The organism is Modestobacter sp. NPDC049651 (genome assembly GCF_040659695.1).
GTDB lineage: Bacteria > Actinomycetota > Actinomycetes > Mycobacteriales > Geodermatophilaceae > Modestobacter.
In genome coordinates, this window is sequence record NZ_JBFAOG010000007.1 from 1 (window position 1) to 57,671 (window position 57,671).

The 57,671-nt window shown below is 75.9% G+C and carries 51 protein-coding genes (1 of these 51 running past the window's edge); 19 read left to right on the plus strand and 32 right to left on the minus strand.

What is annotated here, in order from left to right:
• Positions 1-358 precede the first annotated feature (358 nt).
• The 10 genes from tyrS to AB0J00_RS11875 all read right to left on the minus strand — a co-directional run bounded on the left by tyrS (position 359) and on the right by AB0J00_RS11875 (position 11,111).
• Complete coding sequence (tyrS, locus tag AB0J00_RS11830) at positions 359-1,636, minus strand: tyrosine--tRNA ligase (RefSeq protein ID WP_357744305.1); 1,278 nt, start codon at positions 1,634-1,636, stop codon at positions 359-361.
• Between the two features lie 18 nt (positions 1,637-1,654).
• Positions 1,655-2,290, minus strand: coding sequence for a DNA-3-methyladenine glycosylase (locus AB0J00_RS11835; RefSeq protein WP_357744307.1), 636 nt, complete (start codon positions 2,288-2,290; stop codon positions 1,655-1,657).
• 5 nt (positions 2,291-2,295) lie between these two features.
• Complete coding sequence (gene argH, locus AB0J00_RS11840) at positions 2,296-3,732, minus strand: argininosuccinate lyase (RefSeq protein ID WP_357744309.1); 1,437 nt, start codon at positions 3,730-3,732, stop codon at positions 2,296-2,298.
• Positions 3,729-4,268, minus strand: coding sequence for an arginine repressor (locus tag AB0J00_RS11845; protein ID WP_357744311.1), 540 nt, complete (start codon positions 4,266-4,268; stop codon positions 3,729-3,731). The genes argH and AB0J00_RS11845 overlap by 4 nt, the downstream gene beginning before the upstream one ends.
• A 10-nt stretch (positions 4,269-4,278) precedes the next feature.
• Positions 4,279-5,223, minus strand: coding sequence for an ornithine carbamoyltransferase (gene argF / locus AB0J00_RS11850; RefSeq protein WP_357744313.1), 945 nt, complete (start codon positions 5,221-5,223; stop codon positions 4,279-4,281).
• Positions 5,220-6,410, minus strand: coding sequence for an acetylornithine transaminase (locus AB0J00_RS11855; RefSeq protein ID WP_357744315.1), 1,191 nt, complete (start codon positions 6,408-6,410; stop codon positions 5,220-5,222). The genes argF and AB0J00_RS11855 overlap by 4 nt, the downstream gene beginning before the upstream one ends.
• Positions 6,407-7,432 carry an acetylglutamate kinase gene (gene argB / locus AB0J00_RS11860; protein ID WP_357744317.1) on the minus strand — a complete coding sequence of 342 codons (1,026 nt, stop codon included), beginning with the start codon at positions 7,430-7,432 and terminating at the stop codon, positions 6,407-6,409. The genes AB0J00_RS11855 and argB overlap by 4 nt, the downstream gene beginning before the upstream one ends.
• Positions 7,429-8,580 (minus strand): bifunctional glutamate N-acetyltransferase/amino-acid acetyltransferase ArgJ, encoded by a 1,152-nt coding sequence (argJ, locus tag AB0J00_RS11865; protein ID WP_357744319.1) that lies wholly within the window; start codon positions 8,578-8,580, stop codon positions 7,429-7,431. Before argJ ends, argB begins: the two co-directional genes overlap by 4 nt.
• Positions 8,577-9,617 carry an N-acetyl-gamma-glutamyl-phosphate reductase gene (argC, locus tag AB0J00_RS11870; RefSeq protein ID WP_357744321.1) on the minus strand — a complete coding sequence of 347 codons (1,041 nt, stop codon included), beginning with the start codon at positions 9,615-9,617 and terminating at the stop codon, positions 8,577-8,579. Before argC ends, argJ begins: the two co-directional genes overlap by 4 nt.
• 69 nt (positions 9,618-9,686) lie before the next feature.
• Complete coding sequence (locus tag AB0J00_RS11875) at positions 9,687-11,111, minus strand: protein kinase (RefSeq protein ID WP_357744323.1); 1,425 nt, start codon at positions 11,109-11,111, stop codon at positions 9,687-9,689.
• Positions 11,112-11,246: 135 nt separating this feature from the next.
• Between AB0J00_RS11875 and AB0J00_RS11880 the strand changes: the two genes are divergently transcribed.
• Positions 11,247-11,645 (plus strand): VOC family protein, encoded by a 399-nt coding sequence (locus tag AB0J00_RS11880; protein WP_357744325.1) that lies wholly within the window; start codon positions 11,247-11,249, stop codon positions 11,643-11,645.
• A 49-nt stretch (positions 11,646-11,694) separates the two neighbouring features.
• Here AB0J00_RS11880 and AB0J00_RS11885 read toward each other — a convergent pair whose 3' ends face one another.
• A complete protein-coding gene (locus AB0J00_RS11885) occupies positions 11,695-12,060 on the minus strand; it encodes a nuclear transport factor 2 family protein (protein ID WP_357744327.1) in 366 nt (121 codons plus the stop codon).
• 131 nt (positions 12,061-12,191) lie between these two features.
• Between AB0J00_RS11885 and AB0J00_RS11890 the strand changes: the two genes are divergently transcribed.
• From AB0J00_RS11890 to AB0J00_RS11900, 3 genes are all read left to right on the plus strand, one after another.
• On the plus strand, positions 12,192-12,977 hold the full coding sequence (locus AB0J00_RS11890; RefSeq protein ID WP_357744329.1) for a helix-turn-helix transcriptional regulator: 786 nt from the start codon (positions 12,192-12,194) through the stop codon (positions 12,975-12,977).
• 109 nt (positions 12,978-13,086) lie between these two features.
• The gene (locus AB0J00_RS11895; protein WP_357744331.1) at positions 13,087-13,410 is read left to right on the plus strand and encodes an STAS domain-containing protein; all 324 of its coding nucleotides are present in this window, start codon (positions 13,087-13,089) and stop codon (positions 13,408-13,410) included.
• Positions 13,411-13,456: 46 nt separating this feature from the next.
• The gene (locus AB0J00_RS11900) at positions 13,457-13,861 is read left to right on the plus strand and encodes a hypothetical protein (RefSeq protein WP_357744333.1); all 405 of its coding nucleotides are present in this window, start codon (positions 13,457-13,459) and stop codon (positions 13,859-13,861) included.
• Here the strand turns inward: AB0J00_RS11900 and AB0J00_RS11905 are convergent.
• The 4 genes from AB0J00_RS11905 to pheS all read right to left on the minus strand — a co-directional run bounded on the left by AB0J00_RS11905 (position 13,833) and on the right by pheS (position 19,369).
• Positions 13,833-14,948 carry an acyl-CoA desaturase gene (locus AB0J00_RS11905; protein ID WP_357744335.1) on the minus strand — a complete coding sequence of 372 codons (1,116 nt, stop codon included), beginning with the start codon at positions 14,946-14,948 and terminating at the stop codon, positions 13,833-13,835. The genes AB0J00_RS11900 and AB0J00_RS11905 overlap by 29 nt on opposite strands.
• Before the next feature lie 80 nt (positions 14,949-15,028).
• Positions 15,029-15,835 (minus strand): SDR family NAD(P)-dependent oxidoreductase, encoded by an 807-nt coding sequence (locus tag AB0J00_RS11910; protein ID WP_357744337.1) that lies wholly within the window; start codon positions 15,833-15,835, stop codon positions 15,029-15,031.
• Positions 15,828-18,305: a phenylalanine--tRNA ligase subunit beta gene (gene pheT / locus AB0J00_RS11915; protein WP_357744339.1), complete on the minus strand. Its 2,478-nt coding sequence runs from the start codon at positions 18,303-18,305 to the stop codon at positions 15,828-15,830. Before pheT ends, AB0J00_RS11910 begins: the two co-directional genes overlap by 8 nt.
• Complete coding sequence (pheS, locus tag AB0J00_RS11920) at positions 18,302-19,369, minus strand: phenylalanine--tRNA ligase subunit alpha (protein WP_357744341.1); 1,068 nt, start codon at positions 19,367-19,369, stop codon at positions 18,302-18,304. Before pheS ends, pheT begins: the two co-directional genes overlap by 4 nt.
• A gap of 153 nt (positions 19,370-19,522) precedes the next feature.
• Between pheS and AB0J00_RS11925 the strand changes: the two genes are divergently transcribed.
• A complete protein-coding gene (locus tag AB0J00_RS11925) occupies positions 19,523-21,775 on the plus strand; it encodes a diguanylate cyclase (RefSeq protein ID WP_357744343.1) in 2,253 nt (750 codons plus the stop codon).
• Positions 21,776-21,827: 52 nt separating this feature from the next.
• Here AB0J00_RS11925 and AB0J00_RS11930 read toward each other — a convergent pair whose 3' ends face one another.
• The 5 genes from AB0J00_RS11930 to AB0J00_RS11950 form a co-directional block, all read right to left on the minus strand.
• Positions 21,828-22,634, minus strand: coding sequence for an RNA methyltransferase (locus tag AB0J00_RS11930; RefSeq protein ID WP_357744345.1), 807 nt, complete (start codon positions 22,632-22,634; stop codon positions 21,828-21,830).
• An 88-nt stretch (positions 22,635-22,722) separates the two neighbouring features.
• Positions 22,723-23,112: a 50S ribosomal protein L20 gene (gene rplT / locus AB0J00_RS11935; RefSeq protein ID WP_357744347.1), complete on the minus strand. Its 390-nt coding sequence runs from the start codon at positions 23,110-23,112 to the stop codon at positions 22,723-22,725.
• 34 nt (positions 23,113-23,146) lie between these two features.
• On the minus strand, positions 23,147-23,341 hold the full coding sequence (gene rpmI / locus AB0J00_RS11940; protein WP_357744349.1) for a 50S ribosomal protein L35: 195 nt from the start codon (positions 23,339-23,341) through the stop codon (positions 23,147-23,149).
• 82 nt (positions 23,342-23,423) lie between these two features.
• Positions 23,424-24,071, minus strand: coding sequence for a translation initiation factor IF-3 (gene infC, locus AB0J00_RS11945; RefSeq protein WP_357744351.1), 648 nt, complete (start codon positions 24,069-24,071; stop codon positions 23,424-23,426).
• Between the two features lie 273 nt (positions 24,072-24,344).
• Positions 24,345-24,842: a PH domain-containing protein gene (locus tag AB0J00_RS11950; protein WP_357744353.1), complete on the minus strand. Its 498-nt coding sequence runs from the start codon at positions 24,840-24,842 to the stop codon at positions 24,345-24,347.
• Positions 24,843-24,957: 115 nt separating this feature from the next.
• On the opposite strand from AB0J00_RS11950, the gene AB0J00_RS11955 reads away from it, so the two are divergent.
• The 3 genes from AB0J00_RS11955 to AB0J00_RS11965 all read left to right on the plus strand — a co-directional run bounded on the left by AB0J00_RS11955 (position 24,958) and on the right by AB0J00_RS11965 (position 27,776).
• The gene (locus AB0J00_RS11955) at positions 24,958-26,232 is read left to right on the plus strand and encodes a YeeE/YedE family protein (protein ID WP_357744355.1); all 1,275 of its coding nucleotides are present in this window, start codon (positions 24,958-24,960) and stop codon (positions 26,230-26,232) included.
• 67 nt (positions 26,233-26,299) lie between these two features.
• On the plus strand, positions 26,300-27,424 hold the full coding sequence (locus AB0J00_RS11960) for a uroporphyrinogen-III synthase (protein WP_357744357.1): 1,125 nt from the start codon (positions 26,300-26,302) through the stop codon (positions 27,422-27,424).
• 28 nt (positions 27,425-27,452) lie between these two features.
• Positions 27,453-27,776, plus strand: coding sequence for a DUF6221 family protein (locus AB0J00_RS11965; RefSeq protein WP_357744359.1), 324 nt, complete (start codon positions 27,453-27,455; stop codon positions 27,774-27,776).
• Between the two features lie 39 nt (positions 27,777-27,815).
• On the opposite strand, the gene AB0J00_RS11970 is transcribed toward AB0J00_RS11965, so the two are convergent.
• Complete coding sequence (locus tag AB0J00_RS11970; RefSeq protein ID WP_357744360.1) at positions 27,816-29,207, minus strand: nitrate/nitrite transporter; 1,392 nt, start codon at positions 29,205-29,207, stop codon at positions 27,816-27,818.
• A gap of 144 nt (positions 29,208-29,351) precedes the next feature.
• Between AB0J00_RS11970 and AB0J00_RS11975 the strand changes: the two genes are divergently transcribed.
• Both AB0J00_RS11975 and AB0J00_RS11980 read left to right on the plus strand, forming a co-directional pair.
• Complete coding sequence (locus AB0J00_RS11975) at positions 29,352-30,152, plus strand: hypothetical protein (protein WP_357744362.1); 801 nt, start codon at positions 29,352-29,354, stop codon at positions 30,150-30,152.
• Positions 30,153-30,169: 17 nt separating this feature from the next.
• Positions 30,170-32,014, plus strand: a complete 1,845-nt coding sequence (locus tag AB0J00_RS11980) for a hypothetical protein (RefSeq protein WP_357744364.1) — start codon at positions 30,170-30,172, stop codon at positions 32,012-32,014.
• Positions 32,015-32,045: 31 nt separating this feature from the next.
• Here AB0J00_RS11980 and AB0J00_RS11985 read toward each other — a convergent pair whose 3' ends face one another.
• From AB0J00_RS11985 to AB0J00_RS11995, 3 genes are read right to left on the minus strand one after another with little or no spacing between them, the layout of a single operon-like run.
• On the minus strand, positions 32,046-32,405 hold the full coding sequence (locus AB0J00_RS11985; protein WP_357744366.1) for a Rieske (2Fe-2S) protein: 360 nt from the start codon (positions 32,403-32,405) through the stop codon (positions 32,046-32,048).
• Positions 32,402-34,960, minus strand: a complete 2,559-nt coding sequence (nirB, locus tag AB0J00_RS11990) for a nitrite reductase large subunit NirB (protein ID WP_357744368.1) — start codon at positions 34,958-34,960, stop codon at positions 32,402-32,404. Before nirB ends, AB0J00_RS11985 begins: the two co-directional genes overlap by 4 nt.
• Positions 34,960-37,539: a molybdopterin oxidoreductase family protein gene (locus AB0J00_RS11995; protein WP_357744370.1), complete on the minus strand. Its 2,580-nt coding sequence runs from the start codon at positions 37,537-37,539 to the stop codon at positions 34,960-34,962. The genes nirB and AB0J00_RS11995 overlap by 1 nt, the downstream gene beginning before the upstream one ends.
• Positions 37,540-37,717: 178 nt before the next feature.
• On the opposite strand from AB0J00_RS11995, the gene AB0J00_RS12000 reads away from it, so the two are divergent.
• Positions 37,718-38,143 (plus strand): hypothetical protein, encoded by a 426-nt coding sequence (locus AB0J00_RS12000; RefSeq protein WP_357744372.1) that lies wholly within the window; start codon positions 37,718-37,720, stop codon positions 38,141-38,143.
• A gap of 7 nt (positions 38,144-38,150) precedes the next feature.
• Here the strand turns inward: AB0J00_RS12000 and arfB are convergent, their stop codons facing one another.
• Positions 38,151-38,588, minus strand: coding sequence for an alternative ribosome rescue aminoacyl-tRNA hydrolase ArfB (arfB, locus tag AB0J00_RS12005; protein ID WP_357744374.1), 438 nt, complete (start codon positions 38,586-38,588; stop codon positions 38,151-38,153).
• Between the two features lie 30 nt (positions 38,589-38,618).
• Between arfB and AB0J00_RS12010 the strand changes: the two genes are divergently transcribed.
• Positions 38,619-39,293: a hypothetical protein gene (locus AB0J00_RS12010; protein WP_357744376.1), complete on the plus strand. Its 675-nt coding sequence runs from the start codon at positions 38,619-38,621 to the stop codon at positions 39,291-39,293.
• 116 nt (positions 39,294-39,409) lie between these two features.
• A complete protein-coding gene (locus AB0J00_RS12015) occupies positions 39,410-40,162 on the plus strand; it encodes a hypothetical protein (RefSeq protein ID WP_357744377.1) in 753 nt (250 codons plus the stop codon).
• Between the two features lie 43 nt (positions 40,163-40,205).
• Here AB0J00_RS12015 and yidD read toward each other — a convergent pair whose 3' ends face one another.
• The 3 genes from yidD to AB0J00_RS12030 all read right to left on the minus strand — a co-directional run bounded on the left by yidD (position 40,206) and on the right by AB0J00_RS12030 (position 41,955).
• Positions 40,206-40,700 (minus strand): membrane protein insertion efficiency factor YidD, encoded by a 495-nt coding sequence (yidD, locus tag AB0J00_RS12020; protein WP_357744379.1) that lies wholly within the window; start codon positions 40,698-40,700, stop codon positions 40,206-40,208.
• Between the two features lie 14 nt (positions 40,701-40,714).
• Entirely contained in the window at positions 40,715-41,572 is an 858-nt protein-coding gene (locus AB0J00_RS12025; RefSeq protein ID WP_357744381.1) for an SDR family oxidoreductase, read from the minus strand.
• 239 nt (positions 41,573-41,811) lie between these two features.
• The gene (locus AB0J00_RS12030) at positions 41,812-41,955 is read right to left on the minus strand and encodes a hypothetical protein (RefSeq protein WP_357744383.1); all 144 of its coding nucleotides are present in this window, start codon (positions 41,953-41,955) and stop codon (positions 41,812-41,814) included.
• A gap of 165 nt (positions 41,956-42,120) precedes the next feature.
• Here AB0J00_RS12030 and AB0J00_RS12035 point away from each other — a divergent pair, with 165 nt between their 5' ends.
• From AB0J00_RS12035 to AB0J00_RS12055, 5 genes are all read left to right on the plus strand, one after another.
• Complete coding sequence (locus tag AB0J00_RS12035) at positions 42,121-44,751, plus strand: DUF3516 domain-containing protein (RefSeq protein WP_357744385.1); 2,631 nt, start codon at positions 42,121-42,123, stop codon at positions 44,749-44,751.
• A gap of 300 nt (positions 44,752-45,051) precedes the next feature.
• A complete protein-coding gene (locus AB0J00_RS12040) occupies positions 45,052-46,533 on the plus strand; it encodes a DUF222 domain-containing protein (RefSeq protein WP_357744387.1) in 1,482 nt (493 codons plus the stop codon).
• A 268-nt stretch (positions 46,534-46,801) separates the two neighbouring features.
• A complete protein-coding gene (locus AB0J00_RS12045) occupies positions 46,802-48,322 on the plus strand; it encodes a GGDEF domain-containing protein (protein ID WP_357744389.1) in 1,521 nt (506 codons plus the stop codon).
• A gap of 44 nt (positions 48,323-48,366) precedes the next feature.
• Positions 48,367-49,128 (plus strand): sulfite exporter TauE/SafE family protein, encoded by a 762-nt coding sequence (locus AB0J00_RS12050; protein ID WP_357744391.1) that lies wholly within the window; start codon positions 48,367-48,369, stop codon positions 49,126-49,128.
• 92 nt (positions 49,129-49,220) lie between these two features.
• The gene (locus AB0J00_RS12055; protein WP_357744393.1) at positions 49,221-49,964 is read left to right on the plus strand and encodes a hypothetical protein; all 744 of its coding nucleotides are present in this window, start codon (positions 49,221-49,223) and stop codon (positions 49,962-49,964) included.
• A 27-nt stretch (positions 49,965-49,991) separates the two neighbouring features.
• Here AB0J00_RS12055 and AB0J00_RS12060 read toward each other — a convergent pair whose 3' ends face one another.
• The 4 genes from AB0J00_RS12060 to AB0J00_RS12075 form a co-directional block, all read right to left on the minus strand.
• Entirely contained in the window at positions 49,992-50,735 is a 744-nt protein-coding gene (locus AB0J00_RS12060) for a hypothetical protein (protein ID WP_357744395.1), read from the minus strand.
• 145 nt (positions 50,736-50,880) lie between these two features.
• Positions 50,881-52,560: an alpha-amylase family protein gene (locus AB0J00_RS12065; protein WP_357744397.1), complete on the minus strand. Its 1,680-nt coding sequence runs from the start codon at positions 52,558-52,560 to the stop codon at positions 50,881-50,883.
• Complete coding sequence (locus tag AB0J00_RS12070) at positions 52,557-53,606, minus strand: TIGR03885 family FMN-dependent LLM class oxidoreductase (protein ID WP_357744399.1); 1,050 nt, start codon at positions 53,604-53,606, stop codon at positions 52,557-52,559. Before AB0J00_RS12070 ends, AB0J00_RS12065 begins: the two co-directional genes overlap by 4 nt.
• Before the next feature lie 64 nt (positions 53,607-53,670).
• On the minus strand, positions 53,671-55,755 hold the full coding sequence (locus AB0J00_RS12075; RefSeq protein ID WP_357744401.1) for an elongation factor G-like protein EF-G2: 2,085 nt from the start codon (positions 55,753-55,755) through the stop codon (positions 53,671-53,673).
• A 112-nt stretch (positions 55,756-55,867) separates the two neighbouring features.
• Here AB0J00_RS12075 and hrpB point away from each other — a divergent pair, with 112 nt between their 5' ends.
• Positions 55,868-57,671: the 5' portion of an ATP-dependent helicase HrpB gene (gene hrpB / locus AB0J00_RS12080; RefSeq protein WP_357744403.1), read on the plus strand. Its footprint extends 680 nt past the window's final position; only the first 1,804 of its 2,484 coding nucleotides appear in the window; its start codon is at positions 55,868-55,870; the stop codon falls past the right edge of the window.

The window sequence follows — 57,671 nt, forward strand, 5'->3', positions numbered from 1 at the left end:
CAACCCATGGCCGAGAACCGAGAGCTAGCACTCTCGATGTCAATCAACCAAAGGAATCCCCACGGCATCCAAAGGACACCGCTCATGGGGGTTTTATTACTTGGCACTGACTTTCGGCACGCTGTTGAGTTCTCAAGGAACGGACGCGCGAAGAACCCGACCAATTTCTTGGCCGTCGTCTTCGGCTTGTTGTCCTGCTCGGCGCTTCGGGCCCGGCCTCGCGGTCGTCCCCGGCGCAGAGAGAAAGTTACGTGGCTGCGCGGCCGGTGTCAAACCCGGCTCGTGGTGACGCCCGCCACCTGCCCGGAACCTCGCCGTCACACGCCGTTCACACGCGGCGAGTGCGCAGGTCAGGCCGTCATCGGCCGCGCTGGACCCCGGCCACGGCACGCTTGCCACGCCGTAGGACGAGCCACCCACCGGGCAGCCAGTCCCCCTCGACGGGCACGGCCTCGGCGTCGGTGACCCGCTCGTTGTTCAGGTAGGCGCCGCCCTCCTTCACCGTGCGGCGGGCCTCCGACAGGCTCGAGACGAGCCCGGTCAGCTGGAGCAGCTGGGCGAGCGTCGGCACCTCGGCGTCGACCGTGACGCTGCCCGCCTCGCGCAACGCGGCCCCGAGGGTCCGCTCCCCCAGGGTGGCCAGGTCCTCACGACCGAACAGCGCCCGCCCCGCCGCCTCGGCCTCGCGCAGCTCGTCGGCGCCGTGCACCAGCCGGGTCAGCTCCTCCGCCAGCGCCCGCTGCGGTGCCCGCGACGCCGGGCGCTCCTCGGACTCGGCGATCAGCGCCGCCAGCTCCTCGGCCGGCCGCTCGGAGAACAGCGGCAGCCAGTTGCGGGCGTCGACGTCGTCGATGTTGAGCCAGTACTGGAAGAACGCGTAGGGGGACGTGAGCTCGGGGTCGAGCCAGACGGTCGCGCCCTCGGTCTTGCCGATCTTCTTGCCGTCGGCGGTGGTGATCAGCGGCGTGGCGAGCGCGTGCGTCGCGGCCCCCTCGGTCCGCCGGACCAGGTCGACGCCGGCGGTGATGTTGCCCCACTGGTCGGAGCCGCCGCTCTGCAGCGTGCAGCCGTGCCGGCGGTGCAGCTCGCGGAAGTCGTTCGCCTGCAGGATCTGGTAGCTGAACTCCGTGTAGCTGATCCCGGCGTCGCTGTTCAGCCGTACCGACACCGCCTCCTTGGCCAGCATCCGGCTGACCCGGAAGTGCTTGCCGATGTCGCGGAGGAAGTCGATGGCCGACAGCGGCGCCGTCCAGTCGAGGTTGTTGGCGTAGATCGGCGGGCGCAGCCCCTGCTCGGCCGCGGGCAGGTCGAGGAAGGGGGCGACCCGGCCGCGGATCCGGTCGACCCAGCCGGCCACCTCGGCGGGGTCGTTGAGCACCCGCTCCGCCGTCGGCCGCGGGTCGCCGATCAGCCCGGTCGCGCCGCCGACGACGACGATCGGCTGGTGCCCCGCCCGCTGCAGGGCCCGCAGCACCATGAACTGCAGCAGGTGCCCGACGTGCAGGCTGGGCGCGGTGGGGTCGAAACCGCAGTAGTAGGTGACCGGTCCGTCGGCGAGGTGCTTGCGCAGCGCGTCCTCGTCGGTGCTCTGGGCGATGAGGCCCCGGCGGTGCAGCTCGTCGATCACGTCGGTCACGGGGCCAATCCTGCCTGATCAGTCCTGCGCAGTCGTGCGCCGGCGGGGCTTGCCGCCCGCCCGGAACACGCTCACCGAGGGGGCGTCGGTCTCCCAGAACCGCCACGGCAGCTCGGTGGCGACGCTGATCCCGACCCGCGGACCGGCCGACACGGCGGACGGCGGGGTGCCCCGGTGCAGCCGCACGGACGACGCCGGGTCCAGCAGGTGGGCGCCCTTGTCGCCGGGGCCGATGTCCAGCGCCTGGGTGAGCCGGGCCGGACCGCGGGCCAGGTCCCGCGGCACCCGGGCGGCAGGGCGGCGGGCGCCGGCGAGGTCCTCCCCCAGCACCACCTCACCGGCGCGCATGAGCACCGCCGAGCCCCGGCCCGCGGGCCCGACGACGACGTTGGCGCACCAGTGCACCCCGTAGCTGAAGTACACGTACAGCCGGCCGGGCGGGCCGAACATGATCTCCGCCCGCGGGGTCGGTCCCCGGTGGGCGTGCGAGGCCGGGTCCTCCCCCGTGCCGGAGTAGGCCTCGACCTCGGTCAGCCGGACGGCGACCCGGCCCGCCGGGCGCTCGGTGACCACCCAGCAGCCGAGCAGCGCCGGGGCCACGTCGTCCACCGGGCCGAGCAGGTCCGCCTCGGTGAGCAGCGGCCCCGGGTCCACGCCGGTCAGAGCGCCGCCGCCACCGGGGAGGAGGCGGCCCACTCCTGGTGCCGGCCGGCCAGCTCGGCGAGCGCGGCCAGCTGCTCGGCGACCCGCTCGGGCGCCGTCCCCCCGCGGGCCTTGCGCGCGGCCAGCGCGCCGGGCACCGACAGCACGGTGCGCACCTCGGGGGTGAGCTCGGGGGCGACCTCGGCCAGCTGCTCGTCGGAGAGCTGGTCGAGCTCCAGGCCGCGCTGCTCGCAGTAGGCGACCATCGACCCGCTGATCTCGTGGGCGGAGCGGAAGGGCACGCCCTGCCGGACCAGCCACTCGGCGACGTCGGTGGCCAGCGCGAACCCCTGGGGGGCGGCGGCCTCGATGACCTCGGGCCGCAGCGTGAGGGTGGCCGTCATGCCGGTGACGGCCGGCAGCAGCAGGAGCAGCTGCTCCATGGAGTCGAAGACCGGCTCCTTGTCCTCCTGCAGGTCGCGGTCGTAGGCCAGCGGCAGCCCCTTGAGCATGGTGAGCAGCCCGGTGAGGTTGCCGACGAACCGGCCGGACTTGCCGCGGGCGAGCTCGGCGATGTCGGGGTTCTTCTTCTGCGGCATGATCGACGACCCGGTCGCCCAGGCGTCGTCCAGCCGCGCCCAGCCGAACTCGGTCGACGTCCAGAGCACGACCTCCTCCCCCAGCCGGGAGAGGTGGACGCCCAGCAGCGCCGCGGCGAAGCAGAACTCGGCGGCGAAGTCGCGGTCGCTGACCCCGTCGATCGAGTTGTCGCCGGCCCGGTCGAAGCCGAGCTCGGCGGCGACCGCGTCGGGGTCCAGCGGCAATGACGAGCCGGCCAGCGCACCCGAGCCGTACGGGCTCACCGCGGCCCGCTTGTCCCAGTCGCGGAGCCGGTCGACGTCGCGGGTGAAGGCGTGCGCGTGCGCCAGCAGCTGGTGGCTGATGAGCACCGGCTGGGCGTGCTGCAGGTGGGTCATGCCGGGTGCCGCGACGTCGCGGTAGCGGTCGGCCAGCCCGATCAGCGCCTCTTCGAGCCCGGCGACCGCGGCCACCAGCTCGCGCACCCGGTGCCGCAGGTACAGCCGCAGGTCGGTGGCGATCTGGTCGTTGCGGCTGCGGCCGGCGCGCAGCTTGCCGCCGAGGGTGCCCAGCTTCTCGGTGAGCCCGCGCTCGAGCGCCTCGTGCACGTCCTCGTCGGACTCGATCGCGGTGAAGGTGCCGGCGGCCACCTCGTCGGACAGCTCCCGCAGCGCGCCGAGCATCTGCGCCAGCTCGTCGTCGGCGAGCAGCCCGGCGCGGTGCAGCACCCGGGCGTGCGCCCGGGAGCCGGCCAGGTCGAACGGTGCGAGCTCCCAGTCGAAGTGGGTGGACTTCGACAGCGCGGCCATCGCCGCGGAGGGCCCGCCGCCGAACCGTCCTCCCCAGAGGCGGGTGCTGTTCGGTGCCGAGCTCACGGGTGGGGCTCCTCTTCCAGGTCGGACTTCAGTTCGGGGTACACGGCGGGGGTGCGCTCGGCGAGCGCGCGCAGCCGGTCGGCGAGCGCGGGGCCACCGTCGGGCTCGCGGGAGATCAGCAGCACGGTGTCGTCGCCGGCGATGGTGCCCAGCACCTCGGGCAGACCGACCTTGTCCAGCGCCGAGGCGAGGAACTGTGCCCCGCCGGGCGGGGTCCGGACGACGGCCAGGTTCGCGCTGCCCTCGGCGCTGGTGAGCAGGTCGGCCAGCAGCCGGGTGAGCCGGGCCGGCGCCGACTGGGCGGGCCGCAGCGGCGCGTTCTCCGGCGGCAGCACGTAGGACGCCGGAGCGCCGTCCGAACCGCGCAGCTTCACCGCGCCGAGCTCCTCCAGGTCCCGCGACAACGTCGCCTGGGTGACCTCGACGCCGGACTCGGCGAGCAGCTTGGCCAGCTGGGTCTGCGAGGTGACCGCGCCGGCGTTGATCAGCTCGACGATCCGGGCGTGCCGCGCGGACCGGGTCAGCGCGTTGGTCATCGTCGGCGGCTCACGAGCGCTCCAGCAGCCACAGCAGCAGGGCCTTCTGGGCGTGCAGCCGGTTCTCCGCCTCGTCCCAGACGACGCTCTGCGGCCCGTCGATGACCGCGGCGGCGATCTCCTTGCCGCGGTAGGCGGGCAGGCAGTGCAGCACGATCGCGTCGGACGCCGCCCGGCCCAGTGCCGCCTCGTCGACGGCGTAGGGCAGGAAGGGGGCGATGCGGGTGTCGTACTCGTCCTCCTGGCCCATCGACACCCAGGTGTCGGTGACCAGCACGTCGGCGCCGTCGGCGGCCGCGGCGGCATCGGCCGTCCAGGTCACCGACCCGCCGGTCTCCGCGGCGATCTCGCCGGCCCTCTTGACCACCGACGGGTCGGGCTGGAAGTCCGCGGGCGAGCCGATCCGCACGTGCATGCCGGCCAGCGCCCCGCCCAGCAGGTAGGAGTGCGCCATGTTGTTGGCGCCGTCGCCGAGGTAGCTGAAGGTGAGCCCGGCGAGCGCGCCCTTGTGCTCGGCGACGGTCTGCAGGTCGGCGAGGATCTGGCACGGGTGGTACTCGTCGGTCAGCGAGTTGACCACCGGCACCCGGCTGACCGCGGCCATCTCCTCGATCCGGTCCTGGCCGAAGGTGCGCCACACGATCGCGGCGACCTGGTGGTCGAGCACGCGGGTGGTGTCGGCGATCGACTCGCCCCGGCCGAGCTGGCTGCTGCCGGCGTCGATGACCAGCGGCTGCCCCCCGAGCTCGGTGACGCCGACGGAGAAGCTGACCCGGGTGCGGGTGGAGGGCTTGTCGAACAGCAGGGCGACGGTCCTCGCCACGCCGTTGGGGGTGCGCAGCGGGGTCGGCGCCTCCGCGGTGTGCCGGGAGGCCTTAAGCTGCGCGGCCAGCGCCAGCACCTCGGCCTGCTCGGCCGGGGTGAGGTCGTCGTCCTTGAGGAAGTGCCGGGTCACTGGACCTGCTCCACAGCTGCGTCGAGGGCGGCCGGGAGGGCCGCGAGGAAGGCGTCGACCTGGGCGTCGGTCAGCACCAGCGGCGGGGCCAGCCGGACGACGTCCGCCGCGACCGCGTTGGTGAGGAAGCCGGCGTCCCGGAGGGCCTGCTCGGCGGCGGCGGCGACCGGCGCGGTGAGGACGACGCCGAGCAGCGCGCCCTTGCCGCGGACGCCGGCCACCGCGGGGTGGCCGAGCTGCTCGATGCCGGTGGTGAACCGCTGCTCGAGCTCCTTGGCCCGCTCCAGCAGCCCCTCGTCGCGGATCGTGTCGAGCACGGCGAGCGCGGCGGCCGCGGCGATCGGGTTGCCGCCGAAGGTGGAGCCGTGCGAGCCGGCGGTCATCAGCTCGGCCGCGGGACCGAAGGCGAGCGCCGCGCCCAGCGGCAGCCCCCCGCCGATCGCCTTGGCCATCGTGACGAGGTCGGGCTGCAGGCCGTCGGCCTGGTGGGCGAACCAGTGCCCGGTGCGGCCGGTGCCGGTCTGCACCTCGTCGAGGGCGAACAGCGCGCCCGCCTCGCCGGCCGCGGCCGCGGCGGCGGCGAGGTAGCCGGCCGGCGCGGGCAGCACGCCGCCCTCGCCCAGCATCGGCTCCAGCAGCACCATCGCGGTGCGCTCGCCGACGGTCGCCCGCAGCGCGTCGACGTCGCCGTAGGGCACGTGCTGGACGCCGCCGGGCAGCGGCGCGAACGCCTGCGCCTTGGCCGGCTGACCGGTGAGCGCCAGCGACCCCATCGTCCGGCCGTGGAAGGAGCCGAGCGCGGCGACGACCTCGGACCGGCCGGTGAGCCGGCTGATCTTGAAGGCGGCCTCGTTGGCCTCGGCGCCGGAGTTGCAGAAGAACACCCGGCCGGGCCGGCCGGCGAGCTCCAGCAGCCGCTCGGCGAGCTGCACCCCGGGCTCGTGCATGGCCAGGTTGGACACGTGGCCCAGCAGCTGCGCCTGCGCGGTGATCGCGTGCACGACCGCCGGGTGCGCGTGGCCGAGGATCGTGGTCGCGATGCCGCCGAGCAGGTCGGTGTACTCGCGCCCGTCGACGTCCCAGACCGTGGCGCCGGCCCCGCGGGCGAGCGCCACGGGCGGCGTCTTGTAGTTGCCCATCATCACGGCCGACCAGCGGGTGGCCAGCTCCTCGGTGTGCGTCGTCATGCTGACCCCTCCTTCTCGTCGGCCGTGCTCTCGGTGGTGGCGGGCACGACCATCGTGCCGGTGCCCTCGGTGGTGAACATCTCCAGCAGCAGCGCGTGCGGCAGCCGGCCGTCGACGACGGTCGCCCGCGTCACGCCGCCCTCGACCGCCCGCAGGCAGGCCGCCATCTTCGGGATCATCCCGGCGTCCAGCGTGGGCAGGATCTCGGCGAGCTCGGCGGCGTCGATCTGCTCGACCAGCGAGTCGCGGTCGGGCCAGTTGGCGTAGAGCCCCTCGACGTCGGTGAGGACGACGAGCTTCACCGCACCCAGCGCCACCGCCAGCGCGGCGGCCGCGGTGTCGGCGTTGACGTTGTGCACCTGGCCCTCGGCGTCCGGGGCGACGGTGGCGACCACCGGGATGTGGCCGGCCTCCAGCAGCGCGGTGACCGGGGTCGGGTCGACCGCGACCACGTCGCCGACGAGGCCGATGTCGACCGGTTCGCCGTCGACGACCGCGTGGGTACGGGCGGCGGTGAACAGCCCGCCGTCCTCGCCGGACAGCCCGACGGCCAGCGGGCCGTGCGAGTTGATCAGCCCGACGACCTCCGGGCCGACCTGGCCGGTGAGCACCATCCGGACGACGTCGAGCGTCTCCTGGTCGGTGACCCGCAGGCCGCCGCGGAACTCGCTGCGGATGCCGAGCCGGGTGAGCATCGCGCTGATCTGCGGGCCGCCGCCGTGCACGACGACGGGCAGGATGCCGCAGGTCCGCAGGAAGACCATGTCCTCGGCGAACGCGCGGCGGCACTCCTCGTCGACCATCGCGTGGCCGCCGTACTTGATCACCACCACGTTGCCGTGGAACTCCCGCAGCCAGGGCAGCGCCCCGGTGAGGACGGCGACCTTCTGCGCGTCGCCGGCCGGGTCGTTGTGCCGCATGACCCGGTGCGTGCCGATCCGGCGGCGGGTGCCGGGCGGGTCGGCGAGGTCGGGGGCGACGTCGGGCGGGGTGGGGTCCTGGGCGGCCGTCTGCTCGCTCATGAGGAGTACGCCGAGTTCTCGTGCACGTAGGCGATGGACAGGTCGTTGGTCCAGATCGTGGCCTGCTCGCCGCCGGCGCCCAGGTCGACGTCGATGGTGATCTGCCGGCCGGACAGGTCGACGCCCTCGCGGGGGTCGCCGATCGAGCCGCCGCGGCAGACGGTGACGCCGTTGATCGCCACGTCGACCCGGCCGGGCTCGAAGGCGGCGTCGGTGGTGCCGATGGCGGCGAGCACCCGACCCCAGTTCGGGTCGTTGCCGAACAGCGCCGTCTTGAGCAGGTTGTTGCGCGCGCAGGCCCGGCCGGCGGTCAGCGCGTCCGGCACGCTCGCGGCGTTCCGGACGGTGATCGCGATGTCCTTGGTCGAGCCCTCGGCGTCGGCGAGCAGCTGCATCGCGAGGTCGGTGGCCGCGGCGGTGAGCGCGGCGGTGACCTCCTCCTCGGTCGGCGTGACGCCGCTGGCGCCGTTGGCCATCGCGACGACCGTGTCGTTGGTCGACAGGCAGCCGTCGGAGTCGACCCGCTCGACGCTGACGCCGGTCGCCGTCTCCAGGGCCCGCTGGAGCACGTCGGCGGGCACGACCGCGTCGGTGGTGAGGACGACGAGCATGGTGGCCAGCGACGGCGCGAGCATCCCGGCGCCCTTGGCCATGCCGCCGACGGTCCACCCGTCCCCGTGCTGGACGGTCGTCTTCGGCACCGTGTCGGTGGTCATGATCGCCCGCGCGGCGGCCGCACCGCCGTCCTCGGACAGCTCGGCGACGGCGTCGGTGACGCCGGGCAACAGCTTGTCCATCGGCAGCCGGACGCCGATCAGCCCGGTCGAGGCGACCGCGACGTCGATCGCGCCGATGCCGAGCTCCGCGGCCACGTGCTCGGCGGTGGCGTGGGTGTCACCGAACCCCTCCGGGCCGGTGCAGGCGTTGGCGCCGCCGGAGTTGAGCACCACCGCCTTGAGCCGGCCGGAGCTCAGCACCTGGCGGCTCCACTGGACCGGTGCGGCCGGAAAGCGGTTGGTGGTGAACACGGCGGCCGCGGCGTCGTCCGGGCCGTCGTTGACCACCAGCGCGACGTCCGGGTTGCCGGTGGTCTTCAGGCCGGCGGCGACGCCGGCCGCCCGGAAACCCTGAGGAGAGGTGACGGTCACGGTGCGACTCCGACGAGCGGGAGACCGGTGGTCTCGGGGAGGCCCAGGGCGAGGTTGGCGCACTGCAGCGCGGCCCCGCCGGTGCCCTTGGTGAGGTTGTCGACCGCCGCGACGACGACCAGCCGGCCGGCGTCCGGGTCGACCGCGATCTGCAGCGCGACCGTGTTCGCGCCGAGCACCTGGGACGTGGTCGGCCACTGCCCCTCGGGCAGCAGGTGCACGAACGGCTCGTCGGCGTAGGCCTTCTCGTACGCGGCCCGCGCGGCGCCGGCGTCGGTGCCCGGCGTCAGCGGCGCGGAGCAGGTGGCCAGGATGCCCCTGCTCATCGGCACCAGCGTCGGGGTGAAGCTCACGCCGACGGCGCTGCCGGCCGCCTGCGACAGGTTCTGCACCATCTCCGGGGTGTGCCGGTGCACGCCGCCCACGCCGTAGGCGCTGACCGAGCCCATCACCTCGCTGCCGAGCAGGTGCGGCTTGGCCGACTTGCCCGCGCCGGAGGTGCCGCTGGCCGCGACGACCACGACATCGGGGGCGACCAGACCGGCGGCCAGCGCCGGGGCCATCGCGAGGGTGACCGAGGTCGGGTAGCAGCCGGGGACGGCGATCCGCCGCGCGCCGCGCAGCTGCTCCCGCTGGCCGGGCAGCTCGGGCAGCCCGTACGGCCACTGCCCGGCGTGCTCGCCCCCATACCACCGCGCCCACGCGGCGGGGTCGTTCAGCCGGTGGTCGGCGCCGCAGTCGATGACCAGGACGTCGTCGGGCAGCTGGGCGGCGATCGCCGCGGACTCGCCGTGCGGCAGCGCCAGGACGACGACGTCGTAACCGGCGAGGTCCTCGGCCGCGCTGGGCCGCACCTCGAGGTCGGCGTAGGGCAGCAGGTGCGGCTGCAGCTCACCGAGTCGTCGGCCGGCGCTCGAGTTGGCGTGCACCCCGGTCAGCCGGAGGCCCGGGTGCCCGGCCAGCAGCCGGCACACCTCTCCCCCGGCGTACCCGGTGGCGCCGGTGACCCCGACCGTCCACGTCTGCCCGTCGCTCACAATGCATGAACATACATGACCATGCATGACTGTGCGGTGGCGGGGTGGTAGCCGTCACCGTGCGCCGGGTCAGCCCTTGCCGTGCGCCTTGCCGCCGCCGCGGGCCTGGCCCGGCGGACCGTCGCCCTGCGGTCCCCGCCCCTGGGCACCCTTCATCGGCGCGCCCGTGTCCGGCGCGCTCTCGTCCTGGGACCCGTCGTCCTGCCGACCGTCCCCACCGCCCGGCGCGGGCACGGCCACGGGAGCGCTCGCCGGCTCGGGCTGCGGCTCCTGCTGCTCGGGCGGGTCGGTGGCGACCACGGCCGCCACCGGGGCGGCGCTCGTCACCGGGGCCTGGACCGCGGCGGTGCCGGCGGCCGACTCGCCGGTCTGCAACGCCGGGGCCGGCGCCGGCGCGGTCTGGACGACGACCTCGGTGACGGTGGCGGGCGCCTGGGTGGCACCGGCCGCGTCGGGGCCGGTCCCCCCGCCGCCGTCCGGACCGGAGGACGCACCGGTGAGCAGGAACAGCGCGGTCGCCAGCGCGACCGCCCCGCCGCCGGCACCCGCGCCGAGCAGGACGCTCCGGCGGGGCCGGCCGGGCCGGGCCCGTGGCACCGGCTGCGTGTCGGCGGCCACCGCGGGCCGGCCGGCCGGGAGCGGGACCACCGGGAGCAGGACCGCCGGGTCGTCCGGTGCGCGGGTCACCCGGGCGACGGCCTCGACCACGGCGGGACCGTCGGCGAGCCGCCGCGCGGGGTCCTTGGCCATCAACAGCTCGACCAGCGCCCGCACGCCGGCCGGCACGTCGTCCGGGAGCGGCGGGGGCTGCTCGTCGCGGTGCCGCAGCAGCACCTGCACCGCGCTCTCCCCGTCGAAGGGGCGGTGGCCGGTCAGGCACTCGTAGGCGACGGCGCCCAGCGCGTACACGTCGCTGGCCGCGGTGGCCGGCGCGCCGGCGGCCTGCTCCGGGGACAGGTAGTACGCCGTGCCCACCACCTCGCCGGTCCGGGTGAGGGGCACGCTGCCGGCGGAGCGCGCGATGCCGAAGTCGGTGATCTTGACGACGCCGTCCGGGCGGACCAGCACGTTGCCGGGCTTCACGTCCCGGTGCACCACGCCGACGGCGTGCGCGGCGGCCAGCGCCGCGGCGACCTGGCCGACCAGGTCGAGGGTCTCGCCGGCCGGCAGCCGGCCGCGGCGGTCGAGCACCCGGGCCAGCGACTCCGCGGGCACCAGCTCCATGACCAGGAAGGCCACCGGCCCGGCCAGGCCGTCGGCGGGCTCCTCGCCGACGTCGTACACCGCCGCGACGTTCGGGTGGTTGACCATCCCCGCCAGCCGGGCCTCGGCGCGGAACCGGTCGCGGAAGGTGCTGTCGGCGCTCAGCCCCTCGTGGAGCACCTTGACGGCGACGGGCCGGCCGAGCAGCGCGTCGCGGCCCTCCCAGACCCGGCCCATGCCGCCGGAGGCCAACGGGCGGAGCAACTCGTACCGCCCGTCCAGCACGCGCACGGCGCCTCCCTCGTCCCGGTCCGGGGGCCACCACCGCCCGAAGGTCCTCCATGCCCACCCCGGACGGCCGGCAACCCCGCGGACCGCACAGCCACCCGATCGATGAGTTCCGGCGCCGCCGACGGTCTCGGGTGCATGACGACCACCACGGGCTCGACCCTGACCGACCTGTCCACGGTGATGTTCGCCGTCCGCGACGTCGACGCCGCCCTCGCCTTCTACACCGACGTCCTCGGCTTCGAGGTGCGCGCCGACGTGCGCTTCGGCACCGACGGCGGGAACCGCTGGCTGGAGGTGGCCCCGCCGGGGTCGACCGCCCGGCTGGCGCTGAACCCGCCGATGGACGGCGACGCCGGTGGCGGGGCGATCGGGGTGACCAGCACCGACGTGCTAGCCGAGCACGCCCGGCTCGCCGCTCAGGGGTTGGACGTCGGCCCGCCGCCCACCCCGGTGCCCGGCGCGCCGCTGCTGTTCCGCGTCGGCGACCCGGACGGCAACTCCGTCTGGGTGGTCGGCACCGAGGCCTCCGCCTGACCCGGGTGCCGGTCGCGGCCCGCCCGCCACGACCGGCACCCGGTCCGGCTCACGCGGCGGGCACCCGGTCGAGGAAGCCCGCCACGGTCCGCAGCCGGCCGGCCGGGTCGAGCGCCGCGACGTCCGACCCGGCCACCGGTGCCTCCTCCCCCTGCGGGCCGAGCTCCCAGCGGAAGCGGAGCTGGTCGTGGTGGCCCTCGACCGGCCCGGCGAGCCGGAACACGAACCCGGGGAACTGCTGCTGCACCGCGCCGATGGTGCCGGCGATGGCCTCGGGCCCGGCCGCGTCCGCGAGCGGGTCCACGTAGCGGCCGTCCGCCGTCCACAGCTCCGCCACGCAGCGGCGGCGCGCCTCGGCGTCGGTCTCGTTCCAGGCCGCGATGTAGCGCGCGGCCACCTGGGCGTAGTCGTGCATGACGCTGTCCTCCTCGGCTGCCGGCGGCCCCGGGTGGGCCGCCGGTGACCACCGTCGAGCACGGGGCGGCCAGCGGTCGATGACCTCGGAGGTAAGCGACAGGCGGCCCTGCGTCTCGCTAGCGTCCGGGCGTGACCAGGCCCGGGACGCGCCCGCCCGTCGGGGCGCTGCTGCGCGACTGGCGGGTGCGCCGCCGGCTCAGCCAGCTGGAGCTGTCGAACGAGACCGGGGTGTCCACCCGCCACCTCAGCTTCCTGGAGACCGGCCGGGCGGTGCCCAGCCGGACGATGGTGCTGCACCTGGCCGACCGGCTCGACGTGCCGCTGCGCGCCCGCAACCAGCTGCTGCTGGCCGCCGGGTACGCGCCGGCCTACGGCGAGCGGCCGCTGCAGCACCCCGAGATGGACGCGCTCCGGGCCGCGGTCGACGCCGTGCTCGCCGGTTACGACCCGTTCCCCGCCGTCGTGGTGGACCGGCGGTGGGACCTGGTCACCGGCAACCGGGCGGCCGGGCAGCTGATGGCCGGCGCCGACCCGGAGCTGCTGGCGCCACCGGTCAACGTGCTGCGGCTGAGCCTGTCGCCCGTCGGCCTGGCCCCGCGCATCGTCAACCTGGCCCAGTGGCGCACGCACGTGCTGCACCGGCTGGCCCGCGAGGCGCGGCTGGCCGGTGACGCGGCGCTCACCGCGCTGCACGACGAGCTCGCGGCGTTCCCCGGCGGCCTCGACCCGGCGCCGCCCGACGCGATCGCCGTGCCGCTGCGGCTGCGCACCGGCGACGGTGAGCTGGCCTTCCTCAGCACCGTGACCACCTTCGGCACCGCGGTCGACGTGACCGCGGCGGAGCTGACGGTCGAGGCGTTCCTGCCCGCTGACGACGCGACGCGGCGCGCGCTCACCCCGCCGGCCGGCGGCTGACCGGCGGGCGCACAGCCGATCACCAGGTCGCGGACAGCGGTTCTGTCAGCACCCGCGTGCACAGTGTCGCCAGGCCGGTGAGCGGACGCCGGCCGGAGGGGGAGACGAGATGAGCACCAGCACGCTGCCGGGCCGGATCGACCTGGTGGAGGAGGACGGCGTCGCGGTCCTGCGGCTGCACGGCGAGATCGACACCCTGGTCGTCGACGCCTGGGACGACGCGCGGGGCACCGCCGACGACGCCCGCACCGCGGACGCGGTCGACCTGTCGGCCGCGACGTTCCTGGACTGCCGGGGGCTGCGGCTGATCGTCCGGCAGACCGACCAGGTGCGCCGCGACGGCCGGGTGCCGGAGCTGCGCCGTCCGTCCCGGATGGTCCGCCGGATGCTCGAGGTGGCCGGTGCCGCCCCGCTGTTCGCCGCCATCTGCTGACCGGCTGCTGACCGGCGCCCCGGGCACGCCGGTCAGACTGACCGGCGTGGTCCCGCAGCAGTCCGCCCCGGCGGCGACGGTCGTGCTGCCGCCGCTGGACACCGCCGAGGTGCGGCTGCTGTACGCCGCGGTGCACCTGTTCCGGTCGCTGGTCCGGCACGCCGCGGCGTACGACGACGCCAACGCCGTTCTGCGCCGCCCGGTGCTCGACGTGCGGGCCGACGTGCTGCTGCGGTTCCCGCCGCGGGGCGCCGGCGGCCGGTACGTGTACCCGCCGCTGACCGCCGAGGAGGGCCGGTTCGTGCGGCTCGCGCTGGCCAACCTGGCCGACGGGCTCGGCCACCTGGGCCGCTACGGCGACCCGGCCCCCGACCCCGGCGCGCCCGGCCGGCTGCTGGCGCGGATCACCGCGGTCCCCGGGCTCAGCGGGCCGACCGGAGCTGCCGGGTGAGCGGGCACTGCGCCTCGTCGCGCGCGCCGATCCCCACCCGGTCCAGGTGGCGCACGATCGCGCGCAGCGTCTCCCCCAGCCCCTGCTCGGTGTAGCGGACGCCCAGCTCCCGGCAGTGCTCCCGGACCAGCGGCTGGGCCCGGCGCAGGTTGGCCCGCGGCATGCTCGGGAACAGGTGGTGCTCGACCTGCCGGTTGAGCCCGCCCATCAGCAGGTCGACCACCCGGCCGCCGCGGACGTTGCGCGACATCAGCACCTGGCGGCGGAGGAAGTCGATCCGCGCGTCCGCCGGCACCACCGGCATGCCGATGTGGTTGGTGGCGAAGGTCCCGCCCAGCAGCAGGCCGAACACCCCGAGCTGCACCGCCAGGAAGGCCACGGCCAGCCCGGCCGGCAGCCACCAGAACACCAGCGCGAGCAGCCCGCCGAGCCGGACGGCGAGCAGCGTCGCCTCCAGCGCCCGGTGCGGGGTCGCCTCGCGGGCCAGCACGTGCCGCACGGCGGCGCGGTGCAGGTTGAGCCCCTCGAGCAGCAGCAGCGGGAACAGCAGCGAGCCCTGGTGGGCGGCCAGCCACGCCCGGGCGCCGCCCCGCCGCTGGGCCGCCGCGCCGTCCTCCGGGGTGAATACGACGACGTCGGGCGCGATGTCCGGGTCGGCCCCCCTCTTGTTCGGGTTGGCATGGTGCCGGCTGTGCTTGCGCATCCACCAGCCGGAGCTCAGGCCGACCACCAGGTTCGCCAGCACGAGGGCGGCCCGCTGGTTGGCCGCCGGCGACGCGAACACCTGCTGGTGCGCCGCGTCGTGCGCCAGGTAGCCGGCCTGGGCGAGCAGCGCGCCGAGGAACGCGGCCACGGCCAGCTGCCACCAGGAGGAGCCGAGCAGCGCGAACGCGGTGCCCGCTACCGCGAAGCCCGCCGCCAGGGCCAGCGCGGAGACGGCGTAGGCCCCCCGCCGGCGGCGCAGCAGGCCGGCCTCCCGCACCCGGCGGGACAGCTCGCTGTAGTCGCTGCGCTGCCGGTCGCGGGGGCGGGCCGGTGCGGGGCCGGCCGGTGCGGGGCTGGGTGGTGCGGGTGCGGTCGCGGTCATGTCCCGATCGTTCGGTGCGCCGACCGCCGGCACGATGGGACCAGCACCCCGAACGGGGGTCGGGCCACCCCGACCCCGGCTCAGCCGACCGGGTCGTCGTCCCCGTAGGGCCGCAGCCGCAGCCGGCGGGCGTCGCCGTCGGGCTGCACCGCGCGCAGCACCGCGAGGTCGTCGGAGCCGGCGCGCAGGAAGCGGCCGCTCCACTGGTCCAGCTCGCCGGCGGCGATCGCCACGGCGAGCGCGACGACGTCCTCCGGGTGGGTCCACTCGGTGCGCCCGGCGTGCACCGGCATCGCCCGGGTCATCGCGGTGTCGACCACGCCGGGCGACACGTCGAACGCCCGCACCCCGTGCTCGGCGCCGGCCAGGTGCAGCCCCTCGGTGATCCGCATCTGCGCGGACTTCCCGGCGGAGTAGGCGCTGTAGACGTCGCTGCCGCGGGTGCCCAGCCCGCTGCCCAGGCCGATCACCCGGCCACCGCCGGCGGCGACCATGCCGGGCAGCACCGCGTGGGCGACCAGGTACGGCCCGCGCACCTGGCTCTCCACCACCGACCACCACTGGGCGGGGTCGGTCTCCCAGAGCGGCACCTCGGCGGCGTCGATCAGGCCGGCGTTGTTGACCAGCAGGGTGACCGGGCCCAGCTCCGCGGTCACCCGGGCGACCGCGGCGGCGACCGCGGCGGGGTCGGTGACGTCGGCGGCCACGGCCAGCGTGCGCGCGCCGGTCGCGGCGGCGACGTCGTCCATCGCCGCGGTGAGCCGGTCGGCGGTGCGGGCGAGGCCGGCGACGGCCGCGCCGCGCTCGGCCAGGCCCTGCGCCAGGTGCCGGCCGATGCCCGCCGACGCCCCGGTGACCAGCGCGACCGTGCCGGTGAGATCAGCCACGGAGCACCGCCCCGGTCCGCTCGGTGGCCAGCGCGAGCGCGGCGTCGCGGGCGGCGTTGGCCTCCTCGCCGGTGAGCGTGCGGTCCGGCGCCCGCAGGGTGAGCGCGTAGGCCAGCGACTTCGACCCGGCCGGCACGGGGGCACCGGTGTAGACGTCGAACAGCCGCAGCTGCTCCAGCAGCTCACCGGCGCCCTCGCGCAGCGCGGCCGCGACCTCGGCGGCCGGCACGTCGTCGGCCACCACGAGCGCCAGGTCGACCAGCACCGGCGGGAACGTGGAGATCGCCGGGGCGACCGGCACCGTCGGCGCCGGCAGCGCGTCGACGTCCAGCTCCATGACCGCGGTGCGCGCCGGCAGGCCGAGCGCCTCGCAGACCTTCGGGTGCAGCTCGCCGGCGTGCCCGACCACGGTCCCGCCGACCAGCAGCGCGGCGCAGCGGCCGGGGTGCCACGGCGCCCGCTCGGCGGCGCGCACGGTCAGCTCCACCCCGGCGGCGCCGGCGACGGCCCGGGCGGCCTGCACGGCGTCCGCCCACTCGGCCGGCCGGCCGGGGCCCCACCAGCCGCCGGGCTCGCGCTGCCCGGCCAGGGCCACGGCGACGTGCCAGGGCTGCGCGGGCACGGCACCCAGCAGGGCGGCCAGCGTCCCGTCGTCCGGACGACGGTCGGCGCCGGGCACCGGGGCCGACCCGGGCAGGCCGCCGGGGAACACCGCGCCGTGCTCGAACAGCGACAGGTCGCGCGAGCCGCGGCCGAGGTTGCGGGCCAGCGTGGCCAGCAGCCCGGGCAGCAGCGTGGTGCGCAGCGCCGGGGCCTCCTCCGACATCGGGTTGCGCAGCGTGATCAGGGTGCGGCGGTCGTCGTCCGCGGGCAGGCCGAGCGCGTCGAGCTGCGCGGTGCCCACGAACGGGTAGGACGGCGCCTCGACGTAGCCCGCGCCGGCCAGCGCGCGGCCGATGCTGCGCCGGCGGAGCTGCCGGTCGGTGAGGCCGCGGCCCGGCGGCACCTGCGGCAGCACCGAGGGGATCTCGTCCAGCCCGGTCGCGCGCACCACGTCCTCGACGAGGTCGGCCGGCTCGACCAGGTCCGCCCGCCACGACGGCGGGGTCACCTGCAGCGTCGGCCCGTCACCGGCCACGTGCGCACCGAGGGCCCGCAGCGCCTCGGTGACCTGCGCCGGGGAGATCGGGATGCCCGCGACCCGGCCGGGCAGGCCGGCGTCCAGCTCGATGACCGGCCGCGGGCCGCGCACGTCGAGGTCGACCGGCGCGCCGACGACCCGCGCGCCGCCGTGCTCGGCCAGCAGCTCGGCGGCGCGGGCCAGCGCGACCACGGTGACGTCGGGGTCGGTGCCGCGCTCGAACCGCTTGGCCGCCTCGCTGGGCAGCTTGTGCCGGCGCACCCCGCGGGAGATCCCGGTGGGCTCCCAGTGCGCGGCCTCCAGCAGCACCGCGGTGGTGGTGTCGCTGATCTCGGTCGACGCCCCGCCCATGACGCCGGCCAGCCCGATCGGGCCGGAACCGTCGGCGATGAGCAGGTCGTCGTCGGTGAGCGCCCGGTCGACGCCGTCCAGGGTGGTCAGCCGCTCCCCCGCCGCCGCCCGGCGCACGGTGATCGGCCCGGTGAGGGCGTCGCGGTCGAACGCGTGCATCGGCTGGCCGAGCTCGAGCATCACGTAGTTGGTGACGTCGACGGCCAGCGAGATGGAGCGGATGCCGCTCTGGGTGAGCCGGCGGCGCAGCTCCCACGGGCTCGGCGCGGTGGGGTCCAGGCCCTCCAGCGCGAGCATCGAGAACCGGTCGCACCGGTCGGGGTCGGCGACGCCGACCTGCCACGCCGGCTGCCCGGACCACGCCGGCGGGGTGAGCGCCGCCGGGTCGCGGAAGGCCACGCCGAGCGCCGCGGCGACGTCCCGGGCGATGCCGCGCAGCGACATGGCGTAGCCCCGGTCCGGGGTCACCTCCAGGTCGAAGACGACGTCGTCCAGGCCGAGCAGCCCGTGCGCCGGGGTGCCCGGGGCGAGCCCCTCGTCCGCCGAGCCCTCGCGGCCGAGCACCAGGATGCCGTCGTGGTCGGCGCCGATGCCCAGCTCGCGGACCGAGCAGATCATCCCGTCGGAGACGTGGTCGTAGGTCTTCCGCGCGGCGATCGCGAAGTCGCCGGGCAGCACCGCACCGGGGAGCGCGGCGACCACCAGGTCACCGACGGCGAAGTTCCGGGCGCCGCAGACGATGCCGCGCGGCTCGGGCTCCCCCACGTCGACCCGGCAGAACCGGATCGGCTTCTTGAAGCCGGTGAGCTCCTCGATCCCCAGCACCCGGCCGACGACCAGCGGGCCGGTGGTGACCGGCGGCCGGACGACGTCCTCCACCTCGAGCCCCAGCCGCACGAAGACCGCGTCGAGCTCCTCGACGGTCGTCTCCGCGGGCAGCTCGACGTACTGGCGCAGCCAGCTGACAGGAACCTTCACAGCCCGACCCCGAACGCAGAAGTGAAACGGACGTCGCCCTCGACGATGTCGTGCATGTCCGACACCCCGGAGCGGAACTGCAGGGTGCGCTCGATGCCCATGCCGAACGCGAACCCGCTGTAGACCTCGGGGTCGATCCCGCAGGCGCGCAGCACCCGGGGGTCGACCATCCCGCAGCCACCCCACTCGACCCACTGCGGGCCGTCGCGGTGCTCGGGGAACCAGACGTCGAACTCCGCCGACGGCTCGGTGAACGGGAAGAAGTGCGGCCGCCAGCGGGTGACGGCGTCCGGGCCGAAGACCGCGCGGGCCAGCTGGTCGAGCGTGCCGCGCAGGTGGGCCATGGTCAGCCCGCGGTCGATCGCCAGGCCCTCGACCTGGTGGAACACCGGCGTGTGCGTCGCGTCCAGCTCGTCGGTGCGGTACACCCGGCCGGGGGCGACGACGTAGAAGGGCGGTGTCCGCTCCAGCATGGTGCGGGCCTGCACCGGGCTGGTGTGCGTGCGCAGCACGAGCCCGGAGTCCTCCGGCGCGACGAAGAAGGTGTCGGCGAGCGAGCGGGCCGGGTGGTCCGGGCCGGTGTTGAGCGCGTCGAAGTTCAGCCACTCCGCCTCGAGCTCGGGGCCCTCGGCCACCTCGTAGCCCATCCCGACGAAGATGTCGGCGATCCGGTCGGTGAGGGTGGTCAGCGGGTGCCGGGCGCCGCGGGGGGCGCGGTCCCAGGGCAGGGTGACGTCGACCCGCTCCTCGGCGAGCACCCGCTCGTCGCGCTCGGCCTCCAGCACGGCCAGCCGCTCGGCGTAGGCGTCGGTGACCGCGGTGCGCGCGGCGTTCACCCGCTTGCCGGCGTCCGAGCGGGCGGCCGGCGGCAGCGCGCCGAGCTCGCGGCGGGCCAGCAGCACCGGCGCGCGGTCACCGAGGTGGGCGGGCCGGACGGCGGCCAGCTCCTCCAGGTCCGCCGCGCCGGCGAAGGCGGCGAGCGCCGCGCCCACCGCTCCGTCGAGGGCCTCCGGGGACAGCGCGGCCACCTGCTTGGGGTCGTACGGGTCGTTGGCGCCAGACACGGGACGCCATTCTGCCCGCAGGCCGGTCCGGGCCGCCGCCGGGATCGCTCCCGGACGCTGCAGTCACTCTCCGCACTCAAATGGTCACCACTCGGGGTGACGCCCGCCCGTGGACGCGCATGCCTGGCCGCTCGCCGGCCGAAGACTCCTCCCGTGACCGACGTGTCCCCTGCCCCCACCAGCATCGCCAGCGTCCTCGACGCCGGGGCGGTGCACAGCGTCTTCCAGCCGATCGTCGACCTGGAGAGCGGCGCGGTCGTCGCCTACGAGGCGCTCGCCCGCGGCCCCGAGGGTGCGCTGGCCACCCCCGACGCGCTGTTCGCCGCCGCCCGCACCGACGGCCGGCTCGGCGAGCTGGACGCGCTGTGCCGCTCCGCGGCGCTGCGGGGTGCCGTCGCCGCGGAGCTGGGTCCGCCGCTCACCGTCTTCGTCAACGTCGAGCCGGAGGTGCTGGAGTCCGCACCGCTGGCCGACCTGCTGGCCATCGCCGACGCCGCCCCGGCCGGCCTGCGGGTGGTCGTGGAGATCACCGAGCGCGCGCTGGCCACCCGCCCCGCCGACCTGCTGCGCGCCGTCGAGCGGGTCCGGGAGCTGGGCTGGGGCATCGCCCTGGACGACGTGGGCGCCGACTCGATGTCCCTGGCCTTCATGCCGCTGCTGCGTCCCGACGTCGTCAAGCTCGACCTGCGCCTGGTGCAGCAGCGGCCCGGGCCTGCGGTCGCGGAGATCATGAACGCGGTCAACGGCTACGCCGAGCGGACCGGTGCGCTGGTGCTCGCCGAGGGCATCGAGGACGAGGGGCACCTGACGATGGCCCGCGCGCTGGGCGCGAGCCTCGGGCAGGGCTGGTACTTCGGCCGCCCCGGCCCCGGCGCCGCCCCCGGCACGACCGCGGCCGCGCTCCCCCGCCGCACCGGCCCGCGGGCCCCGGTGGCCGGCGACGGCGTGGGCACCTCGCCGTTCGCCTGCCTGCCGCCGTCGGCCGAGCTGCGGGTGGCCCCCAAGGCGCTGCTGATCGAGCTGAGCAAGCACCTGGAGCGGCAGGCCATGCGGCTGGGCGAGACCTGCGTCGTGGCGTCCACCTTCCAGGAGGCCCGGCACTTCACCCCGGCGACCACCGCCCGCTACCGCGACCTGGTGGCCCGGGTCGGCTTCGTCTGCGCGCTCGGGGAGGACCTGAGCGTCGAGCCGGTGCCCGGGCTGCGCGGCGCCGACCTCGACCCGGACGACCCGGTGCGCGGCGAGTGGGACGTCGTCGTCCTCAGCCCGCACTTCAGCGCCGCGCTGCTCGCCCGCGACCTCGGCGACAGCGGCCCGGACCGGGAGAGGCGCTACGAGTACGCGCTCACCTACGACCGGGAGACCGTCGAGCGCGCCGGGGTGGCGCTGGTGTCGCGCGTCGCCGCCCGCCCGGGGCCGGAGGCGGCCGCGGCGGAGCCTGCGCCGGTGGTCCCGGCGGCCGCACCGGCGGGGCCCGGGCTGGCCCAGCCGCTGCTGCTGCGCGCCCTCGGCGCCACGACCAGCGGCGTGACCATCACGGACATGACCGCCCCGGACCAGCCGCTGATCTACGTCAACCCGGCGTTCGAGCAGCTCGCCGGTGTGCCCGCGGCGCAGGTGCTCGGCCGCAACTGCCGCTTCCTGCAGGGCGCCGACACCGACCAGGCCACGGTCAACCGGATGCGCGCGGCGCTGACCGCGGGCGTCGAGTTCCGGGCCACCCTGCTCAACCACCGCGGGCCGCAGCGCGAGCCGTGGTGGAACGAGATCCACCTGGCGCCGGTCACCGACGAGTCGGGCCGGGTGGTCCAGTACATCGGCGTCCAGAACGACGTCACCGCGCGGGTCGAGGCCGAGCGCGAGCTGCTGCACGAGCGCGACCGCACCCGCCGGCACGTCGCCCAGATCGAGGAGCTGGCCTACACCGACCCGCTCACCGGCCTGCCCAACCGGCGCAGGTTCGAGGAGCGGGTGGAGGCCGCCCTCTGGCAGGCCCGGCTGGACAGCACCGGCTTCGCGCTGCTGTTCCTCGACCTCGACCGCTTCAAGGAGGTCAACGACGCGCTCGGCCACGCCGCCGGCGACGAGCTGCTGCAGGTGGTCGCCACGCGGCTGCGCGGCCGGCTGCGCCGCGGCGACCTGCTGGCCCGGCTCGGCGGCGACGAGTTCCTCGTCGGCCTGCCCGGGCTGGACCCGGCCACCGCCGCCACCGAGGCCGGCCGGGTCGCCGCCGAGCTGCGGCTGGCGCTGGACGCGCCGGTCGAGGTCGCCGGGCGGCCGGTGCAGGTCCGGGCCAGCGTCGGCGTCGCGGTCACCCCGGAGGACGGCGCCGAGTTCGGCCCGCTGCTGCACGCCGCCGACGCCAGGATGTACCGCAGCAAGCACCCGGCCGCCGCCCGCGTCTGAGGCGGAGTGCCGGGGCGCAGGTCTCCTGCGCCCCGGCACTCCAACCGGGTGGTCAGCCCTGGGCGAGCTGGGTGGCGTAGAGGCAGATCGAGGCGGCCACCGAGAGGTTGAGGCTCTCCGCCCGCCCGCGCATCGGGATCCGCACCCGGGCGTCGGCGGCCGCGGCCAGCGCCGGGTCCAGGCCGCGGGCCTCGTTGCCGAACACCCACAGCACCGGGGCGGCGAGCAGCCCCTCGGCGGCCGCGGCGTCCAGGGCGACCTCTCCCCCGCCGTCGGCGGCCAGCACGGTGACCCCGGCGGCCTGCACGTCGGTGACCAGCCGGTCCAGCGGAGCGCTGCGGACGACGTCCACGTGGAAGACGCTGCCGGCGCTGCTGCGCACGGCCTTGCCGCTGTACGGGTCCGCCGAGCCCGCGCCGAAGACGACCGCGCCGGCGCCGCACGCGTCGGCGGTGCGCAGCACCGTGCCGGCGTTGCCGGGGTCGTTGAGCTCCGCGAGCGCGACCGCGAGCCGCGGCGGGTCGGTCACCAGCGACTCGGCCGGGACGTCGCGCAGCCGGCAGACGGCGACCAGCCCCTGCGGCGTGACCGTCTCCGACAGCCCCGCGGCGGCCTTCTCGGTGACCAGCCGCACCGGCACCCGGGTGCCGGTGAGCAGGTCGCGGTGCGCGGCCGCGGCGGCCTCGGTGGCGAACACCTCGCGGACGGCGGCCGGGTCGGTCGCCGCCTCGGCGAGCGCCTCGCTCACCGCCTGGCGGCCCTCGGCGAGGAACGCGCCGAGGTCGTCGCGCCCCCCGCGCCGGGTCAGCTTGCGGGCGGCGGCCACCCGCGCCGAGCGCTCGGTCAGCAGGTCGGGCACGGCACTCCTCTCGAGGTGGACACGCGACGACGCCGCCGCGAGCGGGTCCGGGACCCGCTCACGACGGCGTCGTGAGCTGAGCTGCTGATCAGGCGGCAGCGGCGCCGGTCGCCTCGGGGTGCGCGGCGAGCGCGGCCCGGGACGAGGTCACCAGCGCGGCGAAGGCGGCCGGCTCGTTGACGGCGAGCTCCGCGAGCACCTTGCGGTCCAGCTCGATGCCGGCCAGCTTCAGACCCTGCATGAACCGGTTGTAGGTCATGTCGTTCTGACGCGCGGCGGCGTTGATCCGGGTGATCCACAGCTTGCGGAAGTCACCCTTGCGGACCTTGCGGTCGCGGTAGTTGTAGGTGGCCGAGTGGAGGATCTGCTCCTTGGCCTTGCGGTACAGCCGCGAGCGCTGGCCGCGGTAACCGCTGGCCGCCTCGAGGGTGGTGCGACGCTTCTTCTGGGCGTTGACCGCCCGCTTCACGCGTGCCACGTGAGAGCTCCTGTCTGGTCGTTAGGGCCGGCGGTCAGAGACCGAGCAGCTTCTTCATCCGGCCGGTGTCGGCCTTGGAGAGGACGCCGGTGCCACTGATGCGGCGCTTGCGGGAGCCCGACTTGTACTCGAACTTGTGCTGGTTGTTCTGGTGCTCGGCGACGAGCTTCCCGCTCCCGGTCACCCGGATGCGCTTCGCGGCGCCCTTGTGCGTCTTGTTCTTCGGCATCTCGTCGTCCTGTTCGTGTCTGCCCGGCGGCGCGCAGCAACAGCTGCGCGCCGCGGGTGCGTCGGGGTGGTGCGGGCCTGCGTCAGGCCGGGGGCGCCTGCTCCGCGGGCGCGTCGGAAGCGGCAGCCTTCTCCGCCTTCGCCGTGCGCCGCGCGGTGTCCGTCGCCGCCTGGTTCCGGTGCGGGGCGATCACCATGACCATGTTCCGGCCGTCCTGCTTGGGGTTGGACTCCACCACCCCGAGGTCGGCGACGTCGGCCGCCAGCCGCTGCAGCAGCTTGTAGCCCATCTCGGGCCGGGACTGCTCGCGACCGCGGAACATCACGGTGATCTTGACCTTGTCGCCGCCCTTGAGGAAGCGCTCGACGTGGCCCTTCTTCGTGTCGTAGTCGTGCGGGTCGATCTTCAGGCGCAACCGCATCTCCTTGATGACGGTCAGCGCCTGGTTCCGCCGGGCCTCGCGGGCCTTCTGCGCGGCTTCGTACTTGAACTTCCCGTAGTCCATGAGCTTGGCGACGGGCGGCCGGGCCATGGGGGCGACCTCGACCAGGTCGAGCTCGCTGTCCTGCGCCAGGCGCAGCGCTTCGCCGATCGGCACGATGCCGACCTGCTCGCCCTCCGGGCCGACCAGGCGGACCTCGGGGACGCGGATACGGTCGTTGATGCGGGGCTCGGTGATGGCCTCTCCTCTGCTGCTGCGGGGAGGAGTTCGCTGGCCCGACCTCGGCACCGACGGAAAAGGCCCCGTGAGCTGGTGCTCACGGGGCCCACTCGCCGGACGCCGCGCCGCGCACCCGGGGCAGGGTGCGTGTCGCGGGCGCGACGGCCGGGTGACCGGTCGTCGCGATCCGGGGACCTGGGCGCCTGAGCGGCGCCAGGTGGGAGCGGGCTCCTCTTTGGTTGGCGGTCACCGTCCACGGGGGACGGTGACCGCCGGTGGTTCGCGCGCCTCGATGTAGCGGGGGGAGGCGACGTACAGACTACAGCGTCCGGGGGGCCGCCGTCATTCCCAGGGGTACAGCAGGTCCGGTGTCGGCTCCTGCGGCGTCCGCGCCTGGGCGTCGGCGAGCAGCGCGCGCAGCCCGCGGACGGCGACCACGGCACGCTGCTTGTCGTTGGCCTGCACCGCCAGCAGGGCCAGCTCGTCGCCGTTGGACAGCAGCAGCGTGGCCCACGGCGAGTGCTGGTCGAACCGCACCGACCGGACCGCGGACCACGGCACCCGCCGGGTCACCACGATGTTGCGCACGGTCAGCCCGTCGGCGTCGGCGTCCACCCGCGACCGGCCGAGCACCAGGATGCCCGCGCCCATCGCGAGGCCGAGGGCGGCCATCGCCACCTGGTCGGCGGTGCGGAAGGACACCGGCCCGCTGGTCGACTCCTTGAGCAGCACCGCGACCACGATGAACACCGCGACCAGCGCGGTCGCCATGACGACGGTGATGATCCGCAGCTTCCGCGGGACGGCGGAGACCGGGACGGTGGCGGGAGCGGCGGTCACGGGCCCATCTTCCACGCCCGCCGCGACCGCGGGCCGGCACCGTGCCCGGGTGCCCCCGGACACATCACCCCAGTCGACCGGAATGGTGCACTGAGCAACCGGGTTGCCGTCCCCCGTGGCAACGACCTCCCTCTCCCGCCCGCTCGCGCCCCCGGCCGGGGGCGCGTTCCCGACCTCGGGCCCGGCGCCGGTACCGGCGGCCGCCCCGCCGGTGCGCTGGGTGCCGCTGGGCGTCGCCGGCGTGCTGGCCGCCGCGCTGACCGCCTGGACCTGGTCGCAGCACGGCACCCAGCAGGGCGTCTTCACGCTGCTCGGCCTGGGCCTGGGGAGCGCGCTGTTCCACTCCCGGTTCGGCTTCACCTCGGCCTGGCGGCAGCTGGTGGCCGTCGGCAACGGCGCGGGCCTGCGGGCGCACGCGCTGCTGCTGGGCACCACCGCGACGCTGTTCGCGCTGGTGATCGGCACCGGCACCGGCCTGTTCGGCACGACGCCGGCCCCGACGTCCACCGGCATCGGCGTCGCGCTGGTCACCGGCGCCGTGCTCTTCGGCATCGGCATGCAGCTCGGCGGCGCCTGCGCCTCGGGCACGCTCTACGTGATCGGCTCCGGCCAGACCGCGATCGTGCTCACCCTCGGCGGGTTCATCGCCGGCACCGTGCTCTACGCGTGGGGCTACCCGCTGGTCGACGACCTGCCGTCGCTGCCGGCGTTCACCCTGGCCGACCACATCGGCTGGACCGGCTCCTGGCTGGTCACCCTCGCGCTGCTGGCCGCCGTCGTCGGGGTGACCTCGGTGGTGCAGCGCCGCCGGGTGCCGCCGCCGGCCGAGGAGCCGGAGACCGCCCGCGGCCTGGCCCGGGTCGTGCGCGGCTCGTGGCCGAAGTGGGTGGGCGCCCTGGCGCTCGCCATCCTCGGCGCCGGCGTGCTGCTCACCTCCGGTGGCGCCTGGGGCATCACCAGCGCCTTCACCCTCTGGGGCTCCAAGGCGCTGCAGGCCGTCGGGCTGCACCCCGAGACCTGGCAGTACTGGCAGCAGCCGCCGCTGGCCGCCCAGCTGTCCGGGCCGGTGCTGGCGGACCGGACCTCGCTCACCGATCTGGGCATCGTGCTGGGCGCGGCGCTCGCCTCGGCCGCCGGTGGCGCGTGGGCGCTGCACCGGCGGATCCCGCTGAACACGGCGGTCGCGGCGGTGCTCGGCGGCGTGCTGATGGGCATCGGCGCGCGGCTGGCCAGCGGCTGCAACATCGGCGCCTACCTGGCCGGCATCGCCTCCGGCAGCGCGTCGGGCTGGGTGTGGGGCATCGCGGCGCTGGGCGGCACCTGGCTCGGGCTGCGCGCCCGCCGGCTGTTCGGCCTCGGCGTGCCCGCCCCGCGCGACAGCGTCTGCTGACGCCGCTCACCGCCCACCGGCCGGCGGCGTCACACCGTTGGAACACGACTGCCGCACCATGGTGCGGGTGACGGGGACGCCGCTGGACGCAACGGCCGACGAGGACCTGCCGCTGGCCGGCTACACGGTCGCGGTGACCGCCGCGCGCCGCCGGGAGGAGCTCGGTGCCCTGCTGGACCGCCGCGGTGCCCGGGTGCTCTACGCGCCGGCCATCCGGATCGTCCCGCTGGCCGACGACGCCGACCTGGTGAGCGCCACCAAGGAGGTGCTGTCGGCGCCGGTCGACCTGGTCGTCGCGACGACGGGCGTCGGCTTCCGCGGCTGGCTGGAGGCGGCCGACGCCTGGGACCTCCCGCTGCGCGAGCACCTGACCGCGGCCCGGGTGCTCGCCCGCGGCCCGAAGGCGCGCGGGGCGATCCGCGGCGGCGGGCTCGTCGACGCCTGGTCGCCGGCCTCGGAGAGCTCGGCGGAGGTGCTCGAGCACCTGCTGTCCGGCGCCGAGGGGCCGCTGGCCGGCCGGCGGATCGCCGTCCAGCTGCACGGCGACCCGCTGCCGGACCTGGTGAGCGGCCTGGCCGCCGCGGGCGCGGACGTGCTCACGGTGCCGGTGTACCGGTGGGTGCTGCCCGAGGACACCGCCCCGCTGCGCCGGCTGGTGCACGCCGTGGCGAGCCGGTCGGTCGACGCGGTGACCTTCACCAGCGCACCGGCGGCGGCGAGCCTGCTGCAGACCGCGGCCGACGAGGGCGTGCGGGCCGGCGTGCTGGCGGCGTTCGCCGACGCCGTGCTGCCGGTGGCGGTCGGCCCGGTGACCGCCGGGCCGCTGGCGGCCGCCGGGGTGCGCACCGTGCAGCCCGACCGTGCCCGGCTGGGCGCGCTGGCCCGCGAGGTGGTCGCCCGGCTGCCCGAGCGCGACCCGGTGCTCTCCGCCAGCGGCCACCGCCTGCAGGTGCGCGGGCACGCCGCCCTGCTCGACGGCCGGCTGGTGGAGCTGGCGCCCGGGCCGATGGCGGTGCTGCGGGCGCTGGCCCGCCGGCCGGGCGTCGTGGTCTCCCGGCCGGACCTGCTCGCCGAGCTGTCCGGCGGCGGCGACGCGCACGCGGTGGAGATGGCGGTGACCCGGCTGCGCGCGGCGCTGGGCGCCCCGGTGGTCGAGACGGTGGTCAAGCGCGGGTACCGGCTCGCCGTGTGAGGAGGGCCCGCGGTGGGAGGATCGGGTGGTGGAACCGCCGGTGATGGACCTGGTCGCCTTCCTGCTCGCCCGGATCGCCGAGGACACCCGGACCACGGCCGCGTACGCCGAGGAGCACGGCGACGACGCGACCGCCGAGCGGCAGCGGGCCGACTGCGCCGCCAAGCGGAAGGTCGTGCTCGTCTGCCGGGACGCAGCACCGGACCTGCGCTTCCTGGGCACCCGCCCGCCCGGGCTGGACGACTGGCCGCTGCAGGCCAGGGACATCCACCAGCTGGCGGCGGTCACCCTGGCCCTGCTCGCGGTGCCCTACGCCGACCACCCCGACTACGAGCCGGCCTGGCGCCCCTGAGTCCGCTCGGACCCGGAGCCGGGCCGCGACCGGTGCAGCTCAGACGCCGCGCGCCCGACTGCCAGGACGCAGGTAGACCGCCCAGGTGACCGCGACGCAGACCGCGTAGAAGACGATGAACGCCACGTAGGCGCCGTCGCCGCTGCCGTTGGCCAGGAACGACTGGCGGAACGCCAGGTTCACCAGCACCCCGCCGAAGGCGCCGACCGCTCCGGCGATGCCGATCAGGGCACCGGAGAGGCGCAGTGCCCGCCGGTCCGCCTCGACCGGGTCGGTCCCGGCCGCCACCGCGTCACGGGCCCTGGCCCGGAAGACGGCCGGGATCATCTTGTACGTCGACCCGTTGCCCAGGCCGCTGAGCACGAACAGGGCCACGAAGCCGACCAGGAACAGCGGCAGGGACCCGATCCGGCTGGCGGTCAGCACCACCCCCGCACCCAGCGCCATCGCCACGAAGGTCCAGCAGGTGATCCGCGCACCGCCCCACCGGTCGGCCAGACCGCCACCGAGCGGCCGGACGAGCGAGCCGAGCAGCGGGCCGAGCCAGGTGAGCGCAGCGGCGGACAGCGGCGTGGAGAAGTGGTCGGCGAACTGGTTCTGCAGCACCTGGCCGAACGCGAAGCCGAAACCGATGAAGGAGCCGAACGTGCCGATGTAGAGCAGCGACATCGCCCAGGAGTGCGGCTCGCGAGCGGCGTCGCGCATGGCCCGCGGCTGGTTGCGCGCCGTCGCGAGGTTGTCCATCAGCAGCGCGGCGCCCACCGCGGCGAGCACGATGAGCGGCACGTAGACCCACAGCAGGACGCGTGGGTGGGTGGCGCCCGCGGTGGCCAGCACCAGCAGGCCCACCAGCTGGACGACCGGCACCCCGAGGTTGCCGCCCCCGGCGTTCAGCCCGAGGGCCCAGCCCTTGAGCCGGTCGGGGAAGAAGGCGTTGATGTTGGTCATCGAGCTGGCGAAGTTGCCGCCGCCCACGCCGGCCAGGCAGGCCACCGCCAGCAGGGTGCCGTAGTCGACCCCCGGCCGCAGGACGATCGCGGTGGCGACGGTCGGCACCAGGAGCAGCGCGGAGCTGATGATCGTCCAGTTGCGGCCGCCGAAGCGGGCCACGGCGAACGTGTACGGCAGCCGCACGAAGGCCCCGAGCGCCGTGGGCAGGGTGGTCAGCAGGAACTTCCCGGCCGGGTCGATGCCGTAGACGGCCTCGGGCAGGAACAGCACGAGCACCGACCAGAGGCTCCAGATCGAGAAGCCGACGTGCTCGGAGAACACGGAGAAGAAGAGGTTCCGGCGGGCGGTCCGCCGCCCGGTCCGGTCCCAGAAGCCGGGGTCCTCCGGACGCCAGTCGGTGATCCAGGTGCCTCGTCGGCGAGCACCCGGGGGCGCGTGCGGAGGAGCGGGGAGGGCGGTCGTGTCGGTGCCAGCAGCCATGCCACGACAGTGCGAGGCCGGCGTTACCCCGGGATCAGCGGGACGGGCAACTCGTGTTCCGTTCCGCTCACGGCCCCTGCCCCGCTGTGGTGAGGTCCGCCGCCGCCAGGTGCACCGGCGCGCGGTTCGGTCGATGATCGCCACGTGCGGGACGACATCGACGGGGAGCAGGTGCCCGGCCGCGGGCTGGTCGAGACCGGGGAGCTGGTGGCCGGCTCGATGAGCCGGGCGGTGGCCGGGCTGCTGTTCGACCCCGCCACGTCGCGGCTGCAGCTGGACGCCCGGCTCGCGGCCGTGCTGCGGGACGCCGCCTCGAGCGCCGCCCACCTGGTGCTCACCTGGGAACGCGCCCGGGCCGGCGCCGCGCTGGCGTTCGCCGCCGAGCTCGCCGTCACCCGCAACCACCAGGGCCGCACCGTGCGCACCGACGGGTTCTTCGGCGTCACCAGCGGTACCCGCTCGGCGGCCGAGCGGCTGGTCGAGTCCGCCGTCCTCGCCGCGCGGGCCACGCCCGAGGAGCGCCGCGTGCGGCACCTGGGCTACCTGGTCGCCGAGGTCGCGGTCTCCCCCGACATCGACGTGCACCTCGCCGAGCGGGCCCTGCAGCTGGCCGGGTCGTGCAGCTGGCGGCAGCTGGTGCTGCTGGCCGCCGTCGGGCGACGCGACCGCGCGCCGCTCCCGCTGGGCCCGCTGGACGACGATCCCCGCCCGTGGCGCGCCTGGGGTGCCCGCGAGGACGTCGCCGATCTGCAGCGGGCCGGCCTGCTCGACCCGCCGCCGGCCCCGCCGCAGCGGCCCGGCGGGACCGCCCGGCCGCGGCTGCGCCCGGCCGACCTGCGGCTGACCCGCCGCGGGGTGCTGGTGCACCGGCTGCTGGCGCTGGACTTCGTCCGCGACGAGGACGTCGCCGCCGCCCTCGCCGACCTGGCCGAGCAGCCCGGCTGACCCGGGTCCGGCCCGCCGTGGACACCCGCCGCGCACCTCGTGAGCCGGAGGAGGCCGAGCTCCCCGGTCGCACCGCCGCGGCCGTCCGGCGGGTGCTGCCCGCGGTGGAGCCGGTCGCCGTCCTGCTGACCGACGACCCCGGCGACGCGACCGTGCTGCTGGCCGCCGCGCTCCGCGGCCGGGGCGCGGTGCGCGACCGGCGGACGGCGCTGCACCGGCTGGTCGCCGCCGCCCACGCGGCCCCGCCACCCCCGGCCGCCGCCGCGGCACCCGACCTGCTGCACCCGGCCGACGACGCCCCGCTCGCCGCCGCGCTGGCCGACCTCTCCCCCGCCGACCGGGCGGCCGCCGTCCTGCGCCTGGTGCCCGGCGGGCACCACGGCGGGCAGCACGACGCGGTCGACCGCCTCGCTGCGGCGGTCGCCGCCCGCGACGAGGCGGACCGCCGGGCCCGGGAGGAGCAGCGCGCGGTCTACCTGCCGCCCGGCACGGTGCCCGCGCCGCTGCCGGTCCGCGACGACCCGCTGGCCGACCGGCTGGCCGCGCTCGCCCGGCGCCGGGCCCTGCCGCCCGGCACGCTCGCCGCGCTGACGGCCGCGGTCGGGGCCGCCCGGCGGCGCCGGCGGGCGCGCGCGGTGTCCGCGACGGCCGCCCTGCTCGTGGTGGCCGTGCTCGCCGTGGCGCTCCCCCGCTTCCCCACCGGCGGCACCGGCGGGTCCCCCGCCGCGGCCTCCTCCGTGTTCGCCGGGCCGCCCCGCGGCTCGCTGGCCGACGACGCCGGGTTCCTGCGGGCGGTGCGGGCGTTCTCCTGGGCCGGGTCGCTGGGCGCGCCGTCGCCGGCCGACCGCCGCGTGGTCTACGCCGGCGACGGCCCGGGCGGGCGATGGGTGCTGGCGACCGCGGGCGGCAGCGCGGCCCGGCCGGCGTCGGCCGCGTGGTTCGTCGGCCCCCGCGGGGCGGACGCGGACGACCTGTCGCTGTTCGCCGCCCGGATCGACCCCGACCCGGCCCAGCCGCTGGCGGTCACCGCGCCGGCGGCCGGGGACCTGGTGGTCGTCGGCCTGCCCGGTGACCGGTTCCAGGTGTCCGACCGGCCGGAGGTCGACGACCGGGGCACCGTGACCCGCACCTACCGGTCGGTGCGCACGGACGGCGGGGTGACCCGCACCGCCGTGCCGGTGCTGCGCGGGGTGGTGGCGAGCGCCGTCCAGGTCCGCGTCGAGCGCGGCGGCTCCGCCCGCCAGGCGCAGCCGCCGGACGTGCTGACCGACGCGTACGTGACCGCCGTCCCGCTGCCGGTGACCCGGCTGCGCGCCGCGCCCCCGCCGGCCGCCGGCGACGCGGCCGCGGAGTCGCGGCTGCGCGACCTGCTGGGCCGGCTCGGCGAGTCGGCTCCGACCGCCGACGTGACCGAGCTGTGGGCCGGTGACCTGCCCGGCCCGCAGGACCGGCCCGCGCGCTTGTCCGTGCTGGCGGTGCGCCGGCCGTCGGGGGCGTTCGTGGTGACGGCGCCCTACGGGTACGCCGCCGACCTGTCGGGGCGCTCGGGCAGCTCGTTCTGCGTCACCGGCACGATCGGCCCCGGCGAGCCGCTCGCCGACCGGGTGGTCGCGGTGCGCTGCGACCTCAGCGACGGCGCCGCCGACCGGGAGCTCTCCCGGTTCCTGGTGGTGATCGGCCCGCCGGCGACCGGTTCGGTGCGCCTGCGGGACGTCGCCGGCGCGCAGCTCGGTGAGCAGCCGGCGGTGGACGGCGTGGCCGTGATCCGCTCCCCCGGCCCGGTCGCGGAGGTCGAGGCGGTGCTGCCCGACGGTCACGCGGTCCTCGGCGACCTGCCGGCGGACATCGACGTCGACGGGTGACCCTGACCGGTCACCCGGACCGGCGAGCGGCTCAGACGGTGACGACGAGGTCGCCGTCGGCGGCGTGCACCGGGTACACGGTCACCGGCGCTGCCCCGCTGGTGGAGGCACCGTCGGACCAGCGGTAGGCCCGCAGGTGCAGCGGGCAGACCAGCACCCGCGCATCGGTCTGCCCGTCGGCCAGCGGACCGCCGGCGTGCGGGCAGGCCGCCTGGGTGGCGTGCAGCGACCCGTCGCGCAACCGGAACACCGCGATCTGGACACCGTCGACCACGAAGGCCCGGCCCTCGCCCGGGGGCACCTCCTCGACCCGGCCGACGACGTGCGGGGTGCCGGCGGGGACCGGCCGGGTGCCGAACAGGCCGGCCGCCTCGCTCTGCGCGACGCTCATCGGACCGGCACCAGCGGCAGCTCGACCAGCGGCAGCGCGGGCCGGAACTGGCCCGGCGTCGCCGGTGCCCTGCCGTCCTGGCCCCACGGGTCGGTGTAGGCGTCGATCGACTGCTGCATGTTCTCGTCGAGCTGCGCGCAGATGCCCTCGCTGTCCTGCAGCAGCACCGCCTTGATCCTCTCCAGCCCGACCCGGGGCACGAAGTCGTAGGTGCGCTCGAGCCAGTTGGCGTTCTCGCGGTAGTACTGCATGAACCGCCCCGCCAGCTCCATCACCGCCTCCGGGGTGTCGACGGTGGCCAGCAGGTCGCCCTTGCGCACCGAGGCCCCGGCCGCACCGCCGACGTACACCTCCCACCTGCCGTTGCCGACCGCGACGACGCCCACGTCCTTCACGTACGCCTCGGCGCAGTTGCGCGGGCACCCGACGACGGCGAGCTTCATCTTCGCCGGGCTCTCGATGCCTTGGAAGCGGGTCTCCAGGTCGATGCCCAGCTGCGTGGAGTCGCCGAGGCCGAAGCGGCAGAAGTCACTGCCCACGCAGGTCTTCACGGTGCGGAAGCTCTTGCCGTAGGCGTACCCGGACGGCATGCCCAGGTCGTCCCACACCGCCGGCAGGTCCTCCTTGCGGACGCCGAGCAGGTCGATCCGCTGACCGCCGGTGATCTTGACCATCGGGACCTCGTACTTCTCGGCCACCTCGGCGATCTTCTTCAGCTGGGCCGGGGTGGTGACCCCGCCCTTCATCTGCGGGACGACGGAGAAGGTGCCGTCGCGCTGGATGTTGCCGTGCACCCGGTCGTTGATGAACGTCGCGTCGTTCTCCCGGACGTGCTGCGCGCCCCAGATCATCTTCAGCAGCGAGGTCAGCGCCATCTTGGACCTGGCGTCCTCCTGCCCGCCGGGGGCGAGCGCGGCGAAGACGGCGGAGACGCTGAGCAGGCCCTGCTCGCGGATGGCGGCCATCAGCTCGGGCTTGGCCAGTGGGATGCCGGGCACGTACCAGCCGGCGGTGGGGTCCTCGACGACGTCGCCGTCCGCGGCCCACTCCACGACCTGCTGGACCAACCCCTTGCAGGACCCGCAGCCCCTGCCGGCCCGCGTCCTGTCCATGACGGCTCCGACGCTGCCGCAGCCACCGGCCACCGCGTCGCAGATGGCGCCCTTGGTGACGCCGTTGCAGTTGCAGACCTGCGAGTCGTGCGGCAGCTCGGCCACGCCCACCTCGGCGTCGCCGTCGGAGAGGTCGACCAGCAGCTTGATCCGCTGCTCGGGCAGCGGGGTGCCGCGGTCGAAGGCCTGCGTGAGGTAGGCGACCTTGCGGGTGTCGCCGAGCAGCGTGGCGCCGATGAGCTTGTCGTCGCGGACGACGACGCTCAGGTGCACGCCCCGGCGCGGCTCGGAGATGACCAGGAACTCGTCGGTGTCCCGCTCCGGGCGGTTGACCCCCATGGTGGCGACGTCCACCCCGGCGACCTTGAGCTTGGTCGCCGTCCGGGAGCCGTGGTACTCGGCGGCCGGGTCGGTGCCGGTGAGCAGGTCGGCCAGCACCCGGGCCTGCTCCCAGACCGGGGCGACCAGGCCGTAGAGCTCGCCGCGGTGCTGCGCGCACTCGCCCACCGCGTAGACGTCGGGGTCGTCGGTGCGCAGCTGGTCGTCCACGACGATGCCGCGCTCGACCTCCAGGCCGCTCATCAGCGCGACCTCGGTGACCGGCCGGATGCCCGCGGCGATGACCAGCATGTCCGCGTCGACCGCCCGCCCGTCGGCCAGCACGACGCCGCGCACCCGGTCGGGCCCGATGACCTCGGTGGTGCGGGTGGCCAGGTGGACGACGATGCCCAGCGCCTCGACCGACTGCTTCAGGATCGCCCCGCCGTCCGGGTCGAGCTGCTGGTTCATCAGGTGGGTGCCGGCGTGCACGACCTCGACGGCCAGCCCGTGGCCCTGCAGCGCGCGGGCGGCCTCCAGGCCCAGCAGCCCGCCGCCGACGACGACCGCCTTCTCGTGCTCGGCGGCCGCTGCGAGCATCGCCCGGGTGTCGTCGATGGTGCGGAACCCGAAGACGCCGGGGAGCAGCTGCTCGCCGTCGGTGGCGCCGGCCGGACCCCGGTACAGCCCGGTCATCGGCGGGATGAACGACCGGCTGCCGGTGGCGATCACCAGCTGGTCGTAGGGCGTCGTCGTCCCGTCGGCGGCGTGCACGACCTTGGCGTGGGTGTCGACCCGGTGCACCCGCACGCCGGCCCGCAGCACGACGCCGTTGTCGGCGTACCAGTCGTGGCTGTTGAGCACGATGTCGTCCTCGTGCTCCTCGCCGGCCAGCACGTGGCTGAGCATGATCCGGTTGTAGTTGCCGTGCGGCTCCTCGCCGAACACGGTGATCGCGAACTGCTCGCCGCCGCCGCGCTCGAGGACCTCCTCGACCACCCGTGCCCCGGCCATCCCGTTGCCGATGACGACCAGGCGCTGGCGGGTGTCGATCCCGTCGGCGTCGTCCATCGCGAAGTGCAGCGTGCTGACGCCTTGGGCGCGCCCACCCAGCACAGCGGTCATCAGACCTCCACCAGACCCAGGTCGACGACGACCTCGCCGGTGACGCCGAGCGGCGCGGCGGCGTGCAGCTCGACGACGGTGCCGCCGTCGAGGTCCTCGACCACCCGCAGCGGCACGTGGCAGTCGCCCTTCGCGCCGATCGGGAACCAGCGCATCGGCTCGCCGTCGCGCACCAGCAGCAGGTAGACCAGCTCGTCGGTGGAGTTGCCGCCGCGGAAGTACAGCGCCTGGGCGGTCCGGCCCGCCGGTACCTGGTAGCGCAGCGCCGGGTCGAGCGGGCCGGGCTTGCCCAGCCCCTCGCCGGTGATCGGGTAGACGCCGTGCAGGAAGCGCGGGGTGCTCTTCACGCTGGTGGTCCTCCTCCGGGACGGGGGGTGCGGGCTGCGGGCCGTGGGCTGCTGGTGGCCCCGGGGTCGCGGCTGCGTGGCGGGCTCCGGGGCGGGGATGCGCTCCTCGGGGCCGCCGACCCGTCGGACGGCGACGGCGCAGGCCTTGAACGCGGGCATCCGGCTGGTCGGGTCGAGAGCGGGGTCGGTGAGGGCGTTGGCGCTGGAGCCGCCGCCCCAGTGGAACGGCGCGAAGACGACGTCGGGCCGGACGGCGTCGGTGAGCTGGGCGTGGAAGCGGGCCCGGCCGCGCCGGGTGGACAGCTCCACCACGTCGTCCTGGGCGATGCCGAGGGCGCGGGCCAGGTCGGGGTGCAGCTCGGCCCGCGGGGTGGGGGCGATCAGCTGCAGGCTCCGGGAGCGGCGGGTCTGGGTGCCGGACTGGTACTGCGCGAGCACCCGGCCGGTGGTGAGCACGTAGGGGAACTGGTCGTCGGGCTCCTCGTGCGCCGGCACGTGCTCGACGCGGGTGAACCGGGCCCGGCCGTCGGGGGTGGCGAACCGGTCGGCGAAGAGCCGGGGGGTGCCCGGGTGGTCGGCCGAGGGGACCGGCCAGAACAGCCCCTGCTCCTCGTCGATCCGCCGGTAGGTGATGCCGGAGTAGTCGGCGGTGCCGCCGGCGGTGGCCCGGCCGAGTTCGGTGAAGACCGTCTCGGCGTTCCCGCTGAACCCGGCCACCCCGAGCCGCCCGGCGAGCTCGGCGAGCAGCTGCAGGTCGTCGCGGACACCGTCCGGCGGGTCCATCGCCTTGCGCCGGCGGATCACCCGGCCCTCGAGGTTGGTCATCGTCCCCTCCTCCTCCGCCCACATGGCGCTGGGCAGCACCACGTCGGCGAGCTCGGCGGTCTCGGAGAGGAAGAAGTCGCTGACCGCGAGGAAGTCCAGGTCGCGCAGCCGGCTGATCACCCGGCGGGCGTCCGGGGCGGAGACGGCGACGTTGGAGGCCAGCACCAGCAGCGTGCGGACGCCGCCCCGGGTGCCGAGGGAGTCCAGCAGCTCGAAGGCGCTGCGGCCCGGGCCGGGCAGGTCGTCGGGGTCGATGCCCCAGACCCCCGCGACGTGCGCCCGGGCGGCCGGGTCGGTGATCTTCCGGTACCCGGGCAGCTGGTCGGCCTTCTGACCGTGCTCGCGGCCGCCCTGGCCGTTGCCCTGGCCGGTGACGGTGGCCCAGCCGCTGCCCGGCCGTCCGGGCAGCCCGAGCGCGAGGGCGAGGTTGATCCAGGCCTGAGCGGTGTCGGTGCCGCTGCGGTGCTGCTCGGCGCCGCGCGCGGTGAGGACGATCGCCCGTTCGGCGCGGGCGAGGGCTGAGACGATCCGCCGCTGCTGCTCGACGGGGACGCCGGTCAGCCGCTCCACCCGGTCCGGCCAGTACCCGGCGACCCCGGCCCGGACGTCGGCGAACCCGGTGGTGCGGGCCTCGACGTAGCCGGTGTCCACCAGGCCCTCGGCCAGCGCGATGTGCAGCAGGCCGTTGGCCAGCGCGAGGTCGCTGCCGGGCAGCGGCTGCACGTGCAGGGCCGCGTTGCGGGCGGTGCTGGTCCGCCGCGGGTCGACGACGATGTGCTCGCCGCCCCGTTCCCGGCCCGCGTCGAAGTACTGCATCGCCGGGGGCATGGTGTCGGCCGGGTTGCTGCCCACGAGCACCACGACGTCGGCCGCGGCGATGTCGCCGAGCGGGAACGGCATGCCCCGGTCGATGCCGAAGGTCCGGACGGCGGCGCCGGCGGCCGAGGACATGCAGAACCGGCCGTTGTAGTCGATGGCGCTGGTGCGCAGCGCGACCCGGGCGAACTTGCCGAACTGGTAGGCCTGCTCGTTGGTGAGCCCGCCGCCGCCGAAGCAGCCGACGGCGTCCCGACCGTGCTCCGCCTGGGTGCGCCGGACGGCCGCGACGACCCGGTCCAGGGCGACGTCCCAGCTGCTCTCCACCAGGGGGCTGGTCCGGTCGGCCGGGTCGGCCCGGACCAGCGGTCGCGTCAGCCGCTCAGGGTGGTCCAGCAGCTCGGGTGCCGACCACCCCTTGGAGCACAGGCCACCCCGGTTGGTCGGGAAGTCGGCCGGGACCAGGGTGGCGGGGCGGTCCCCGGCGGTCATCGTCACGCCGCACTGCAGCGAGCAGTACGGGCAGTGGGTGGCGGTGGTGCGCGTGCCGGGTCCCGGCCGGTCCACGGCGGGCGACGCAGCGGCGGGCATGGCTCGAGGTTCCGGTCCCGCGGTTTCCGGACCGCGGCGTCGGCGTCAAGGTCCGGTTCCGTCGTCCGCACCGTCCCGGCTGCGCTGCTGTGAGGGCGCGGCCGCTGCACGGACGCCGGGGTGCGGCGGGCCCGCCACGGTGGAGCCCGCGGGGGCCGCCGGCTGCGAGACTGCGCGCGTGAGCTGGTGGTGGTGGCTGGCGTGGATCGCCGCAGCCGTCGCGCTCAACGCCGTCCTGGTGCCCCGGGTCCGCCGCCGGGTCGCCGCCCGCGGCCTGCGGGAGGGGCGGGTGCCGGTGTCGCTGCGGGCGCTGGACGACGGGGTCCCCGGCCTGCCGCTCCGGTGGCGCACCGGCCGCGCGGTCGCCCGGGCGGACCGGCTGGTGCTGCAGCGGGCGTCCGACTCCCCGGCGCAGGCAGGGCTGCCGGTCACGTTCGTCGCGCCCGCCGAGCGCCGGGTCGGGTTCGTCGAGGGGCTGCGGCTGCTGCCGGACGCGACGCACGCCGTCGTGGTGACGACGCCCGCGGGCCGGGTGGAGCTCGCCGGCAGCCGGACGGCGATCGCCTGGCTGCGCGGCCGGCTGGACCCCGTGCACCGGGTCTGAGCCGGGATCAGTCCCAGGAGCGCCGCATCCGCTTGGTCTCCCCGCGCTGCTTCTTGGCCTGGATCCGCCGCTCCTGCGAGCCGCGGGTGGGGCGGGTCTTCCGGCGGACCGGTGCGGGCGGGGCGAGGGCGGCCCGCAGCACCGCGGCCAGCCGCGCCCGGGCGGCCTCCCGGTTGCGCAGCTGCTGGCGGTGCTCGCTGGCGGTCACCGTCAGCAGGCCGTCGACCAGCCGGTCGCCGAGCCGCTCGACCAGCCGGGCCCGCTGCACGTCGGTGAGACCGGGCAGCGACAGCGGCGCCACCGACAGCTCCACCCGGGAGTCGGCGGTGTTCACCCCCTGCCCGCCGGGCCCCGACGAGCGGGAGAACCGCCACGCCAGCGCGGCCGCCGGGACGACGAGGGCGCCGGCCACCGGCAGGTCACCGAACGCGTCGTCCCCGGGCACGGGGCTCATCCTCCCTGGGGAGGTCCGGGCGTGGCCACCGACATCCCGCGGGCCGGGCCTGCCACGCTGCGGCGCATGGACCTCCCCGCCCGCACCCGGGTGCTCCTGCTCGGAGCCGCGACCGCCGTGCTCACCGTGCTGGCCGCGGTCGTCGGCGGTCTCGGTTGGCCGGCGCCGCGACGGTCGCTGTCCGGCTGGCAGGTGGCCGACGTCCCGGCGGGCCTGGCCGTGGCGGTCGTCGCCACCGCCCTGGTGTGCCTGGCCACGGCCGCCGCGCTGACCCGGCCGGAGCGGCTGGGCCGCGCGGTCGCCGTGGTCTGGTGCGTGCTGGCGCTGGTGGCGGTCGGCGCCCACGTGTGGAACGACCTGTACTTCGCCGCGCTCGGGGCCGACCCGGACTTCGGGCCGATCATCCCGGTGTTCGACGGGTTCTTCACCTTCCTGCCCGCGCTGGTGGTGGCACTGGTCGCGATCCCCCGTGGCCGCGCGGAGCAGCTGCGCGCCGGGCTCGGCACGGCGGTCGTCGGGGTGCCGGTGCTCGCGCTGGGCTGGTCGCTGTACCACGCCGCGGACGGCTTCTGGCCCGCAGCGCTGGGATCGCTGTGGCCCGCCCTCGTCTTCGGTGCAGCGCCGGTGGCCGTGGCGCTCGCGCTCACCGTGCCGCTGAACTCGCGCGCCGCCCCGGGCCCCCGCCCGGTCGGGTGACGCTGGTCCCGGCCGGCAGCCGTCCGTCACCGGTCCGGTGGTCGCGCTGTCGCCCGGTGCGGTGAAGGCCGCCCGCTCGGGTCGCTGCGCCGGTCACTGCGTGTGACGCTCGGCCCGTGACGAGCCGCGACGGAACCCACCTGCAGCCGGTCCCCGACGTCGTCGAGTTCCGGGACAACCGGGTGGCGCCCCTCCCCGTCGACGACGCCGCCCCGCTCACCGGCCGGTGGGCCGAGCTCGCCGCCGAGGCCGCCCGGCTGGACGACGCCCTCGCCCCGCCGCGCCGGGAGCCCACCGGCGCGCGGTTGCTGGTGCCCGTCACCGCCGGGCTGACCGTGCTGCTCGCGCTGCTGGGCAGCCAGGCCTGGCAGCTGCCGACCCGCGCGGGCGGCGGCGTGACGGCGGTGCCGCAGTCGCTGCTGACGTTCCTGCTGCTGTGCGCCGCGGTCTGCGTGTGGGCCGCCGGCCGGCTGGTGCGCCCGGACGACGTGCTCGGCTCGTCGGCCGCCGTCCGGGTCTGGTGGCTGGTGGTCGCCGGGTCCGCGGTGGTCTCGGTGACCGCCGCGCTGTCGCTGGCCTCCTACGCGGGCAGCGACGAGCGCCCGGGCGCGCTGGCGGCGCGCTGCCTGGTCCCGCTGGTGCCCGCCGTGCTGGCCGGGCTGCTGGCCCGCACCGACGGGCGGGCCGCCCGGGTCCGCGCTGCGCTGGGCACGGGCGTGGTGACGCTGCCGCTGCTGGCGGTCGGCTGGGCGCTGCTCGCCTCCGGCGCCCCGGCCACCACCGGCGACGCGCTGGGCATGACCCTGCTGTCCGGCGTGGCCCCGTTCGCCGCCGCCATCGCGTTCGTGGCGGCCGACCGCCGCCGCTGACGGAGCGCGGGGAACGGGGTCGCCCCGCTCCCCGCACTCCGCTTCAGGCGGGGACCGGGTCCGCGCCGCGCCGGCCGCCGGGCCGGCACCGCAGCAACCGCCGGGCCGTGAGCCAGCTGCCCCGCAGCGCCCCGTGCCGCTCGATCGCCTCCGCCCCGTAGGCCGAGCAGCTCGGCGTGAAGTGGCAGCAGGAGTCCCGGCGCGGGCTGATCTCCCGCTGGTACACCCGGATCGCGGCGACCAGCCGGTCGGCCACCCGGCGCCGCGGCCCGGCCGAGCGCACCGACCGCATCGTGTGCGGCGCGATCAGCAGCAGGTCGACACCGCAGCCCAGCGACTCCGCCAGGCAGCACCCGGCGTTGAAGAAGAGCAGGTTGCGCAGGCAGGAGTCACCGCCGCCGCCACCGCGGCCGTAGTACCCCGGCGGCGGGCCGTAGCCCCGGCCGTAGCCGGGCCCGTACCCGCGCCCGTAGCCCGGCGGCGGCCCGTACCCGCGACGCCGCCGCGGGCCGTTGCCCCAACCCCAGACGAAGACCACTCGACCGCTCCCGGTCAGAGGATCGGGTTCCCGCCGGTGACCGCGACGCGGGCACCCGAGACGTAGCTGGCCTCGTCGCTGGCGAGCAGCACGTAGACCGGTGCCAGCTCCGCCGGCTGCGCGGCCCGGCCCAGCGGCGTCTCGCTGCCGAAGCTGGCGACCATCTCCGGCGGCATGGTCGAGGGGATCAGCGGCGTCCAGACCGGGCCCGGGGCGACGCTGTTCGCGCGGATCCCCTTCTCGCCCAGCAGCTGGGCGAGGCTCGCGGTGAAGTTCGCGATGCCCGCCTTGGTCATCGCGTACGGCGCGAGGGTGGGCTTGGGCATGTCGGAGTTCACCGACGACGAGTTGATGATCGCCGAGCCCGGCCGCATGTGCGGGACGGCGTCCCGGCACAGCGTGAACATCGCGGTGAGGTTGGTGGCCACGGTGTGGTCCCACTCGTCGTCGCTGATCTCGTCGAGCGACTCGTGGACCATCTGGAACGCGGCGTTGTTGACCAGGATGTCGATGCCCCCGAGCTCCTCCACCGCCTTGGGGATGATCGTCTTCTGGTGGGCCCGGTCGGACAGGTCGCCCGGCACGAGCACGCACGTGCGGCCGGCCTGCTCGACGTACGTGGCGGTGTCCTGGGCGTCCTCGTGCTCGTCGAGGTAGGCGATGAGGACGTCGGCACCCTCGCGGGCGAAGGCGATCGCGACCGCGCGGCCGATGCCGCTGTCGCCGCCGGTGATGACCGCCCGCTTGCCGGTGAGCTTGCCCGAGCCCTGGTAGCTCTCCTCGCCGTGGTCGGGCTTCGGGGTCATCTCGCCGAGCGTGCCGGGCGGGGTCTGCTGCTGCTCGGGCTGGGACTCGGGACGCGGTGAGGACACGGGTGTCCACCTCTCTGGTTCGACGGGCGGCGGCACCGCGGGCGCTCTGCTCACGCCGCCGGCTCCTGGCCGGCCGGTGCCGCGTCGCCGTCCGCCTACCCGGAGTCCGCCGTCCGGAACCCGCCCTCCCCGCCCCCGCCCTGCACCTGTCACCGGACAGCACACGGCCCGGGCGGTGGGAGAGGCGCACGACGGTGTGCACCTCTCCTACCGCCCGGGCCGGGTGGCCGGGGCCGGGGTCAGGCGGCGCGGGAGACCTCGTCGGCCGCCGTGCGCAGCGCGGCCACGGGCGCGCTGGTCTGCCAGCGCATCTCGAGTCGGCGACGACCCGCCTCGTCGACCACGGACACCCACCGGCACTCGGGACAGTCGTTCGAACGCATGCTGCAGCCACCTTTCGTTCACCTGTTGTTCACCTTCTTACCGTCATCGGTTCACCTCATGCGCCGGGACAGGCCTCGTTACCCGAACGTGATCACGCCGGCGGACCCCGGGATCCGGCGGCCGGTGCGGGAAGGTCCGCGGCGTCGGGCACGCTGTTGCCCACGATGACGCTCTCCTCCGCCGACGCCGGCCCGGCCGCCGTCGACCTCCCCGCCGGTCTCGCCGCCGACTCCCCTGCCGCCGCGCTGCCCTCGCCCGGCACCCCCGCGCTGGTCGCCGACCCCGACGACGTCTCGGCCCTGCAGGCGCTCGCCGGCGACCCCGACGCGCTGTTCACGTCGTTCGCCGAGTGGGCCGAGTCGGGCGGGACGCCGCTGTACCCGCACCAGGAGGAGGCGCTGATCGAGCTGGTCAGCGGGGCCAACGTGGTGCTGGCGACGCCGACCGGGTCGGGCAAGTCGCTGGTGGCCACCGGTGCGCAGTACGCGGCGCTGGCCGCCGACCGGGTGAGCTTCTACACGGCACCGATCAAGGCCCTGGTCAGCGAGAAGTTCTTCGCGCTGTGCGGGGTGTTCGGCGCCGAGAACGTCGGCATGCTCACCGGCGACGCGAGCGTCAACGCGGACGCCCCGATCATCGCGTGCACCGCCGAGGTGCTGGCCAACATCGCGCTCCGCGAGGGCGCCGACGCCGACATCGGCCTGGTCGTCATGGACGAGTTCCACTTCTACGGCGACCCCGACCGCGGCTGGGCGTGGCAGGTGCCGCTGCTGGAGCTGCCGAACGCGCAGTTCCTCCTGATGAGCGCGACGCTGGGCGACACGACGTCCCTGCGGGAGGACCTCACCCGCCGCACCGGCCGGCCCACCGCGCTGGTCGCCGGCGCCGAGCGCCCGGTGCCGCTGCACTTCTACTACGCGACGACGCCGGTGCACGAGACCATCGACGAACTGCTGTCGACGAAGCAGGCGCCGGTGTACGTCGTCCACTTCACCCAGGCCCAGGCGCTCGAGCGGGCGCAGGCGCTGATGAGCGTCAACGTGTCGACCAAGGAGGAGAAGCAGGCGATCGCCGACATGATCGGCGGCTTCCGGTTCTCCTCGGCCTTCGGGACGACGCTGTCGCGGCTGGTGCGGCACGGCATCGGCGTCCACCACGCGGGGATGCTGCCGAAGTACCGGCGGCTGGTCGAGCAGCTGGCCCAGGCCGGGCTGCTCAAGGTCATCTGCGGCACCGACACCCTCGGGGTGGGCATCAACGTGCCGATCCGGACGGTGGTCTTCTCCGCGCTGTCGAAGTACGACGGCACCCGGATGCGGATGCTCACCGTGCGCGAGTTCCACCAGATCGCCGGCCGGGCGGGGCGGGCCGGGTTCGACACCGCCGGCACGGTCGTCGTCCAGGCGCCCGAGCACGAGGTCGAGAACCTCAAGCAGTTCGCCAAGGTCGCCGACGACCCGAAGAAGCGCCGCAAGCTGGTGCGCAAGAAGGCGCCCGAGGGCATGGTCCCGTGGAGCGAGGCGACCATGCAGCGCCTCATCGACGGCGAGCCCGAGCCACTGACCAGCCACTTCCGGGTGTCGGTCGGGATGCTGCTCAACGTCGTCGCGCGCCCCGGCGACCCCTTCGCCGCGATGCGCCACCTGCTCACCGACAACCACGAGCCGCGGGCACGGCAGCGCCGGCACGTGCGGGAGGCGATCGGCATCGCCCGCTCGCTGGTGCAGGCGGGGGTGCTCGAGCGGCTGCCCGAGCCCGAGGCGGACGGCCGGCGCTACCGGCTGACCGTCGACCTGCCCGGCGACTTCCAGCTCAACCAGACGCTGTCAACTTTCGCCCTGGCCGCGATCGAGCTGCTCGACCGGGAGTCCGACACCTACGCCCTGGACGTCGTCAGCGTCATCGAGGCGACCCTCGACGACCCCCGGCAGATCCTCTCCGCCCAGCTGAACAAGGCGCGCGGCGAGGCCGTCGCGCAGATGAAGGCCGAGGGCATCGAGTACGAGGAGCGGATGGAGCTGCTCGAGGAGATCAGCTACCCGAAGCCGCTGGCCGAGCTGCTCGAGCACGCGTTCGAGGTCTACGCCTCCAGCAACCCGTGGGCGCGCGACGCGCACCTCTCCCCGAAGTCCGTGGTCCGGGACATGTGGGAGAACGCGATGACGTTCCGGGAGCTGGTCAACAGCTACGGGCTCACGCGCGCGGAGGGCGCGGTGCTGCGGTACCTCTCCGACGCGTTCAAGGCGCTGCGGTCGGGCGTGCCCGCCGACGCGCGCACCGAGGAGGTCACCGACCTGGTCGAGTGGCTCGGCGAGCTGGTGCGCCAGGTCGACTCCTCGCTGCTGGACGAGTGGGAGCAGCTGACCAGCGCGGACCAGCCACTGGACGAGCCGGTCGCCGTCCCCACCCGGCCGCGGCCGCTGACCGGCAACGAGCGGGCGTTCACCGCGATGGTGCGCAACGCGCTGTTCCGCCGGGTCGAGCTGTTCGCCCGGCGGCGCTGGTACGACCTGGGCCAGCTCGACCAGGGCTCGGCCTGGGACGCCGACCGGTGGGCCGAGGTGGTGCAGGCGTACTTCGCCGAGCACGCGGAGCTGGGCACCGGCGCGGACGCCCGCGGCCCGGCGCTGCTCATCGTCGACAAGAGCGAGCCGGGGGTCTGGCGGGTGCGGCAGATCCTCGACGACCCGGCCGGGGACCACGACTGGGGCTTCGACGTGGAGGTCGACCTGGAGGCCTGCGACGAGGAGGGCGTCGTGGTGATGAAGCTCGTGGACGCCGGCCGCCGGGACTGACGTGCGGCACCACCCTGCCGCCCGGGCCACCGGTCCCTCGCCCGAGACACCCGCCCGCACCGGGGAGAGCCGAGGAGAGGCGTCGGGGGTCTGAGGTGCGGGGACTGTCAGACCCTGCTCGTGGCTTGCAGGCACGACGTCGACCGCCTCGCGCGCCGGAACTCCCCGGCTGCTGGTGACCGTCGACCACGTGCCGGGCGCTTCCGCCGATGTCTCGATCGCCTGCCCCGATGTATGCCCTGAGCTGCGGAAACTGTCAGACCCTGTCCGTAGGTTCCAGGTATGACGCGGACGGCGGGGGTGAGCACTCTCGAGGGTGTGCTCGTCGACTGGGTGGTCGACCATCCGGTCGAGCCGTCGCGGCTGCCGGCCGCGTGGTTGTCGCCGGACGAGGCGGCCGTTGAGTTGCAGCGGCTGCAGGCCCGCCGCGCCCGGGACACCGCCTACGAGGCGGACCTGGTGCTGCAGCTGGCCGGGCAGCGGCCCGCGTCGGCCGATCCACCGCCCGATCACCCGGGTGCCCGGCGGCCCGGGTGGCTGCCCGAAGCAGCCGAGGGCGTGAGCGAGTTCTTCACCGCCGAGCTGTCCATGGTCTTGAACGTCGGCCGGGGCACCGCCGCGCACCGGCTCGCGCACGCATTGACCTGGCGCGACAAACTGCCGGCGACGTTCGCGCTGCTGCAGCGCGGAGAGCTGGACGAGCGGCGGGCGGTCGTGCTGGCGGAGGTCCTCGAGCACGCCACTCCCGAGACCGCAGCACGGGTCGAGGCAGTTCTCCTTCCGCAGGCCAGCAGCCTGTCCGCGTACACGCTGACCAAGCGCGCGACCGCGCTGCTGCAAGAGCTCGATCCGGTCTCGGCGGCGGAACGGCGGAAGCGGGCCGCCGAGACGGCGGACGTGACGCTGCGTCCCTCACCGTTGGACGGGCGGACCCAGCTGGTGGCGGACCTGCCGACCGAGGAGGCGGTGGTCGAGTACGCGATCATCGACGACCTCGCTCAACTCGCGAAACGGGCCGGGGACCGCCGGCCGATCGGGGTCATCCGCACCGAGGTCTTCACCGCGGTCCGCCGGCAACTGGACGGCAGCGGATACGCGAACGTGCGGGTGAACGTGACGGTCACCGCCGACCTCACTGCGCTGGAAGACCGTTCGTCGCGGCCGGGTGACGTGAACGGGTTGGTGATCACCGCCGCGCACCTCCGCGAGCTGCTGGCCCGAGTGGGCGCGCTGGGGCTGACCGCGCCGGAGGGTGGGTCGCTGTCGTTCGCCATCACCGGGCCGGACGGGGAACTGCTGGCCACCGTCACCGCGGCGGAGTTGGAGCGGCTGGTCAAGCGCGGTTGCCCCGACCACCCGGACACCGCGTGTGGGTGCGCGGTCCTCGGGCCGCCGCCGGAGACCAGCGCCTACCAGCCGACCGCCAAGCAGCGCGCCTTCGTCACCACCCGCGACCGGCGCTGCCGGTTCCCCAACTGCGGGCAACGGGTCGGCTGGGCCGATCTGGACCACGTCCTCGCCCACTCCTGCGGCGGACGCACCGACTGCACCAACCTCTGCTGCCTGTGCCGGTCGCATCACCGGCTCAAGACCTTCGCCCAGGGCTGGCGGTTCGCCATGACCGCCGATGGGATGCTCACCGTCACCACCCCCAGCGGGGTCACGCGGACGACCCGACCACCGGGCATGCGCGTCCGGGCACCCGACCCACGACCGGATCCCGGACCGCCATCGCCGGAGAGCCCGCCGTACGACCCGGCGCACGATCCACCGCCCTTCTGACCCACCAACACCCGACCACGGCCGGCCTCCGGTCCGGGCACGAGCTCGTCGCGCGCCCGGACCGGGGCCGGCGCGCGGCAGTCGGGCAGGGCAGACCGGTGCGGCGGTGACCCGGACGGGGAAGTCACCCCCGATGGGTGATCAAGATCGGCCGTAACTGCGCCGAAGGTGCATCGACGGGCCACCGCCGCCGGACATCGGCGCACGGCCCCTGGCAGGACGGGGCGATCGGATGAACGGGCTGGGAGGGGACGTACGGCGGGGCACCGTGCCCGCGCTGCTGCACCGTCCCGCCGACCTGGTCGCCAGGGTCCGCTGGCTCTTCTTCCTCTGCGGCGTCGGCTCGCTGGTCCTCACCACCGTCGCCGTCCTCCCGGGCGCCGGCAGCTGGTCGCTGCTGCTCCTCGGCACCAGCGTCGCGGCCCTCTGCGCCTCCTGGCTGCAGCGCTACCGCACCCAGCACGCCCGCCTCCTCTTCGACGTCACCGACGTGCTGGCCGTGCTGCTGTTCGCCGCCGGCTGCCCCCGGCCCGTCCTCGCCTTCGGCATCGCCTTCCCCGCTCTCTGGTACCGCGCCGTCTACGGCCGCAGGCGGGAGGTCGCCGCCTACGTCGTGGCCATGTGCCTGGCCCTGGCCGCCGCCCTGCACGTCTGGCCGCTGGTCCCCGGGCACGACGCGTCCATCGCGGCGGCCGCCGTCCTCGGCAACGTCCCGACCCTGCTGCTCACCGCGGTCGTCGTCCGGCACCTGGTGGCCAGCCTGTTCGAGCGGGAGCGCGACCAGCAGCGCGACGCGGCGCTGGCCGCCCTGAGCGGTCAGCTGCTCGGCGTCACCGACCGGCGGCAGATCATGCAGGCGGCCTGGCGCACCGCGGAGGCCATCTGCGACGCCACCCCGGGCCTGCGCGCCGCCGTCCTGAACGAGGACGGCGACGAGCTCCGCGTCACCGGCACCGCGGGGCACCTGCTCGCCCCCCTGACCACGCTCCCCCGCACCCTGCTGCCCGCGGACGGCATCGACACCGAGCCGGTCGAGGTCGCCGCCCCCACCGCGCTCGTCCGCAGCGCCGGCTTCAGCAGCCAGTGGCTGCTGATGGCCCTGCCCGACCAGCCCGGCGCGGCCATGCTGCTCGGCGCACCCGGGTCGGTGCCGCGCGAGGGCATCGTCGCCGCGCGCTCGATGCTCAACCAGGTCGCCCTCGCCGTCCGCACCAGCAGCGCCCACCAGGAGCTCCGCTCCCAGGCCCTCACCGACGGCCTCACCGGGTTGGCCAACCGGGCGGCCTTCTCCGCCGCCATGGCCGCGGCCCTGCACTCCCCGGAGTCCGAGTCGTGGGTGCTCTTCCTCGACCTCGACGACTTCAAGGTCGTCAACGACACCCTCGGCCACCTCGCCGGCGACCGGCTGCTCGCCCACCTGGGCACCGCCCTCACCGGCGCGCTCCGGCACACCGACCTGTGCGCGCGGCTCGGCGGCGACGAGTTCGCCGTCCTGCTGCCCGGCACGTCCGAGGCCGACGCCCGCGCGCTGGGCCAGCGGCTGGTCGAGCTGATCTCCACCCCGGTCCGGCTCGCGGAGGGCACCGCCCGGATCGGCGCGAGCATCGGTGCCGCCCGGGTGCGCCCCGGCTCCACCGAGACCGACGTCGTCCACGAGGCCGACCTCGCGATGTACGCGGCCAAGGCATCGGGCAAGAACCGGGTGCAGTTCTTCTCCGCCGGGCTGGTCGCCCCCGACACCCCCGCGGGCAGCCAGCCGGCCCGCCCGCTCGACCCCGCCGTCGGCTAGCTCCGCACCCCCGTGGCACGCTGCCCGGCGATGCGGGGACAGCGGTGAGCGGGATCGAGTTCGGCCTGCTGGTCCTCGCCGGCGTCGCCGCCGGGCTCACCGGCAGCGTCGCGGGGCTCGCCTCCCTGGTGAGCTACCCGGCACTGCTGGCCACCGGGCTCAGCCCCGTCTCGGCCAACGTCACCAACACCGTGGCGCTCGTGCTCAACAGCGTCGGCTCGGTCAGCGCCTCCCGCCCCGAGCTCACCGGCCAGCGCGCCCGGCTGCGGCGGCTCGCCGGAGCCGGCGTGCTCGGCGGCACCACCGGCGCCGCGCTGCTGCTGCTCACGCCGTCCGGCGCCTTCGAGAAGCTCGTGCCCTTCCTCATCGCGGGCGCGTCGGTGACCATGCTGGTGCAGCGCCCGCCGCGCGAGCTCGCGGCCGAGAGCGCCGGTCAGCCACACCACGACGGCTGGGGCCTCCCCGTCGCCACCTTCGCCATCTCCGTGTACGGCGGCTACTTCGGCGCGGCCGCCGGCGTCCTGATGCTCGCGACCTTCCTGCTCGCCACCGGTGAGGGCGTGCCGCGCAGCAACGCGCTCAAGAACCTGGTGCTCGGGGTGGCCAACTCGGTCGCCGCGGTCGCCTACGTCTTCCTCGCCGACGTCGCGTGGCTGGCGGCGCTGCCGCTGGCCATCGGCTTCTTCGTCGGCGGCCGGCTCGGGCCGGCGGTGGTCCGCCGGGTGCCGCAGACCCTGCTCCGCCGGGTCATCGCCGTCGCCGGCGTCGGCCTCGCCGTCCACCTCGGCCTCGACGCCTTCCGCTGACACCGCGCCGTCCGGTGATCATCTACGGTGGTGCCGGCCGCATCCGGCGACGAAGCTGAGCGGGCACGCAACCGCACCGCAGGAGGACGTCGATGACCGCACCGGGCCCGGCCGCATCTCGCTTCGAGCACGAGCTGCGCAGCGCGCCGCACGACCTCGACGGTCCGGAGCTGCTGCCCGCGCGGATGGCCCGGGCCGCGGCGCTGGCGCTCGGCGTCGACGGCGCCGGGCTGAGCCTGCACGACCCGGGCGGACTGCGGACCCCGCTGGGCGCCAGCGACCCGCTGGCCGCGCTCGCCGAGCGGCTGCAGTTCACCTTCGGCGCGGGCCCGGCGCTGCGCGCGCACGACGACGGCGTCTCGATCGCCTTCGACGAGGCAGACATCCGGCGCAACTGGGCGGAGCTGCACCGGTCCCTGATGGCCGACACCCCGTTCCGGGCCGTGCTCTCGGTGCCGCTGCTGCCGCCGCTGGGCCCGGTGGTGGTGCTCGACCTCTACCTCCGGCTGCCCGAGCGGATGACCCGGCTGGACCGCGCGGAGGTCGAGGACGTCGTCATCTGCCTCACCCGCCTGCTGGTGGAGGTGATGAGCGCCCCCGCCTCCCCCGAGGGCGGGGCGACCTGGTGGAGCGGTCCCGACGCGCAGTCCCGCACCCGGGTCTGGCAGGCGATGGGCATGGCCGCGGTGCTGCTGCGGATCGACCCGGCCGACGCGCTCGAGGTGCTGAAGGCCCACGCCTTCAGCACCGACCGGGTGGTCGACGACGTCGCCGACGACGTGATCGCCGGCCGGCTGACCGCGGAGGAGCTGGGCTGGGACGGCGCGACCGGCTGACCGGCCGCGGCGCCCCAGCCCCGCCGGTCAGCCCTGGCGGGCCACGTAGGCGCTGAGCAGCAGCACGAAGCCGCCGGCCAGCACCATCAGCCGGGCCGGGGTCAGGCCGTTGAGCAGCCCCGCGATCAGCCCCGCACTCTGCGACCGGGCCTCGGCCGCCTGCGCCCCGCGCCGCATGAGCCGCGTCTCGTCGGCCAGCAGCGTGGCCCCGGCGCCGAGCAGGGCGAGCGCCAGGACGACGAAGACCAGCGACAGCCGCTCGTCGAAGGACGTCGCGGTGCTGCGCAGCAGCAGCGCCACCACGATCCCGGCCACCACGCCCACCGTGGCACCGGCCACCGGCGCCCACGGGCCGATCCGGCCGTTGCGCGGCTGGCGCGGCATCCGCGGGCGGGGCCGCACGGTGACCGGCGGCCGGGCCGCCGTCCCCTCGGTCTTGTCACCGTCGGTCTCGTCCCCGACGGTCCTCGCCACGGTGGGCACCGTCGCCCGCCCCGGTCCGGGCACGGGGCCGGGCACCGGCCCGGTCGCCATCTCCGGTGCCGGGCCCGCGTCGGCGGGGACCGTGGGCACCGGCTCGGTGAGATGCTCGGTCACGTTCGGGGTCATCACCTCGACAGCCCGGTCGGGCCGGTCGCCGCGGCTGCGCGGGCCGGGCACGGTCGATGCGGCCGTGGCGCCGGCGGCCGGGCCGGCGGCGCCGTCGACCCCCGTGCCGCGGCCGCGGCGTGCCGGGTCGGTCCAGCCGTTCTTCGGCTGCTCGTCGCTCATGTGCATCACCTCGCGGGGGACGCTAGAGGCGGCCTCCGACCGGGCACGCCGCGCGACGGGTGTGTCGCGTGGGACCTGCGCCGCCCCGGCGGGCGGTCACCGAGCGTGCGTGACCGACCCCGCGGGGTACCGCGGTGGACCGCTGTCACAGCAGCCGGCGACTGTCCTCGGTGACCACCCGCAGCCAGCGGTGGCCGTAGCCGTCCAGCGCGAGCTCGGCCGACCCGTCCTCGCCCAGCGGCGTGGTCCCGGTCTGCAGGAGGTCCTCCAGCCGGGCGGAGGCGTCGCAGCCGGGCACGGTGAGCGGCACGGTCCGCGGCTCGGCGCCGAGGTTGTGCACGGCCACCAGCACCCCGTCGTCCCAGCGGCACAGGTGTGCGAGCACCTGCGGGTGCGGCTGCCCGAGCACCTCGAAGCTCCCCCAGCCCAGCTCCGGCGACTCCCGGTAGCGGCGGATGAGCAGCTTCATGAACGACAGCAGCGAGTCCGGGTCGCGCCGCTGGTCGGCGACGTTGACGAACTCGGGGGCGAAGCCGCCGTCGACCACCGGGCCGGGCAGCTTCGACGCCGGCGCGGTGGAGAACCCGCCGTTGCGGCCGGCGGTCCACTGCATCGGGGTGCGCACCGCCAGCCGGCCCTCGGCGGCCAGGCTCTCCCCCATGCCGATCTCCTCGCCGTAGAAGAGCACCGGCGTGCCGGGCAGGGAGAACATCAGGCTGTAGACCATCCGGACCCGCCGCGGGTCACCGGCGAGCATCGGCGGCAGCCGGCGCACCAGACCGCGGCCGTAGACCTGCATGCGCTCCTCGGGGCCGAACGCGGCGAACACCTCCTGCCGCTCGTCCTCGGTCAGCTTGTCCAGCGTCAGCTCGTCGTGGTTGCGCACGAACACGCCCCACTGGTTGTCCGGGGAGACCGGCGGCCGGCCGGTGAGCGCCTCGACCAGCGGCGCCGCGTCGCACCGGGCCAGCGACAGGTACATCGCCTGCATGGCGATGAAGTCGAACTGCATGGTCAGCTCGTCGCCGTCCGGCCCGCCGAAGAACCGCTCCTGCTCCTCGTGGGGCAGGTTCACCTCGCCCAGCAGCACCGCCGCACCGGCCCGCCGGTTCACCAGCGCGCGCAGCGCACGGAGGTACTCGTGCGGGTCGGGGAAGCGCGCGGCCTCCTGCTCGTCGACGCCGGCGGTCTCCAGCAGGAAGGGGACGGCGTCCACCCGGAAGCCGTCCAGCCCGAGCTGCAGCCAGAAGCCCATCACCTTGGCGATCTCGTCGCGCACCAGCGGGTTCGCCACGTTGAGGTCGGGCTGCTGCCGGTAGAACCGGTGCAGGTACCACTCCCCGGTCTTCTCCTCCAGCTGCCAGATGCTGTCCTCCTGGTCGGGGAAGACCACCTGCGCGGAGGTGTCCGGTGGCGGGTCGGCGCGCCACACGTAGAAGTCGCGGTACGGGGAGCCCGTCGACGCGCGGGCCGACCGGAACCACGGGTGCCGGTCGGAGGTGTGGTTGACGACGAGATCGGCGATCACCCGCATGCCGCGGTCGTTCGCCGTCCGGATGAACTCGACCAGGTCGCCGTGCGTGCCCAGCCGCGGGTCCACGCCGTAGAAGTCGGTGATGTCGTAGCCGTCGTCCCGCTCGGCGGTCGGGTAGAAGGGCATCAGCCACAGGCAGGTCACGCCCAGGTCGGCGAGGTGGTCCAGCCGCTGGGCCAGCCCCGCGAAGTCGCCGCAGCCGTCGCCGTCCCAGTCCATGTACGTCTCGACGTCCAGGCAGTAGACGACGGCGTTCTTCCACCACAGGTCCGACGTGTCGGTGATCCTCACGGCAGCACCGCCGGCTGCGGCTGCTGCCGGGGGCGGAGGGGTTCCGCGGGGCCGGGCGGGTCGACGGCGACCGCCGGGGCGGGCGCGGTGACGTCGAGCCGGGGCAGCACGTGCTCGCCGAACGCGCCGAGGAACGCGGACTGCTCCTTGGGCACGTGGTGCAGGTAGACCTGGTCGAAGCCGAGGTCGACGTACTCGGCGATCCACGCCGCGTGCTGGCCGAGGTCGCTGGAGATGCGCACCGCGTCGTGCATGTCCTCGGGCCGGACGTGCGTGCTGGCCTGGTCGAAGGCCCGGGTGGTGTCGAGGTCCCAGCACAGCGGCGGCGGGAAGACGTTGCTGCGCCACTGGTCGTGCGCGAGCGCCAGCGCCCGGTCCGGGTCGGGGTCCCAGGAGACGTGCACCTGGATGGTCAGCGTGCCCTGCCCGCCGGCGTCCCGGTACGCGCCGATGACCTCGCGCAGCTTCTCGTGCGGCTGGTTGATGGTCACCAGGCCGTCGGCCCACTCCGCGTGCCGGGCGGCGGTCTTCGCACTGACGGCCGGGGCGATGAGCGCCGGCTGCTGCTCGGGCAGCGTCCAGATGCGGGCCCGGTCGACCGTGACCAGGCCCTCGTGGCTGACCTCCTCACCGGCCAGCAGCGCGCGGATGACGTCGACGCACTCGCGCAGCCGGGCGTCCCGCAGCTCCTTGTTCGGCCACACGTGCCCGGTCACGTGCTCGTTCATCGCCTCGCCCGACCCCAGCGCGACCCAGAACCGGCCGGGGAACATCGAGCCCAGCGTCGCGATCGCCTGGGCGACGATCACCGGGTGGTACCGCTGGCCCGGTGCGTTGACCGCGCCGAAGGGCAGCCCGGTGGTGGCCAGCGCCGCGCCCAGCCACGACCAGGCGAACCCCGAGTGCCCCTGCCGCTCGTTCCACGGCTCGAGGTGGTCGGAGCACATCGCCGCCGTGAAGCCGACCTGCTCGGCCTGCTGCACCGCGCGCAGCAGCTCCGCCGGGTGCACCTGCTCGTGGGAGGCGTGGAAGCCGATCACCGTCATGGCGCATGCCTACCGGCGGGCACGGCGGTCCGCCGGGTGTGCTGCGTCGTGCAACGAGCGGCCGTCAGGCGGGCTGGAGCTCGGCGACCACCGCGGCCGGCGCGGGCTCCGACCCGATCGCCCACCGCCGGAACCGGCCGGTGCCGTGCGTCGCCGACCGGAGCGCAGCCGCGTAGTCCAGCAGCTCCCGCTCGGGCACCTCGGCGCGCACGGTCGTCCGGTCGTCGTCCGGCCCGGGCTCGCTGCCGGTGACCCGCCCGCGCCGCGACGCCAGGTCGCTGAGCACCGCGCCGACGTGCTCGGCCGGCACGGACACCTCCACCCCGCACCACGGCTCGAGCACCCGGGTGCCGGCGGCGGCCGTGATCTCGCGCAGCGCCAGCGCCCCGGCCGCCTGGAACGCGGCGTCGGAGGAGTCGACCGAGTGCGCCTTGCCGTCGACCAGCGTGACGGCGACGTCGACCAGCGGCCGCCCCGCGGTGACCCCGCGCGCCGCCTGCGCCCGCACGCCCTTCTCCACGCTGCCGTGGAACTGGGTGGGCACCGCTCCCCCGACCACCCGCTGGTCGAAGGTGATGCCCGACCCCGGCTCGCCCGGCCGCGCCTCCAGGACGACGACCGCGTACTGGCCGTGCCCGCCGGACTGCTTGACGTGCCGCCCGGTCACCGTGGCCGGACCGGCGAGGGTCTCCACCAGCGGCACCTGCACCGGCGGCGTCTCGACCGCCACCCCGTGCCGGCTGCGCAGCCGCTCGAGCAGCACCTCGGCGTGCGCGTCGCCCACGCACCACAGCAGCAGCTGCCCGGTGTCGGCGCGCCGCTCCACCCGGACGGCGGGGTCCTCCGCGACCACCCGGGCCAGCGCGGCCGCGAGCCGGTCCTCGTCGGCGCGGGACGCGGCCGCCACCGCGACCGGGCGCTGCGGCTCGGGCAGGTCCCACGGCGGGACCAGGTAGGGCCGGCCGGGGTCCGACAGCGTGTCGCCGGTCTCCGCGCTGGCCAGCCGGGAGACCACGCAGATGTCCCCGGCCGGGCACTCGGGCACCGGTCGCAGCACCGGGCCCAGCGGGCAGGACAGCGCGCCGACCCGCTCGTCGGCGTCGTGGTCCGGGTGCCCGCGGGTCTCGCCGCCGTGCCCGGAGACGTGCAGCGCGGTGTCCGGCCGCAGCGTGCCGGAGAAGACCCGGACCAGCGAGATGCGGCCCAGGTAGGGGTCGGTCGTCGTCTTCACGACCTCGGCGACCAGCGGGCCGGCCGGGTCGCAGCCGACCGGCGGCGCCGGCGTCCCGTCCGGCCGGGTCACCGGCGGGCAGGGCCGCTCCAGCGGCGAGGGGAAGGCGCTGACCAGCAGGTCCAGCAGCTCCGGCACGCCCAGCCCGGCCGGCGCGGCGGTGCACAGCACAGGGTAGAACGTGCCGCGCGCGACCGCCGTCTCCAGGTCGGGCACCAGCTCGGTGACCGGCACCTGCTCCCCGGCGAGGTAGCGGTCCATCAGCGACTCGTCCTCGCTCTCGGCGATCACCGCCTCGATGAGCTCCGCGCGCAGCCGGTCGGCCTCGGGGTGGTCGCCGTCGGGCTCCAGCAGCGACACCAGCCGCGGCCCGTCGCCGTCGCCCACCAGCTGCACCGGGTGCACGCCGCCGCCGAACCGCTCGCGGCAGCTGCGCACCACGGCGGGCACGTCCGCGCGGGGGCGGTCCAGCTGGGTGACGACGACGGCGCGCGGCAGCCCCACCGCGGCGCACTCGTCCCAGACCTGCACGGTGCCCGCGTCGACGCCGGCGACCGCGGAGACGACGAACAGCGCCGCGTCGGCCGCGCGCAGCCCCGCGCGCAGGTCGCCGACGAAGTCCGGCCCGCCGGGGGTGTCCAGCAGCGTGATGCGGTGCCCGTCGTGCTCGACCGTCGCGGCGGCCAGCGACACCGAGTGGTGGCTGCGCACCTCGACGTCCTCGCTGTCGAGGCAGCAGGTGCCGTCCTCGACCCGCCCGGCGCGGGGCAGCGCGCCGCCGGCCACCAGCAGCGCCTCGGCCAGCGTGGTCTTGCCGGCGCCCGCCCGGCCGACCAGCGCGACGTTGCGGACGCGGTCCGCGGGCCGAGGCGCCGGCGCAGCGGCCGGCCTCCCGTTGTCCTTCGCGTGTGCAGCCACCGGACCTCCGTGAGCTCGTCGTCCCCCCGTGGTCCGTTCCAGAGTGGCCCGCGTCACACGCCGCGGACAAGCCCCCTCCGAGCGCCGCCGCCCGGCGGGTCAGACTGCTGCCGTGCTGCCGCTGCCCGGGACCCCCGGCACCGACCTCCCGGTGCGCGCGGTGCTCGGCCCGCTCGCCGACGCGCTCGGGACCGCGGGCAGCGCGGTGCTCGTCGCCCCTCCGGGCACCGGCAAGACGAGCCTGGTGCCGCTCGCGCTGGCCGGCCGGCTGCCCGGCCGGGTGCTGGTCGCCCAGCCGCGCCGGGTCGCCGCCCGGGCCGCCGCCTCCCGGATGGCCGCGCTGCTGGGCGAGCCGGTGGGCGGCCGGGTGGGCTACAGCGTCCGCGGCGACAGCCGGCGTGGCGCCACCACCCGGGTCGAGGTGGTCACCACCGGGTTGCTGGTGCGCCGGCTGCAGGCCGACCCGGAGCTGCCGGGGGTGTCGGCGGTGGTCCTCGACGAGTGCCACGAGCGGCACCTGGACACCGACCTCGCGCTGGCGTTCGCGGTCGACGTCCGCGGCGCGCTGCGCCCGGAGCTGGAGCTGCTGGCGATGTCGGCGACCGCGCAGGCCGGCCGGCTGGCCGAGCTGCTCGGCGGCACCGCTCCCGCGCCGGTGGTGGAGGCCACGGGCGCCCTGCACGACGTGACGCCGGTCTGGTGCCCGCCGGCACCGCCGGTGCAGCCGCCCCACGGCAGCTGGGTCGACCCCCGGCTGCTGGACGCCGTGGCGGCGACCACCCGCCGGGCGCTGACCGAGACGACCGGCGACGTGCTGGTCTTCCTCCCCGGCGCGGCCGAGATCGGCGCCGTCGCCTGGCGGCTGTCCGGGCTGGACGTCGACGTCCGGCCGCTGCACGGCCGGCTGCCCGCCGCCCAGCAGGACGCCGCGCTGACCGCCGGCCCCCGGCGCCGGGTGGTGCTGGCCACCGACGTCGCCGAGACCAGCCTGACCGTGCCGGGGGTGCGGACCGTCGTCGACGCCGGCCTGGTCCGCTCCCCGCGCTACGACGTGGCCCGCGGGCTGGGGGCGCTGGTCACCGGGCGGGTGTCCCGGGCGGCGGCCACCCAGCGGGCCGGGCGCGCCGGGCGGGAGGCGCCCGGCCGGGTCTACCGGCTGTGGTCGACGGCCGAGCACGACCGGCTGCCCGCCTTCGCCGAACCGGAGATCGCCGTCGCCGACCTCACCGGGGCGGCGCTGGAGCTGGCCTGCTGGGGCGAGCCGGACGGCGCCGGGCTTGCGCTGCCCGACCCGCCGCCGGCGGCCGCGCTCGCCGCGGCCCGGGCGACGCTGCGGGCGCTGGGCGCCACCGACGACGCCGGGCGGGTCACCCCGCGCGGCCGGGCGCTGACCGCCGTCGGCGCGCACCCGCGGCTGGCCCGGGCGCTGCTCGACGGCGCGCCGCTGGTCGGCCGCCGGCGCGCCGCGGAGGTGGTCGCGCTGCTGTCGGCCGACCTGCCCGCGCGCACCGACGACCTGGTCGCCGCCTGGCGGGAGGCCCGCCGCACCCGGGACGGCCGCTGGCGCGAGGAGACCGCCCGGCTGTCCCGCGCGGTGCCGGACACCGGGCTCGCCGATGACCCGCACCTCCCGGACGACACGGCCGCCGGCACGGTGGTGGGGCTGGCCCACCCCGAGTGGCTGGCCCGGCGGCGGCCCGGCACCGAGCGCACCTACCTCATGGCGGCCGGCACCGGCGCGGAGCTGGCCCCGGGCACCGCGCTCGGCGGCGCCGGCTGGCTCGCCGTCGCCGCGGCCGACCGCGCACCGGGCCGGCGCGACGCCCGGGTGCGCGCGGCGGTCGCCGTCGACCAGGCGACCGCGCTGGCCGCCGGCGCGGCCGCGCACACCGACGGCCCGGAGGTGGCGTGGCGGG

What these genes read in the sequence shown, in the direction of transcription:
- AB0J00_RS12070 (WP_357744399.1), bottom strand. Translation starts at nt 53,606, where the DNA reads ATGACGGTGATCGGCTTCCACGCCTCCCACGAGCAGGTGCACCCGGCG.
- AB0J00_RS11905 (WP_357744335.1), bottom strand. Translation starts at nt 14,948, where the DNA reads ATGACCGCGACCGCACCCGCACCACCCAGCCCCGCACCGGCCGGCCCC.
- nirB (WP_357744368.1), bottom strand. Translation starts at nt 34,960, where the DNA reads ATGACCGCTGTGCTGGGTGGGCGCGCCCAAGGCGTCAGCACGCTGCAC.
- AB0J00_RS11845 (WP_357744311.1), bottom strand. Translation starts at nt 4,268, where the DNA reads ATGACCAACGCGCTGACCCGGTCCGCGCGGCACGCCCGGATCGTCGAG.
- argB (WP_357744317.1), bottom strand. Translation starts at nt 7,432, where the DNA reads ATGAGCGAGCAGACGGCCGCCCAGGACCCCACCCCGCCCGACGTCGCC.
- AB0J00_RS11985 (WP_357744366.1), bottom strand. Translation starts at nt 32,405, where the DNA reads ATGAGCGTCGCGCAGAGCGAGGCGGCCGGCCTGTTCGGCACCCGGCCG.
- AB0J00_RS12030 (WP_357744383.1), bottom strand. Translation starts at nt 41,955, where the DNA reads ATGCGTTCGAACGACTGTCCCGAGTGCCGGTGGGTGTCCGTGGTCGAC.
- AB0J00_RS11880 (WP_357744325.1), top strand. Translation starts at nt 11,247, where the DNA reads ATGACGACCACCACGGGCTCGACCCTGACCGACCTGTCCACGGTGATG.
- AB0J00_RS12035 (WP_357744385.1), top strand. Translation starts at nt 42,121, where the DNA reads ATGACGCTCTCCTCCGCCGACGCCGGCCCGGCCGCCGTCGACCTCCCC.
- AB0J00_RS11895 (WP_357744331.1), top strand. Translation starts at nt 13,087, where the DNA reads ATGAGCACCAGCACGCTGCCGGGCCGGATCGACCTGGTGGAGGAGGAC.
- AB0J00_RS11855 (WP_357744315.1), bottom strand. Translation starts at nt 6,410, where the DNA reads ATGACGACGCACACCGAGGAGCTGGCCACCCGCTGGTCGGCCGTGATG.
- rpmI (WP_357744349.1), bottom strand. Translation starts at nt 23,341, where the DNA reads ATGCCGAAGAACAAGACGCACAAGGGCGCCGCGAAGCGCATCCGGGTG.
- AB0J00_RS12060 (WP_357744395.1), bottom strand. Translation starts at nt 50,735, where the DNA reads ATGAGCGACGAGCAGCCGAAGAACGGCTGGACCGACCCGGCACGCCGC.
- AB0J00_RS11885 (WP_357744327.1), bottom strand. Translation starts at nt 12,060, where the DNA reads ATGCACGACTACGCCCAGGTGGCCGCGCGCTACATCGCGGCCTGGAAC.
- AB0J00_RS11970 (WP_357744360.1), bottom strand. Translation starts at nt 29,207, where the DNA reads ATGGCTGCTGGCACCGACACGACCGCCCTCCCCGCTCCTCCGCACGCG.
- AB0J00_RS11995 (WP_357744370.1), bottom strand. Translation starts at nt 37,539, where the DNA reads ATGCCCGCCGCTGCGTCGCCCGCCGTGGACCGGCCGGGACCCGGCACG.
- AB0J00_RS12055 (WP_357744393.1), top strand. Translation starts at nt 49,221, where the DNA reads ATGACCGCACCGGGCCCGGCCGCATCTCGCTTCGAGCACGAGCTGCGC.